The organism is Variovorax davisae (assembly GCF_030316845.1).
Lineage (GTDB): Bacteria > Pseudomonadota > Gammaproteobacteria > Burkholderiales > Burkholderiaceae_C > Variovorax > Variovorax davisae.
On sequence record NZ_JASZYS010000019.1, the window covers coordinates 1 to 55,207 of the forward strand.

52 protein-coding genes, 1 pseudogene and 1 riboswitch are annotated in these 55,207 nt (G+C 68.8%); of the genes and pseudogenes, 20 read left to right on the forward strand and 33 right to left on the reverse strand.

All coding sequences use genetic code 11. From position 1 onward, the window contains the following. Window positions 1–531: hypothetical protein (locus QTI33_RS30975; RefSeq protein ID WP_286510407.1), on the reverse strand; the 531-nt coding region annotated here is incomplete at its 3' end. Between the two features lie 164 nt (window positions 532–695). Between QTI33_RS30975 and QTI33_RS30980 the strand changes: the two genes are divergently transcribed. After that, window positions 696–2,081, forward strand: coding sequence for an aminopeptidase P N-terminal domain-containing protein (locus QTI33_RS30980; protein WP_286510408.1), 1,386 nt, complete (start codon window positions 696–698; stop codon window positions 2,079–2,081). A gap of 21 nt (window positions 2,082–2,102) precedes the next feature. On the opposite strand, the gene QTI33_RS30985 is transcribed toward QTI33_RS30980, so the two are convergent. The 5 genes from QTI33_RS30985 to QTI33_RS31005 are packed head-to-tail and all read right to left on the reverse strand — an operon-like array spanning window position 2,103 to window position 7,971. After that, complete coding sequence (locus QTI33_RS30985; protein WP_286510409.1) at window positions 2,103–3,674, reverse strand: FAD-dependent oxidoreductase; 1,572 nt, start codon at window positions 3,672–3,674, stop codon at window positions 2,103–2,105. Continuing rightward, a complete protein-coding gene (locus QTI33_RS30990) occupies window positions 3,671–5,203 on the reverse strand; it encodes a polyamine aminopropyltransferase (RefSeq protein WP_286510410.1) in 1,533 nt (510 codons plus the stop codon). Before QTI33_RS30990 ends, QTI33_RS30985 begins: the two co-directional genes overlap by 4 nt. Window positions 5,204–5,214: 11 nt before the next feature. Further along, the gene (locus QTI33_RS30995; RefSeq protein WP_286510411.1) at window positions 5,215–5,433 is read right to left on the reverse strand and encodes a DUF350 domain-containing protein; all 219 of its coding nucleotides are present in this window, start codon (window positions 5,431–5,433) and stop codon (window positions 5,215–5,217) included. A 22-nt stretch (window positions 5,434–5,455) separates the two neighbouring features. Next, window positions 5,456–6,937: a DUF4178 domain-containing protein gene (locus tag QTI33_RS31000; RefSeq protein WP_286510412.1), complete on the reverse strand. Its 1,482-nt coding sequence runs from the start codon at window positions 6,935–6,937 to the stop codon at window positions 5,456–5,458. After that, complete coding sequence (locus QTI33_RS31005; RefSeq protein ID WP_286510413.1) at window positions 6,934–7,971, reverse strand: SPFH domain-containing protein; 1,038 nt, start codon at window positions 7,969–7,971, stop codon at window positions 6,934–6,936. Before QTI33_RS31005 ends, QTI33_RS31000 begins: the two co-directional genes overlap by 4 nt. Before the next feature lie 403 nt (window positions 7,972–8,374). Here QTI33_RS31005 and QTI33_RS31010 point away from each other — a divergent pair, with 403 nt between their 5' ends. From QTI33_RS31010 to QTI33_RS31025, 4 genes are all read left to right on the forward strand, one after another. Next, window positions 8,375–10,714 (forward strand): NADP-dependent malic enzyme, encoded by a 2,340-nt coding sequence (locus tag QTI33_RS31010; protein ID WP_286510414.1) that lies wholly within the window; start codon window positions 8,375–8,377, stop codon window positions 10,712–10,714. Window positions 10,715–10,921: 207 nt separating this feature from the next. Continuing rightward, a complete protein-coding gene (locus QTI33_RS31015; RefSeq protein ID WP_286510415.1) occupies window positions 10,922–11,335 on the forward strand; it encodes a guanyl-specific ribonuclease in 414 nt (137 codons plus the stop codon). A gap of 44 nt (window positions 11,336–11,379) precedes the next feature. Further along, a complete protein-coding gene (locus QTI33_RS31020; RefSeq protein ID WP_286510532.1) occupies window positions 11,380–11,817 on the forward strand; it encodes a barstar family protein in 438 nt (145 codons plus the stop codon). Next, entirely contained in the window at window positions 11,796–12,020 is a 225-nt protein-coding gene (locus tag QTI33_RS31025) for a hypothetical protein (RefSeq protein WP_286510416.1), read from the forward strand. Before QTI33_RS31020 ends, QTI33_RS31025 begins: the two co-directional genes overlap by 22 nt. Before the next feature lie 43 nt (window positions 12,021–12,063). On the opposite strand, the gene rsmA is transcribed toward QTI33_RS31025, so the two are convergent. The 3 genes from rsmA to QTI33_RS31040 are packed head-to-tail and all read right to left on the reverse strand — an operon-like array spanning window position 12,064 to window position 16,650. After that, the gene (gene rsmA / locus QTI33_RS31030; protein ID WP_286510417.1) at window positions 12,064–12,828 is read right to left on the reverse strand and encodes a 16S rRNA (adenine(1518)-N(6)/adenine(1519)-N(6))-dimethyltransferase RsmA; all 765 of its coding nucleotides are present in this window, start codon (window positions 12,826–12,828) and stop codon (window positions 12,064–12,066) included. Between the two features lie 22 nt (window positions 12,829–12,850). Then, window positions 12,851–14,236, reverse strand: a complete 1,386-nt coding sequence (locus QTI33_RS31035) for a peptidylprolyl isomerase (RefSeq protein WP_286510418.1) — start codon at window positions 14,234–14,236, stop codon at window positions 12,851–12,853. 14 nt (window positions 14,237–14,250) lie between these two features. Next, window positions 14,251–16,650: an LPS-assembly protein LptD gene (locus tag QTI33_RS31040; protein ID WP_286510419.1), complete on the reverse strand. Its 2,400-nt coding sequence runs from the start codon at window positions 16,648–16,650 to the stop codon at window positions 14,251–14,253. A gap of 98 nt (window positions 16,651–16,748) precedes the next feature. Here QTI33_RS31040 and QTI33_RS31045 point away from each other — a divergent pair, with 98 nt between their 5' ends. The 5 genes and pseudogenes from QTI33_RS31045 (at window position 16,749) to QTI33_RS31065 (ending at window position 21,738) form a co-directional block, all read left to right on the forward strand. Next, the gene (locus tag QTI33_RS31045) at window positions 16,749–17,843 is read left to right on the forward strand and encodes an aminoglycoside phosphotransferase family protein (protein ID WP_286510420.1); all 1,095 of its coding nucleotides are present in this window, start codon (window positions 16,749–16,751) and stop codon (window positions 17,841–17,843) included. Further along, window positions 17,840–18,558 (forward strand): annotated as a pseudogene (locus QTI33_RS31050) (16S rRNA (uracil(1498)-N(3))-methyltransferase). Before QTI33_RS31045 ends, QTI33_RS31050 begins: the two are co-directional and overlap by 4 nt. Before the next feature lie 2 nt (window positions 18,559–18,560). Further along, a complete protein-coding gene (locus QTI33_RS31055; RefSeq protein ID WP_286510421.1) occupies window positions 18,561–19,931 on the forward strand; it encodes a M20/M25/M40 family metallo-hydrolase in 1,371 nt (456 codons plus the stop codon). 35 nt (window positions 19,932–19,966) lie between these two features. Further along, window positions 19,967–20,452 carry a YidB family protein gene (locus tag QTI33_RS31060; RefSeq protein ID WP_286510422.1) on the forward strand — a complete coding sequence of 162 codons (486 nt, stop codon included), beginning with the start codon at window positions 19,967–19,969 and terminating at the stop codon, window positions 20,450–20,452. 113 nt (window positions 20,453–20,565) lie between these two features. Continuing rightward, the gene (locus QTI33_RS31065; RefSeq protein WP_286510423.1) at window positions 20,566–21,738 is read left to right on the forward strand and encodes an MFS transporter; all 1,173 of its coding nucleotides are present in this window, start codon (window positions 20,566–20,568) and stop codon (window positions 21,736–21,738) included. On the opposite strand, the gene QTI33_RS31070 is transcribed toward QTI33_RS31065, so the two are convergent. Beyond that, window positions 21,735–22,562 carry an alpha/beta hydrolase gene (locus QTI33_RS31070; protein ID WP_286510424.1) on the reverse strand — a complete coding sequence of 276 codons (828 nt, stop codon included), beginning with the start codon at window positions 22,560–22,562 and terminating at the stop codon, window positions 21,735–21,737. The genes QTI33_RS31065 and QTI33_RS31070 overlap by 4 nt on opposite strands. Then, a complete protein-coding gene (locus QTI33_RS31075; RefSeq protein ID WP_286510425.1) occupies window positions 22,559–24,052 on the reverse strand; it encodes a M20 family metallopeptidase in 1,494 nt (497 codons plus the stop codon). Before QTI33_RS31075 ends, QTI33_RS31070 begins: the two co-directional genes overlap by 4 nt. Window positions 24,053–24,172: 120 nt before the next feature. Between QTI33_RS31075 and QTI33_RS31080 the strand changes: the two genes are divergently transcribed. After that, window positions 24,173–25,003 (forward strand): DUF72 domain-containing protein, encoded by an 831-nt coding sequence (locus tag QTI33_RS31080; protein WP_286510426.1) that lies wholly within the window; start codon window positions 24,173–24,175, stop codon window positions 25,001–25,003. A 19-nt stretch (window positions 25,004–25,022) separates the two neighbouring features. On the opposite strand, the gene QTI33_RS31085 is transcribed toward QTI33_RS31080, so the two are convergent. The 5 genes from QTI33_RS31085 to QTI33_RS31105 all read right to left on the reverse strand — a co-directional run bounded on the left by QTI33_RS31085 (window position 25,023) and on the right by QTI33_RS31105 (window position 28,749). Continuing rightward, window positions 25,023–25,562 (reverse strand): bactofilin family protein, encoded by a 540-nt coding sequence (locus QTI33_RS31085; protein WP_286510427.1) that lies wholly within the window; start codon window positions 25,560–25,562, stop codon window positions 25,023–25,025. Between the two features lie 160 nt (window positions 25,563–25,722). Continuing rightward, window positions 25,723–26,310 (reverse strand): IMPACT family protein, encoded by a 588-nt coding sequence (locus QTI33_RS31090; RefSeq protein WP_286510428.1) that lies wholly within the window; start codon window positions 26,308–26,310, stop codon window positions 25,723–25,725. A gap of 12 nt (window positions 26,311–26,322) precedes the next feature. After that, a complete protein-coding gene (metW, locus tag QTI33_RS31095) occupies window positions 26,323–26,907 on the reverse strand; it encodes a methionine biosynthesis protein MetW (RefSeq protein ID WP_286510429.1) in 585 nt (194 codons plus the stop codon). Then, window positions 26,904–28,064, reverse strand: coding sequence for a homoserine O-succinyltransferase MetX (gene metX, locus QTI33_RS31100; protein ID WP_286510430.1), 1,161 nt, complete (start codon window positions 28,062–28,064; stop codon window positions 26,904–26,906). The genes metW and metX overlap by 4 nt, the downstream gene beginning before the upstream one ends. 118 nt (window positions 28,065–28,182) lie before the next feature. Beyond that, window positions 28,183–28,749: a TMEM165/GDT1 family protein gene (locus tag QTI33_RS31105; RefSeq protein WP_286510431.1), complete on the reverse strand. Its 567-nt coding sequence runs from the start codon at window positions 28,747–28,749 to the stop codon at window positions 28,183–28,185. A 13-nt stretch (window positions 28,750–28,762) separates the two neighbouring features. Further along, a riboswitch (yybP-ykoY riboswitch) is annotated at window positions 28,763–28,939 on the reverse strand. Between the two features lie 243 nt (window positions 28,940–29,182). Between QTI33_RS31105 and rbp the strand changes: the two genes are divergently transcribed. Next, window positions 29,183–29,707 (forward strand): RNA-binding regulator, encoded by a 525-nt coding sequence (gene rbp, locus QTI33_RS31110; RefSeq protein WP_286510432.1) that lies wholly within the window; start codon window positions 29,183–29,185, stop codon window positions 29,705–29,707. A gap of 69 nt (window positions 29,708–29,776) precedes the next feature. Here rbp and QTI33_RS31115 read toward each other — a convergent pair whose 3' ends face one another. The 4 genes from QTI33_RS31115 to QTI33_RS31130 are packed head-to-tail and all read right to left on the reverse strand — an operon-like array spanning window position 29,777 to window position 32,760. Then, the gene (locus QTI33_RS31115) at window positions 29,777–30,562 is read right to left on the reverse strand and encodes an SDR family oxidoreductase (protein ID WP_286510433.1); all 786 of its coding nucleotides are present in this window, start codon (window positions 30,560–30,562) and stop codon (window positions 29,777–29,779) included. A 4-nt stretch (window positions 30,563–30,566) separates the two neighbouring features. Next, window positions 30,567–31,214: an LPS export ABC transporter periplasmic protein LptC gene (lptC, locus tag QTI33_RS31120; RefSeq protein ID WP_286510434.1), complete on the reverse strand. Its 648-nt coding sequence runs from the start codon at window positions 31,212–31,214 to the stop codon at window positions 30,567–30,569. Beyond that, window positions 31,211–31,759 (reverse strand): KdsC family phosphatase, encoded by a 549-nt coding sequence (locus QTI33_RS31125; protein WP_286510435.1) that lies wholly within the window; start codon window positions 31,757–31,759, stop codon window positions 31,211–31,213. Before QTI33_RS31125 ends, lptC begins: the two co-directional genes overlap by 4 nt. Then, window positions 31,759–32,760, reverse strand: a complete 1,002-nt coding sequence (locus QTI33_RS31130; protein ID WP_286510436.1) for a KpsF/GutQ family sugar-phosphate isomerase — start codon at window positions 32,758–32,760, stop codon at window positions 31,759–31,761. Before QTI33_RS31130 ends, QTI33_RS31125 begins: the two co-directional genes overlap by 1 nt. Before the next feature lie 88 nt (window positions 32,761–32,848). Here QTI33_RS31130 and QTI33_RS31135 point away from each other — a divergent pair, with 88 nt between their 5' ends. Then, window positions 32,849–34,834, forward strand: coding sequence for a cation:proton antiporter (locus QTI33_RS31135; RefSeq protein WP_286510437.1), 1,986 nt, complete (start codon window positions 32,849–32,851; stop codon window positions 34,832–34,834). 13 nt (window positions 34,835–34,847) lie between these two features. Here the strand turns inward: QTI33_RS31135 and QTI33_RS31140 are convergent, their stop codons facing one another. From QTI33_RS31140 to rpmH, 7 genes are all read right to left on the reverse strand, one after another. Next, window positions 34,848–35,726: a zinc ribbon domain-containing protein gene (locus tag QTI33_RS31140; RefSeq protein WP_286510438.1), complete on the reverse strand. Its 879-nt coding sequence runs from the start codon at window positions 35,724–35,726 to the stop codon at window positions 34,848–34,850. A gap of 7 nt (window positions 35,727–35,733) precedes the next feature. Then, window positions 35,734–36,201, reverse strand: a complete 468-nt coding sequence (locus tag QTI33_RS31145) for a Crp/Fnr family transcriptional regulator (RefSeq protein ID WP_286510439.1) — start codon at window positions 36,199–36,201, stop codon at window positions 35,734–35,736. Between the two features lie 85 nt (window positions 36,202–36,286). After that, a complete protein-coding gene (gene mnmE / locus QTI33_RS31150) occupies window positions 36,287–37,699 on the reverse strand; it encodes a tRNA uridine-5-carboxymethylaminomethyl(34) synthesis GTPase MnmE (protein WP_286510440.1) in 1,413 nt (470 codons plus the stop codon). A 69-nt stretch (window positions 37,700–37,768) separates the two neighbouring features. After that, the gene (yidC, locus tag QTI33_RS31155) at window positions 37,769–39,547 is read right to left on the reverse strand and encodes a membrane protein insertase YidC (protein WP_286510441.1); all 1,779 of its coding nucleotides are present in this window, start codon (window positions 39,545–39,547) and stop codon (window positions 37,769–37,771) included. Then, on the reverse strand, window positions 39,544–39,834 hold the full coding sequence (gene yidD / locus QTI33_RS31160) for a membrane protein insertion efficiency factor YidD (RefSeq protein WP_286510442.1): 291 nt from the start codon (window positions 39,832–39,834) through the stop codon (window positions 39,544–39,546). Before yidD ends, yidC begins: the two co-directional genes overlap by 4 nt. Beyond that, window positions 39,831–40,217: a ribonuclease P protein component gene (locus tag QTI33_RS31165; protein ID WP_286510533.1), complete on the reverse strand. Its 387-nt coding sequence runs from the start codon at window positions 40,215–40,217 to the stop codon at window positions 39,831–39,833. Before QTI33_RS31165 ends, yidD begins: the two co-directional genes overlap by 4 nt. 81 nt (window positions 40,218–40,298) lie before the next feature. Beyond that, window positions 40,299–40,433: a 50S ribosomal protein L34 gene (rpmH, locus tag QTI33_RS31170; protein ID WP_007834827.1), complete on the reverse strand. Its 135-nt coding sequence runs from the start codon at window positions 40,431–40,433 to the stop codon at window positions 40,299–40,301. Between the two features lie 326 nt (window positions 40,434–40,759). Here rpmH and dnaA point away from each other — a divergent pair, with 326 nt between their 5' ends. The 3 genes from dnaA (at window position 40,760) to gyrB (ending at window position 46,270) form a co-directional block, all read left to right on the forward strand. After that, on the forward strand, window positions 40,760–42,139 hold the full coding sequence (dnaA, locus tag QTI33_RS31175; protein ID WP_286510443.1) for a chromosomal replication initiator protein DnaA: 1,380 nt from the start codon (window positions 40,760–40,762) through the stop codon (window positions 42,137–42,139). A 267-nt stretch (window positions 42,140–42,406) separates the two neighbouring features. Beyond that, entirely contained in the window at window positions 42,407–43,513 is a 1,107-nt protein-coding gene (gene dnaN, locus QTI33_RS31180; protein WP_286372332.1) for a DNA polymerase III subunit beta, read from the forward strand. A 135-nt stretch (window positions 43,514–43,648) separates the two neighbouring features. After that, window positions 43,649–46,270: a DNA topoisomerase (ATP-hydrolyzing) subunit B gene (gene gyrB / locus QTI33_RS31185; RefSeq protein ID WP_286510444.1), complete on the forward strand. Its 2,622-nt coding sequence runs from the start codon at window positions 43,649–43,651 to the stop codon at window positions 46,268–46,270. Window positions 46,271–46,273: 3 nt separating this feature from the next. On the opposite strand, the gene QTI33_RS31190 is transcribed toward gyrB, so the two are convergent. Then, complete coding sequence (locus tag QTI33_RS31190; RefSeq protein ID WP_286510445.1) at window positions 46,274–47,509, reverse strand: MFS transporter; 1,236 nt, start codon at window positions 47,507–47,509, stop codon at window positions 46,274–46,276. Window positions 47,510–47,753: 244 nt separating this feature from the next. Here QTI33_RS31190 and QTI33_RS31195 point away from each other — a divergent pair, with 244 nt between their 5' ends. The 3 genes from QTI33_RS31195 (at window position 47,754) to QTI33_RS31205 (ending at window position 50,155) form a co-directional block, all read left to right on the forward strand. Then, a complete protein-coding gene (locus tag QTI33_RS31195; protein ID WP_286510446.1) occupies window positions 47,754–48,248 on the forward strand; it encodes a hypothetical protein in 495 nt (164 codons plus the stop codon). 105 nt (window positions 48,249–48,353) lie between these two features. Next, window positions 48,354–48,815 carry a hypothetical protein gene (locus tag QTI33_RS31200; RefSeq protein ID WP_286510447.1) on the forward strand — a complete coding sequence of 154 codons (462 nt, stop codon included), beginning with the start codon at window positions 48,354–48,356 and terminating at the stop codon, window positions 48,813–48,815. A 161-nt stretch (window positions 48,816–48,976) separates the two neighbouring features. Continuing rightward, the gene (locus QTI33_RS31205; RefSeq protein ID WP_286510448.1) at window positions 48,977–50,155 is read left to right on the forward strand and encodes a metallophosphoesterase; all 1,179 of its coding nucleotides are present in this window, start codon (window positions 48,977–48,979) and stop codon (window positions 50,153–50,155) included. 3 nt (window positions 50,156–50,158) lie between these two features. On the opposite strand, the gene QTI33_RS31210 is transcribed toward QTI33_RS31205, so the two are convergent. After that, window positions 50,159–50,656 carry a polyhydroxyalkanoate granule-associated phasin gene (locus QTI33_RS31210; RefSeq protein WP_286510449.1) on the reverse strand — a complete coding sequence of 166 codons (498 nt, stop codon included), beginning with the start codon at window positions 50,654–50,656 and terminating at the stop codon, window positions 50,159–50,161. A gap of 230 nt (window positions 50,657–50,886) precedes the next feature. On the opposite strand from QTI33_RS31210, the gene QTI33_RS31215 reads away from it, so the two are divergent. Continuing rightward, window positions 50,887–51,387 carry an acyloxyacyl hydrolase gene (locus QTI33_RS31215; protein WP_286510450.1) on the forward strand — a complete coding sequence of 167 codons (501 nt, stop codon included), beginning with the start codon at window positions 50,887–50,889 and terminating at the stop codon, window positions 51,385–51,387. Here the strand turns inward: QTI33_RS31215 and QTI33_RS31220 are convergent. The 4 genes from QTI33_RS31220 to QTI33_RS31235 form a co-directional block, all read right to left on the reverse strand. Next, window positions 51,329–52,063 (reverse strand): TIGR03915 family putative DNA repair protein, encoded by a 735-nt coding sequence (locus QTI33_RS31220; protein WP_286510451.1) that lies wholly within the window; start codon window positions 52,061–52,063, stop codon window positions 51,329–51,331. The two genes, QTI33_RS31215 and QTI33_RS31220, sit on opposite strands and share 59 nt — an antisense overlap. Window positions 52,064–52,158: 95 nt before the next feature. Beyond that, complete coding sequence (locus tag QTI33_RS31225) at window positions 52,159–53,127, reverse strand: lysylphosphatidylglycerol synthase domain-containing protein (protein WP_286510452.1); 969 nt, start codon at window positions 53,125–53,127, stop codon at window positions 52,159–52,161. After that, a complete protein-coding gene (clsB, locus tag QTI33_RS31230; protein ID WP_286510453.1) occupies window positions 53,127–54,386 on the reverse strand; it encodes a cardiolipin synthase ClsB in 1,260 nt (419 codons plus the stop codon). The genes QTI33_RS31225 and clsB overlap by 1 nt, the downstream gene beginning before the upstream one ends. Next, window positions 54,383–55,174 carry an endonuclease/exonuclease/phosphatase family protein gene (locus QTI33_RS31235; protein ID WP_444814916.1) on the reverse strand — a complete coding sequence of 264 codons (792 nt, stop codon included), beginning with the start codon at window positions 55,172–55,174 and terminating at the stop codon, window positions 54,383–54,385. The genes clsB and QTI33_RS31235 overlap by 4 nt, the downstream gene beginning before the upstream one ends. Window positions 55,175–55,207 lie beyond the last annotated feature (33 nt).

The window sequence follows — 55,207 nt, forward strand, 5'->3', positions numbered from 1 at the left end:
CTGGGCGAAGGTGTTGTACTGGTAGCCGGTCACCTGCAGGTCGGTGACGCCCATGCGCTGCGCCGGGTTGTCGGCCACATAGGTCAGGTTGGCCGAGCTGGTCGAATAGAGTCCGGCGTCGGCCGTCGGCTGGCCACCGACCTGCCATGTGCCGGCCAAGGTGCCGCGACCCGGGATGACGAGCGGATTGGCCGGATCGTTCTGATACAGCGTCGGAATGCCGCTGTTGCCGACCGCCGTTTCGCCGGCGGGGGGGCCGTAGCGGTAGGCGATGCCGGCGTCCTTGCTCAGCTTGGTCGCCATGTCACGATAGGCCGATGCGGAGATCGCCTGCGAGTTGTCGACAATGTCGTTCGTCAAGGCGGGACCGCTGGCGAGCTGGCTGCCGCTGCCGGTGGTGGTGGTGGCCGCCGACGCCGTCGCCGTCGCACCGGAGGTCCCGGCGCCCAGCGCGGCGATGCTGCCGCCGCCGCCACTGCCACCGCCGCCGCCTCCGCAGCCCACCAGCGCAGTTGCGGCTACTGCGAGCAAAATCGCGCTGTTGTGTAGAACTTTCAACAAAAACACCTCCAAAATATCAAGTTGGTGGTTTGTACGTGGGAGTGGTCCTACAGGGCAACCCTTCTTGCATTTCTTTTCTCGATGTTTATCAGCCTCTTCCTACAGCTGTTACATCGGTAGCGCATGGTGACCTTATGACCGCAAATTATCAAGTCCAGCGTCGATTACTACTTTCTTCTAATATAGGCAAGGACGGGATCGCCATCATCCCGACGGCGCCGGAGCGGCAGCGCAACCGGGACAGCGACTTCCTGTTCCGGCACGACAGCTACTTCTATTACCTGACGGGCTTTACCGAGCCCAATGCCTGGCTGGTGCTGGCCGGCGACGGGCGCTCGACGCTGTTCTGCGCCCCGAAGGACCTGGAGCGCGAAATCTGGGACGGCTACCGGCTCGGCCCGGAGGCGGCACCGGCGGCGCTCGGGGTGGACGAGGCCTATTCGATCGAGGAGCTCGATGCCCGGCTGCCGCGCCTGCTCGAGAACAAGAGCGTCGTCTGGTACCCGTTCGCGACCCACAAGGGACTCGAGACGCGGGTCGACGGCTGGCTGTCGTCGGTGCGCGCGCGGGTGCGCTACGGCGCGCTCTGCCCCGAAGAGCAGCGCGACCTCTGCGGCCCGCTGGACGAGATGCGGCTGGTCAAGGACGCGACCGAGCAGGACACCATGCGCCGCGCCGCCCAGATCAGCGCCCGGGCCCATGTCCGCGCCATGCAGCTGTCGGCGCGCATGCTGCGCGAAGGCCGGGAAGTGCGCGAGTACCACCTCGACGCCGAGCTGCTGCACGAGTTCCGCCTGGGCGGCTCGCAATACCCGGCCTACGGCTCGATCGTCGCCGCCGGCGCCAACGCCTGCGTGCTGCACTACCGCGCCGATGCGGCGCCGGTGCGCGACGGCGAACTGGTGCTGATCGACGCCGGCTGCGAACTGGACGGCTACGCCAGCGACATCACCCGCACCTTCCCGGCCAACGGCCGCTTCACCGGCCCGCAGCGCGCCCTGTACGACCTGGTGCTGGCCAGCCAGGATGCCGCCGTCGCGGCGACCCGGGCCGGCCAGCGCTTCACCGACCCGCACGAGGCCACCGTGCGAGTGCTGTCGCAGGGCATGCTGGACCTCGGGCTGCTCGACGCCGACAAGGTGGGCGGAGTCGACGACGTGATCGAGAAGCGGGCCTACTTCGCCTACTACATGCACCGCACCGGCCACTGGCTCGGCATGGACGTGCACGACTGCGGCAGCTACATCGAGCCGACCCAGGTCGGCGAAGTGAGCGAGCGGCGGGACCCGCTGTCCAACGAACTGATCCAGAACCGGCCCAGCCGCATCCTGCATCCGGGCATGGTGCTGACCATCGAGCCCGGCATCTACGTGCGGGCGGCCGAGGGCGTGCCGGAGCAGTTCCACAACATCGGCATCCGCATCGAGGACGACGCCATCGTCACCGAGACCGGCTGCGAGCTGATTTCGCGCGGCGTCCCGGTCAAGGCCGACGAGATCGAAGCGCTGATGCGCGGCTGATGCGCGGGACCGTGGCGGGCGTCAAGCCGCCGCGAGGTGTCCGCGGGTGAAAGCCTCCTCGAAGATCGAGTAGCCCGACCAGTCGGCGTGGGCGAAGGCCAGCCGGCCGGCCTGCACCCGCGCCGGTGCGCCCATCTGCGCCAGCCAGCCGGGCGCCGGGATCGCCATCGCATGGCCATGGCGCGTGATGTCGATCCGGCTCGCCAGTGCGGCGATGTCCGGGTGCGGCAGCGACAGCTCTCCCAGCAGCTCGTCGCGCCAGGCGCTCCAGGGCCGCGCCAGCAGCTGGCGCCGGGCGTCGGGCCCATCCCAGCGGCTCGGGCCGAGCGGCCGGTACCAGGTCAGCACGGTGGCCCGCGGCGTCGGGTCGAGCGCCTGGTGCCGGGCATCGACATAGCCCAGCCCTGCGCTGCCGTGGACCACGTTGTCCCAGGAGGGGGCGGCGCCCGGCCGGTCGGCGAGCGCCGCGCGCACATGCACGTTGGCCACCAGCCACGGCGCGTAGCGCAAGCGCGCCGCCGCCAGCCGCAGCGGCTCGGGCGCGGCTTCCACCACCCGGGCGGCGATGAACGCCGGCAGCGCCACGATGCAGCGCTCGGCCTGCCAGCGCACCCGCGACCCGCTGGCGACATCGACCGCATCGACCTCGACGCCATGGCGCGTCTCGGCAATGCGGGTCACGGCCTGGCCGGTCCGCAGCCGGTCGCCGAGCGGCTGCGCGAGCCGCCGGGCCAGCCAGGCATTGCCCTCGGGCCAGGTCAGCACCGCCTCGCGCTCGCCGTCATCCTCCCCGGGGGCGCGGAAGCCGTGGCGGCTGGCGAAGTAGTGGATGCCGGCCCAGGCCGACACGTGGGCCAGGCCGGCGCCATAGTCGTCGCGGCAGCAGTACTCGAGGTACCAGCGCAGGTGCGCATCGGCAAAACCCTCGCGCGCCAGCCAGCTCTCGAAGGACAGCGCGTCCAGCGCCAGCAGGGTGGGCGCGAGTTCGGCGCGCAGCGTCGGGATCGAGAACCGCGCCTCGCGCCGCAGCGCCTCCACCCGCGCCGAAAAGCGCCGATACGCGTCCAGCGTGCCGGCCGCCACGCCCTGCAGCGGCAGCAAGCCGTCCTGCCAGCTGCCCTGGAAGAACAGGCGCTCCTGCGGGCTGTGGCAGAGATACTGCTCGTCGTAGGTCCAGCGGCCGGCCACGCGCCGGCGCAGGCCGAGCTCCTCGAGCAGGTCCTGCACCTCGGAGGCCTGGTCGCCGGGCAGCGGCAGGTAGTGCGCACCGAGTGGGCAGGCGATGCCCTGCAGCTCGCCGGCGCGGCTGTTGCCGCCGGCCTGGTCCTCCAGTTCGAGCAGCACGAACTCCTCGATGCCCGCCAGCCGCAGGGCCCGCGCCGCCGCCAGTCCCGCCACGCCGCCGCCGGCGATCACGACACGGGTTCGCCGGGTGCCTTCGGGCGGCGACCCCGCACCCAGCGCACCGTCGCGCAGCGCATGGCCGCGCGCTGCATCGATGCCCGTGAAGCCGCCCTCGATGGCGGGCGCCGGCTCGCAGCCGGCCAGTGTGGCCGCCGCGGCCGCCGCGCCCAGGAACGCGCGCCGCCTCACCGCGTGCCCCACTCGTGCTCGTAGGTGGTCACGAGGATCTGGTTGGAGAGCCGGTTCACCTCGGTCGGGACCCGCGCCATGTCGCGCGGGAAGTCGAACAGCAAAGGCAGGGTCGCCACCGACAGGAAGCGCAGCCCCTCGGGCAAGGCGTCGGGCATCCGGAACGGCCGCCGGCTGGCGACGATGTAGCCCCATTCGCCGAAGCTCGGCACGTGCGCGTGGTACGGCGTCGCGGTCAGGCCGACCGACTCGATGGTGGTCGCCACGGTCCAGAAGCTCTTGCGCGCCACCAGTGGCGAGGTGGTCTGGACGACGGCATAGCCGCTGGCGGCCAGCCGCTGGTCGAGCAGCGCATAGAACGCGCTGGTGTAGAGCTTGCCGATCGCGAAGTTGGTCGGATCGGGAAAGTCGACCACGATCACGTCGAAGACCTCGCCCGGCTGCTGCAGCCACTGGAAGGCATCGGTGTTGACGATCTTCAGCTTCGGCGACGCCAGCGAATGGCCGTTGAGCGCCGCCAGCGTCTGGTGGGCGCGAAACAGCCGGGTCATGTTCGGGTCGAGCTCCACCAGCGTCACGCTCTCGACCGAGGGGTATTTGAGGATCTCGCGCACCGCCATGCCGTCGCCGCCGCCGAGCACCGCCACCTTGCGCGGCGCGCCGTGCGCCGCCATCACCGGATGCACCAGCGCCTCGTGATAGCGGTACTCGTCGCGCTCGGCGAACTGCAGGTTGCCGTTCAGGAACAGCCGATGGCCCGCGGCGCCGCGCGTGACCACGATGCGCTGGTAGGGCGAGCTCTCGCTGAAGACGATCCGGTCCTGGTAGAACCTGTCCTCGGCCAGCGTCGTGATGCGGTCGGCGAAGGCGAATGCCAGCGCCAGGGCGGCGAGTGCCAGCGCGCAGGCCAGCGCATGCGCGCCGGCCCGGCGCAGCTCGTGCCGGAACAGCCAAAGCGCCCAGACCGCCACCGCCGCATTCATGAAGCCGAACAGCAGCCCGGTGCGGATCATGCCCAGCTGCGGCACCAGCAGCAGCGGAAAGGCGATCGAGACCGCCAGCGCGCCCAGGTAGTCGAAGGTCAGGACCTGCGACACCAGGTCCTTCAGCGCCACGTTGCGCCGCAGGATCCGCATCACCAGCGGGATCTCCAGACCGACCAGCGTGCCGACCACCAGCACCAGGCCGTAGAGCAGCAGCCGGAAGGCACCCGGCACATAGGCATTGGCGATGAACAGCAGCGCCGGCAACGCACCGCCGACCAGCGCCACCATGAGCTCGATGCGCAGGAAATGGGCCGGCAACTGACGCTCGAAGTAGCGCGACAGCCAGGAGCCCACGCCCATCGCGAACAGGTAGGTGCCGATGATGGTGCTGAACTGGAGCACCGAGTCGCCGAGCAGGTACGAGCTCAATGCCGCGGCACTGAGCTCGTACACCAACCCGCAGGCCGCGACCACGAAGACGCTGGCGAGCAGCGCGATCTCGACCGGCCGCGGTCCTGCCCGTTCGACGGGCAGCGCCGACAAGGCCGCCTCCTTCAATGGATCGCCGCGGCGACGATGATGCAGATGCCCAGGCTCATCGCGGCCACCACCAGCCCGAGCGCCATGTTCTGCTTCTCGACGATCTCCTGCCACAGGTCATACGGCGTGAGCTTGTCGATGAGCCGGAAGGCCAGCCAGAAGACCGCCAAGCCGATCACCGCGTAGAGCAGCGATCCGAAGATCACGTCCGGCTTCAACCATTCAATTCCCATGATGAGAACCTCCAAAAAAATGTCACTTGTGGCCGCCGCCACTCGAATAGCCGCCATACGACCCGCCCGCGCTGCGCGAGCCGCCGGAGCCGCTGCCGCCGCTGCAGGTGCTCAGGATGATCAGCAGCACGATGATCACCACCACGATCAGCACGATGGTGCCGCAGCCCAGGCCGGACGCCGCGCTCACCGGCAGCACGTCGCTGCGCTTGAACATGTCCTTCTTGCGTTCGAGCTTGAACGCCGCCGCGACGGCCGCGCTGTCGATCCGGTTGCCGGACGACCAGGTCAGCTCGTTGGCCGAGCGCTCCATCGACAGCAGCGCGCCGCCGCTGGCGAAATCGCGGTTGAAGGTCTTCTGTCCACGCTCGACCTGCCAGTAGAACTCGCCCGCCACGTAGCCGGTCTCGGCGTTGTAGGCGTACTGCTGCAGGTAGACCTTGCCCAGGTAGGTCGCGCGGGCGCCGCTCTCGGCCATCGTCGGCGCGCCGGTGGTCGGCTTCACGAGGCTCCAGCCGTCTTCGGCATCGACCAGGAAGCTGAAGCCGCGCTTCTTGTTGTAGAGCAGGTACTCGCTCCAGCCGAAATGCTCGTCGTCGCCAGGCGCCACGCCCATCCGGTGCTGGAAGCCGACCACCTGCCAGTCGGCGCCCTGGAGCTGGCCGATGCTGCCGAGCGCGATCAGCGGCTGCACCGGTTCGTGCTGGGCCGCATGGCGCAGCTCGCCGCCGATGCCTTGCGTCAGGTCGATGATCTCGTTGCAAGACCGGCAGGTGATGCTCTTGCTGTCGGCCAGCTGGACCGTCACCGGCGAGCCGCAGTTCGGGCAGTTGAAGCTGCGGCCCTTTTCTTCCTTGGCCGATTCGTCGCGCAGGCCCGTGAGCTGCAGGTCTTCGAGCCGCACCGACCGGCCGAGGTAGGCGCCCGGGGGATCGGTGTCGTAGTCGAGGCTCAGCACCTGCCCCTGGTCGTTGCGAAGCTCCACCACCGCGAACCGACGGCCGAGTTCGGGCAATCGCGGCAGCTCGCCCTGGGCCGAGACCAGCGCCACCTGCTCGTTCGAGGCCACGGTGTAGTTCCGGCCGTTGAAGGCCGTCGTCGCAGCCACCCGCAGCTCGGCCGCCGGCGGCGCCGCACGCTGCAGTTCGATCGGCAGCGCGAACACGAAGGCGCCGTTGTCCTCGCTCAGCAGGCCTGTGCGCTCGCCGTCGAGTGCCGCGATCCACTCGGTCCAGCGGCCGCCGGCGTAGCTGTATTGGAGCCGGCCGACCAGCGTGAAGGGCTGGCCGTCGACGCGGCCGGCCGCAAACAGCTGCAGCGGGCTGAAGTCGTCGAACAGCTCGGCCATCTTGCCGGTGCGCGCCAGGGTTTCGCCCTGGCGCACCACGGTGCTCTGGCAATACGGGCAGACGGCGTGGGTCGACTGCGCCGATCGGAATTCGACCGGCGCGCCGCAACCGGGGCAGGGCGCGCGGTAGTAGCGCTGGCTGCCGCTCGCGCTCACACCAGCTTTTTCAGCAGCTCCGCCTTCTTGGCGTCGAATTCTTCCTGCGTGAGGATGCCCTTGGCCTTGAGCTCACCGAGCTTCTCGAGCGTGGTCATCACGTCGGCCGGATTCACCACGGCCACCGCCGGCTGCTGCTGGGCCGCGGCCGGCTGTGCCTGCAGCCCCTGCGACAAGTTCTGCGCCAGCACCTGGCCCAGCGCGACCCCCGCGCCGAGGCCCATCGCGTCGCCCGCGATGCCGCCACCGCCGCCCGCGCCCTCGGCGAATTTCGGGATCGCCTGCGCGGTCTGGTACTGCATGAACTTGCCCATGTCGTTGCCGACCATGCCCATGCCGATCTTCTGGTCGAGGATCTTCTGCAGTTCTTCGGGCAGCGAGACGTTCTGCACCGTGATCGTCTCGAGCTGGATCCCCAGCTTGGCGAACTCCGGCACCAGCTGCTTGGCCAGCGCCTCGGCGAACTGGACCTGGTTGGCCGCCAGGTCGAGGAACGGCACCCCGCTGCCGGCGATCGCGTTGCTGATGTTCTGCAGCAGCAGGCCGCGCAGCTGGCCGTCGATGTCGGCCACCGTGTAGAGCTCTCGCGTGCCCGAGATCTCGGTGTGGAACAGCTTGGCGTCGCCGATGCGGAAGCTGTAGTTGCCGAAGGCGCGCAGCCGCACGGCGCCGAAGTCCTTGTCGCGCACCGTGATCGGCTGCGGCGTGCCCCACTTCTGGTCGACCTGCTGGCGGGTGCTGAAGAAATAGACGTCGCTCTTGAAGGGCGACTCGAAGAGCTTGTCCCAGTTCTTGAGGTAGGTCAGGACCGGCAGCGTCTGCGTCGTCAGCTTGTAGAGGCCGGGGCCGAAGACGTCGGCCACCTGGCCCTCGTTGACGAACACCGCGACCTGCGACTCGCGCACGGTCAGCGACGCCCCGTTCTGGATCTCCATGTCGGCCATCGGGAAGCGCCAGGCCAGCGTGCCGTCGCCGGACTCCGTCCATTGAATGATGTCGATGAACTGCTTCTTGATGAAATCCATCAGCGCCATGCCGGCTCCTCGTCGAAGGGGTTTCTGTGGCGGGCATATTGCCACAGCGGCCGAAGGACAACCCTGGGGACAGTTCCGGCACAACCAGGCACTTGTCCACAGGCCGGCGGGCGTGGCCGAAGTTGTTCGCCTCGGCGCGACAGCAGAGAAGCGCGCCTGCGCACAGCCAGCGGGCTGCCGCAAGTCGTTGTCGGCAATGAAAAAAATGCGGCTGTCCACAACGCAGGCCCGCCCTTACTACTACTACTAATTTGAATAGGAAGAATAAGAAGAAAAGATAGCAACAGCCGTTTTCCGTCTTTGGCCGAGCCGGACGATTCACAGCCGTGCGCGCCGCAGGGCGTAGGGATCGAGGTCTACAATCGGCGCCCTTTACAAGAAGCGTCCTAGGAGGCACGGCCCAATGTCCGATTCGACTTCGCAGATCCCCACGCCCGAAGACAAGCGCGCCGAACTGCGCCGCGCCGCGCTCGAGTACCACGAGCATCCGGTCCCGGGCAAGATCTCGATCGCGGCCACCAAGCAGATGGTCAACCAGCGCGACCTGGCGCTGGCCTACTCGCCCGGCGTGGCAGCGCCCTGCGAGGAGATCGTCAAGGACCCGGTCAACGCCTTCAAGTACACGGCCCGCGGCAACCTGGTCGGCGTCATCACCAACGGCACCGCCGTGCTGGGACTCGGCGACATCGGGCCGCTGGCCTCCAAGCCGGTGATGGAAGGCAAGGGCGTGCTGTTCAAGAAGTTCGCCGGCGTCGACGTCTTCGACATCGAGATCGACGAAAAGGACCCGGCCAAGCTGGTCGAGGTGATCGCCGCGCTGGAACCGACCTTCGGCGCCATCAACCTCGAGGACATCAAGGCGCCGGACTGCTTCTACGTCGAGCGCGAGCTGCGCAAGCGCATGAAGATCCCGGTCTTCCACGACGACCAGCACGGCACCGCGATCACGGTGGCGGCCGCGATGCTCAACGGCCTGAAGGTGGTCGGCAAGGACATCGGCCAGGTCAAGCTCGTCACCTCGGGCGCGGGCGCCGCGGCGCTGGCCTGCCTGAACCTGCTGCTGAAGGTCGGGCTGAAGCGCGAGAACGTCTTCGTGACCGACCTCGCCGGCGTGGTCTACGAAGGCCGCACCGAGCTGATGGACGACGACAAGCGCCAGTACATGCAAAAGACCGACGCGCGCAGCCTGAACGACATCATCGAAGGCGCCGACGTGTTCCTCGGCCTGTCGGCCGGCGGCGTGCTGAAGCCCGCGATGGTCGCCAAGATGGCGGCCAAGCCGGTGATCTTCGCGCTGGCCAACCCGAGCCCCGAGATCGCGCCGGAAGACGCGCACGCGGTGCGCGACGACGTGGTGATGGCCACCGGACGCACCGACTACCCGAACCAGGTCAACAACGTCCTGTGCTTCCCCTACATCTTCCGCGGCGCGCTGGACTGCGGCGCCACCACCATCACCGACGAGATGGAAGTCGCGGCCGTGCATGCCATCGCCGAGCTGGCGCAGGCCGAGCAGAGCGAGCGCGTGGCCGCGGCGTATGCGGGCGAGAAGCTCAGCTTCGGGCCCGAGTACCTGATCCCGAAGCCCTTCGATCCGCGGCTGATGATGAAGATCGCGCCCGCGGTCGCCAAGGCCGCGGCCGACAGCGGCGTGGCGCTGCGCCCGATCACCGACCTGGACGCCTACCGCGACAAGTTGCAGACCTTCGTCTACACCTCCGGCAGCATGATGAAGCCGATCTTCGATGCCGCCAAGCGGGCGCCGAAGAAGCGCGTTGCCTTCAGCGAAGGCGAGGAAGAGCGCGTGCTGCGCGCGGCCCAGATCGTGGTCGACGAGGGCATCGCCCGGCCGACGCTGATCGGCCGGCCGGCGATCATCGCGCAGCGGATCGAGAAGTTCGGCCTCAGGCTCAAGGAAGAACTCGACTACGACGTCGTCAACGTCGAGCAGGACCATCGCTACCGCGACTTCTGGCAGACCTACCACCGGATGACCGAGCGCAAGGGCACGACGGTGCAGACCGCCAAGATCGAGATGCGCCGCCGCCTGACGCTGATCGGCTCGATGCTGCTGCACAAGGGCGAGGTCGACGGCCTCATCTGCGGCACCTGGGGCACGACGGCGATCCACCTGCACCACATCGACCAGGTGATCGGCAAGCGCCCGGGCGGCTGCGCCAGCACACCGCAGGACCTGCCGATCTACGCCTGCATGAACGGCCTGCTGCTGCCGGACCGCCAGGTGTTCCTGGTCGACACCCACGTCAACTACGACCCGACGCCCGAGGAACTGACCGAAATCACGACCATGGCGGCCGAGGAGATGATGCGCTTCGGCCTGAAACCGAAGGCGGCGCTGCTGTCGCATTCGAATTTCGGCACCAGCAACCAGCCCAGCGCGGTCAAGATGCGGCGCACGCTGGATCTGCTGCGGGTCCAGGCGCCCTGGCTGGAAGTCGACGGCGAAATGCACGGCGACGTGGCGCTCGACGGCAAGCAGCGCGACCAGGTCATGCCCCACAGCGCCCTGGCCGGCAACGCCAACCTGTTGGTGTTCCCTAACATCGACGCCGCCAACATCTCCTACAACCTGCTGAAGACGGCGGCTGGCGGCAACATCGCGATCGGCCCGGTCCTGCTGGGCGCGGCCAAACCCGTGCACATCCTGACGCCCAGCGCCACGGTGCGCCGGATCGTCAATATGACAGCTTTGACCGTGGCGGACGCCAACGCCGAACGATAAGCCACTTTTCGATAGCGATCGCTAACTTCAAAACGATCGCTTGCCCCTTTCGCCTGCTCAAAGATTGAGCAGGCGCTTGCTATTTGCGCGTCCCTGGTGCACACTTGCGGGCTTGAATTTGCGGGTTAACCCCAAGGCGACACTGCGGAGTGTGTGGCCGTCGGTCGACCCCCGGTTCGGTTCTCGCTCTTTTCCTTCTGGTGCTCCATGGCGGCTGACGCCCCGATCTCGTCCCCGGTTTCCAAGTTTGCGCTCACTGGCGTGTTGCTGGTAGCCCTGACGACGGGAGTCCAGGCTCGCGAATGGTTCGGCACCCGCGCCGGCACGCCGGCACAGGAATCGGTCGCGCTGGCCGAACTGCCGGTGCAAGGCCAGCGTACCTACGGGGCCATTTTGAACGGTGGTCCTTTCCGGCACGAGAAAGACGGCACGGTGTTCGGCAACCGCGAACGCCTGCTGCCGCAGGAACGGCGAGGCCACTACCGAGAATACACGGTCGATACGCCCGGTTCGCGTGATCGTGGCGCCAGGCGCATCGTCTGTGGAGGCGAGCGCACGACGCCATCGGCCTGCTGGTATACGGCAGACCACTACGCGAGCTTTCGGCGGATCGTGCCATGAGCGAGCAACTGAATTGGAGCGGCGCTGCAAGGCGTCCTGAAGAAATGACGACGACGACAACCACGGAAAGACCAGCGGAGATGACCTTATCCCTTCGTGCAGTGCGACCCAACATCGTGCAGTCGATTCGCGCCTTCCGCGTGAACGACCTGCAGGAAGCGGCGCATGCGGCCGGTCAGCATTTCCTGTATGCGAACCTGGGCAACGCCCAGAGCAAGCAGGACGTGCTTGACCTGATTGCCCAGCAATTCACCTTCCCGCAGCACTTCGGCAAGAACTTCGACGCGTTGTACGACTGCATGACGGATCCCTTGCACAAATCGGGCCCGCAACCGGGCTTCGTGATCGTGCTCGAGCAGATCCCGGCCAACGCCAAGTTCGACAAGGAAGCGCGCGAGCAGCTGCTGGACATCTTCCGTGACGCCTCCGACTACTGGGGAGACCGGAAGATACCGTTCAGGTGCTTCTATTCTTTTCTGTAGCCCGTTCTGCACACACCAGCCAAGCAGAACGGGCGAACGAGGCTTCGCAGGACAATGCGGTCGCTCCGGCGCCCGGCATCGACGTCCAGAACACCGACCCGGCCGCCGAAAAGATGCCGACCGACAAACTGGTCGACGTGTCGCCCCTGGCGCTGCGCATGAGCAGTCCCTTCAACGCGGGTTACTGGCTGGCAGCGGCCTGACCTCGCGCCCTGCGAACAAGAGCCCGTCACCGACGGGCTTTTTTCATGGTGTCGCCGCCTGCGCCAGCGCGACGTATTCGGCCACCGGCACCTCTTCCGCTCGGCGCTGGGTGTCGAAGCGGCCGGCGAAGCCGTGCTGGTCCAGCCATCGGCCCAGCGTGTGGCGCAGCAGCTTGCGGCGCTGGCTGAAGGCGACCTGGACGATTTCGCCGAGGCGGGCGGCATCGACCACCGGCGGCTCGGCCAGCGGCACCATGCGGACCACGGCGCTGTCGACGCGCGGCGGCGGGTCGAAGCTCTCGGGGGGCACGAACAGCACGTTGTCCATCGCGTAGCGCCACTGGAGCATGACGCTGAGCCGGCTGTAGTCCGACGTGGCCGGCCGCGCGACCATGCGGTCGATGACTTCCTTCTGCAGCATGAAGTGCTGGTCGGCGACCAGCTGCGCGAAGCCGAGCAGGTGGAACAGGATCGGCGTCGAGATGTTGTAGGGCAGGTTGCCCACGACGCGCAGGGGCGCCGGCGAGAACTTGGCAGCCAGGGCGGCGAAATCGACCTTCAGGACGTCGGACTCGACCACGTCGAGCTGACCGTGGCCGCGCAGCCGTTGGGCCAGGTCGCGGTCCAGTTCGATCACCGTCAGCCGGCCCAGCCGTTCGACCAGCGGCTGCGTCAGGGCCGCCAGGCCCGGCCCGATCTCGACCATCGCGTCGCCGGGCTTCGGCGCGATCTCGCGCACGATGGCGTCGATGATCCCGCCATCGGTCAGGAAGTGCTGGCCGAAGCGCTTGCGCGCGACGTGCTTCACGAGCCGGCGCCCTGGAACGGCTTCATGACTGCGGCGGCTCGCGGTATTCGACGTAGGCGCGGGCGCGCACTTCCTGGGCCCAGGTCTCGGTGGCTTGCTCGACTTTCTTCTCGCGCAGCACGGCGCGCACGGCCTCGCGCTGCTCGGCCTGGCTCAGCTTGGCTTCGCGCCGGCCCTGGACCTGGATCAGGTGGACGCCGAATCGCGTGACGACCGGATCGCTGATCTCGCCCGGTGCCAGCCGATTCACGACTTCCTCGAACTCGGGCACGAACATGCCGGGCCGAGACCAGCCCAGGTCGCCGCCTTGCTTGGCGCTGCCGTCCTGCGAGTTGTCGCGCGCCAGGCCGGCGAAATCGGCCGTACCGGCCTGGATCCGGCGCTTGAACTCGGCCAGCTGGGCCACCGCTTCGGGGGTGCTGCGCTTCGGGTCGTTGCGCAGCAGGATGTGCCGCACTTCGGTCTGCGTGACGACGGCGTCGCTCGCGCCCGGCTGCGACTTGGCCATCAGCTTGAGCACGTGGAAGCCGACGCTGGAGCGGACCGGGCCTGCGATGCCGCCGATCGGCGTCGACTGCGTGGCCTCGACGAAGAGGCCCGGATAGCGGTCGGCGCTGCGCGTGCCCATGAGGCCGCCGCCGGAGCGGTCCGGCGCGTCGGAGTTCTCGCGCACCAGCGTCGGGAAGTCCTCGCCGGCGCGGGCGCGCTGGGCCAGGGCCTGGGCCCGCTGCTGCGCCTTGGCGACTTCGTCGTCGCTGGCGCTTTCGGGGACCAGCACGACCAGCTGGGCGATGTTGATGTTGGCGGCGATGGCCGCGTTGGCGCCGGCACGCTGTTCCTTGATGAACTGGTCGACGTCGGCATCGGTGATCTTGACCTTGGCCTCGATCTCGCGGTCGCGCAGGCGGGTGAGGGTCAGCTGGTCGCGCAGGTCGCGGCGGAACTGCTCTTGCGACATGCCCTCCGCCGCCACCCGGCGGCGCAGCTCGGTGACGCTGATCTGGTTTTGCCGGGCCACGGTCTGCTCGGCCTGGTCGACCGCCAGGTCGTCGACCTTGACGCCGTTTTCCTTGCCGAGCTGCAATTGGGCCCGTTCGTTGATGATCCGCTCGAGCACCAGCCGGGCCAGTTCGGGGCGGGGCATGCGCTGGGCTTCGGGGCTTTCCCGCAGCAGGCGCTGCATGCGGGACTGCACTTCGGTGTTGGTCACCGGCTCGGAATTGACCAGGGCGACGATGTACTCGGCCGATCGCCGGGTCGGCACGGCGGCCGGTCGCGGCTCGGACGGCAACGGGGCCGGCCCCAGCCGCTGGTTGCCGCGCATGATGTCGGTGATGCCCTGGGCGCCGACCGTGGCGGTCAGGGTCGCCAGGCAGGCCAGGGTGATGAGGGATCGGATGGGTGTCATGGCGAAGCTCGATCTCAGTCGTAATTGGTGAAGCGGCTCGGGCCGATGCTCGGGGTTCGCAACGGGGTGTAGCGCTGGATGTTCTGTGTCAAGGTGCGTCTCGGGCTCGAGCCGATGGCCGCGAATCCGACCAGCTCGAGCTGGAACATGATTCGCGTGCTGGCCGTGACTTGTCCGGTGGAGACGCGTTCCAGCACCACGCGGCCGATCCAGCAGCAGCCGTCGTATTCGAAGCCGAGCACGCCATCGGTCAATTTGCTGGATTCCAGACTGTAGTTCAAACGGCCTACCGCGTACCAGCGCCCCCCGCCTTGACCCCTGCCGGGGCCCAGGTCCTGTCCCTTGTCGCCCCAGAGGTCGTTCAACGGCCACTGCCAGCTGACGTCGACCGACCGGTTGCCGTCGTTGGACGTGGGCGTGGTGTCGGCCTGGTAGCGGTAGGCGGCGCTGACGGTCCGGTAGGGACCGGGGTTGTAGCGGGCGCTGAGCGCGGTGCGCGCCGAGGTCTGGGTGTCGGGGTTGTACTGCACCGTGCCGTCCACGCTCCACTTCGGCGTCCAGTTGATCTGGGCGCCGAGCAGAAGGTCGCTGAAGCGGTCGATGACCGGCACGCCGCCGGGCATGGTGACCAGCTGGTCGGCGAAGCGCAGCCGCTGGGCGATGCCGAAGCGGGCGGCTTCGGCGCCGGTGTCGGAATCGATCAGCCGGGTGGTCACGCCCAGGGTCAGCAGGTTGCTGTCGGAGATGCGGTCGTTGCCCGAGAACGCGTTCTCGGTGTAGACGGTGGCGAAGTTGAAGTCGTTCTGCGCCGTGTCGTAGACCGGCAGGTAGTTCTGGTTGCGGTACGGCGTGTAAACGTAGAAGGCCCGCGGCTCGAGCGTCTGGCGGAAGGCGCGGCCGAAGTAGTTGGCATCGCGCTCGAAGATCAGGCCGCTGTCCAGGCTGAAGGTCGGCACCACGCGGTCGGCATGGGTCGCCCCGTTGGTCAGGAGCGGGCCGTCGAACTGGTAGGCGGTCGCGTTCAGCATCACCTTCGGGATCACGAAGGTGCCCGGCGTCAGGAAGGGCCGGCTCAGGGAGGCCACCGAGAACACGCGCTCGCCATTGGGCTGGCCGCCCTGCTCGAGCGGGTTGGCCTCGAAGCGGGTGTAGTCGTTGTTGAGCGAGAAGTCGAAGCCGTTCCAGTCGAACTTGTTGTAGTTCGCCGTGATCTGCGGCATCCGGTCGTAGGGCGGCACGATCGGGGCCGGTGCGTACTGCAGGGTCTGGTAGCTCAGCACCCGGGCGACGCCGCTCCAGTCGCCCTTGCTCCAGTTGACCGAGCCGTCGTTGGCCAGCAGGCGCTGGGTCAGCGACGGCGTGCGGGTGAAGTCGCGCCAGTAGTCGTCGTCGCTCACGCGGTTGATGGCGAGCGAGCCGACCAGCGAATCGAGGCCGAAGTACTGGGCATCGAAGGTCTGCGAATGGTGCGTCCAGACGCCCCAGCGGTCGCGGCCGTCGCGCAGCCGGTCGTCCGGCATGTAGTCGGCCCGGATCTCGCCGCTGTACTTCTCTTCCAGGTAGCGGAATTCGGTGCCGAGGTTGATGCCGCGCTTGCTCATCACCGTCGGGTACAGCGTGGCGTCGCGGTTGGGCGCGATGTTCCAGTAGTACGGCGTCGTGATGTCGATGCCGTTGACGCTGTCGATGCCGATGACCGGCGGCAGCATGCCGGACTTGCGGTCGTTGCTGAGTGGAAAGCTCAACGACGGGAACGGCGGCGTGGTGACGCCCATGAAGGTCAGCCGCGCGTTGGTGGCGACGCCGACGTTGTCCTCGGTGTCGGTGGTGAGGGTGGCGGCGCTCAGCAGCCAGGCCGGCATCCAGCCCGGATAGTCCTCCGGCCGGCAGGTGGTGTAGGTGGCCCGGCGAGCGACCGAGACGTTGCTGTCGACGAAGTCGATGCGCTCGGCGTCGCCGTGGCCGCCGGTCGCCAGGAAGCGGTAGCGGGCCTTGTTGAAGAAGCCCTCGAAGGTCTCGATCTTGAGCTCGACCTCGGGGCCTTCGTACTCGTTGCCGGCCTGGTTGATGCGCACGTTGCCGGTGGCGCGGGCGCGGTCGTCGGGCTGGTAGTACTCGAGCCGGTCGGCGCGCAGCGACAGATCGCCGCGGCGCAGGGTTGCGTTCCCCTCGACCACGGTCTCGAGGTCGGGCCGGCCGGAGATCTTGTCGCCGTCGACGAAGGTCGGCAGCTGGCTGCGCAGGAGGGGCGGGATGGTCTCCGCGAGCTGCGGCGTGCGCTTGAGGACGAGCGGCCGGTCGAGGTCTGCATCCTGTGCCGATGCGCCCTGCGCATGCAGCAGCGCCAGCGACAGCAGCGCCAGGGGCAAGGGCGGGCGGCACCGGCGCCGGGCGGCTCGGTTCAGGTCAGGCATCGGTACGGGACAAATTTCGTCTGGGAGGGGGAAGGCGGCGACTCGGGCCGACGGGTTGCGGAGCTCCGCGCCAGGCGGATTTGTAGAATCGATTATCCATGACAGCCCCCCTGCCACCGTCCGCCGCCGCCGCCCCCCGTCCCGAAGCACCGGCCTGGGGCGACACGGCCCGCGCCAGCGCCTTCCAGCAATGGATGGCGCGCATTTCCGATCGCCACCATCTGCTGCCCGCGAGCGTGCGCCTGGCCTCGGCCGACGCCAGCTTCCGGCGCTATTTCCGCGTCGATGCGAGCGCCGGCGCGCCGACCCGGATCGTGATGGACGCGCCGCCCGCGCAGGAGAACAGCGCGCCTTTCGTGCAGGTCGCCCAGCTGATGGCCGAGGCCGGCGTGCGCGCGCCGCAGGTGCTCGAATGGGATCCGGCCGACGGCTTCCTGCTGCTCGACGACCTCGGCCGGCAGACGATGCTGGATGTCATCGATCCGGCCGACCCCGCGGCGGCACGGCCGCTCTACGACCAGGCCATCGATGCCCTGATCCGCTGGCAACTGGCGTCCAGGCCCGGCGTGCTGCCGCCCTACGACCGGGCGCTGCTGGAACGCGAACTGGCGCTGTTCCCCGACTGGTACATCGCGCGCCATCGCGGCGTCGCGGTCGAAGGCAAGCTGAAGGAGCGCCTGGAGCGCAGCTTCAAGGCCATCGTCGAGAACAACCTCGCGGCCGCGCCGGTCTACGTCCACCGCGACTTCATGCCGCGCAACCTGATGGTCGGCGACGACGATGCGCTCGGCGTGCTGGACTTCCAGGATGCGGTGTACGGGCCGGTCACCTACGACATCGCGAGCCTGCTGCGCGATGCCTTCCTGAGCTGGGACGAGGAGTTCGTGCTCGACGTCACGGTGCGCTACTGGGAGCGGGCCCGCAAGGCCGGCCTGCCGGTCGATGCGGACTTCGGCGCCTTCTACCGGGCGGTCGAATGGATGGGCCTGCAGCGCCACCTGAAGGTGGCGGGCATCTTCGCCCGGTTGACCCTGCGCGACGGCAAGCCGAAGTACCTGGCCGACACACCGCGTTTCATCGCCTACATCCGGGCCACCGCCGGGCGCTACCGCGAGCTGACGCCGCTGCTGCGCGTGATCGACGAGATCGAAGGCACGCAGGCCCTGAGCGGCTTTGCCTACGGACGCATGTGACGGCGCGTTTCCACTGCGAGTCGGCGCTGGCCGCCGACAGCGCGCTGGTGCTGCCGGCGGGCGCCGCGCGTCACGTGCAGGTGCTGCGGATGCAGCCGGGCGATGCGCTCACGCTGTTCGACGGCCTCGGCGGCGAATACGCCGCGACCGTCGAGCGCATGGGCCGCAGCGAGGTCTCGGTGCAGGTCGGCGCGCACGCGGCTGTCGAGCGTGAGGCGCCGCATGCCATTCAACTGGCGGTCGGCATGCCGGCCAACGAACGCATGGACTGGCTGGTCGAGAAGGCCACCGAACTCGGCGTGGCCGGCATCCAGCCCCTGATGACCGCGCACGGCGTGCTGCGGCTCAACAGCGAGCGCGCCGACAAGAAGCGGACCCACTGGGAAGCGATCGCGATCGCGGCCTGCGAGCAGTGCGGGCGCAACCGCGTGCCGGTGATCCATCCGGTGCGGACTTTCGGCGCCTGGCTGGACGCACCGCTGGGCGACGCCACGCGCTTCATCCTGAGCCTGGCAGCCGGCACCCGCGGCGTCGCCGGGGCCGCACAGGATCTGCAGCGCGGCGCCTGGGTGCTGAGCGGCCCGAGGGCGGCCTGAGCGCGGCCGAGGAACAAGCCGCGCTCGCGCAGGGCTTTGCACCGCTGACGCTCGGCCCGCGCGTGCTGCGCGCCGAAACCGCGGCGCTGGCCGCGCTGGTCGGGCTGGCCGGGGGCTGACGATGGCACCACGCTCGACAGGGCCGAACCGGCGGTCCGCCACCGCCCTCGTGGTCCTGGCCGTGGCCGCCCTGGCCTTCGGTGGCGCCCGGGCCCAGAACGCCGCGGTGGCGCCGACGCCGACCTACGTCCGCCCGGTGGTCGACCAGGTCTATGCGCAACTGCTGGCCGCGCCCGCGGTGCGCAAGCTGCTCGATGCCGTGAAGGCCGACCACGAGCGTTCGATCGAAGACCTGCGGATGCTCACCGAGATCGAGGCGCCGCCCTTCAAGGAACAGCGGCGCGCGGAGGCGTTCCTGGCCCGCATGAAGGCGCTGGGCCTCGCCGACGCCCGGATCGACGCCGAAGGCAACGTGATCGGCGTGCGCAAGGGCAGCGGCAACGGCCCGCGGCTGCTGGTCTCGGCCCATCTTGACACCGTCTTTCCGGCCGGCACCGACGTGCGCGTGAAAGAGCGCGACGGGCGGCTCCACGCGCCCGGCATTTCGGACGACACGCGCGCCCTGTCGGTGCTGCTGTCCTGGCTCAAGGTGCTCAACGACCAGCAGGTGCGCACCGTCGGCGACCTGATCTTCGTGGGCAACGTGGGCGAGGAGGAACTGGGCAACCTGCGCGGCATGAAGGCCATCTTTCGCGACCACCTCGACATCGACGGCATGGTCGGGCTGGAGCCGGCGGCCGACGGCACGGTGCTGGTGCTCGGCACCGCCAGCCACCGCTACGAAGTGACATTCAAGGGCCCCGGCGGCCACAGCTACGGCGCCTTCGGCCAGGTGCCGAGCGCGGTCCATGGCATGGGGCGCGCGATCGCCCGGATCGCCGACATCGAAACCCCGGCCTCGCCGCGGACCACCTTCACGGTCGGCACCGTCGCCGGCGGCACTTCCGTCAACACCATCGCGCCCGACGCGCGCATGACGGTCGACATCCGCTCCGACGAAATGGGTCCGCTGCTGGACACCGAGAAGAAGGTGCTGGCGGCCATCGACGAGGCGGTGGCGGCGGAGAACAAGCGCTGGAACGTGAGCACGCTGAGCGCGTCGACCCGGCTGATCGGCGACCGGCCCGGCGGGCGCACCCCGGCCGATTCGGTGATCGTCGAGGCGGTCGTGCGCTCGAACGCCGCCTTCGGCCACCGCACGCTGCTGGTGGGCGCCAGCACCGACGCCAACGTGCCGATGTCGCTCGGCATCCCGGCGATCACGATCGGCACCGGCGGCAAGACCGGGGGCTTTCACGCGTTGTCCGAATGGATCGACGTGACAGACGCCTGGCAGGGCGCGCAGAATGCCCTGGTGACCGTGCTCGGGCTGGTCGGCGTGCAGGGCGTGAGCGAACCCCTGCTGGCCCGGCGCCCGCCGCGAACCCGGTAGCCCTCGTTCCACCCTTCCACATTCAGGAGCCCATCATGGGATTGCTCGATTCGGTACTCGGTCAGGTGCTCGGCGGCGCGCAGCAGCAGCCTCAGGGCGGCGGCGGGCTCGGTGATCTCGGCGCGCTGCTCGGCGGCGCGGGCGGCTCGGCGGGCAACCTCGGCGGCCTGGCCGGCGCGCTCGGCGGCCTGCTCGCCAACAACGGCGAGCATGGCGGCCTGGGCGGGCTGGTCTCCAAGTTCGAACAGGCCGGCATGGGGGACGTCATCGGCTCCTGGGTCGGCAAGGGCGAGAACGCGCCGATCTCGGGCGGGCAGCTGCAGGACGTGCTGGGCAGCGATGCGATCTCCGGCATCGCCCAGAAGCTCGGCATCAACAGCGCGACCTTGCTGCCCCTGCTGGCCACCCTGCTGCCGACGCTGATCGACCATCTCACGCCCAAGGGCCAGGTGCCGGCCGAAGGGCTGGGCACGAACGACGACCTGCTGTCGTCGTTGAGCGGACTGCTCCAGAAAAGCTAGCGAAAGATCCGCCTCGACTTCGAGATCGAACGGCGCCGCAAGGCGCCTTTTCTTTGGCGCGATGCGGCGGTAGGCCGTGATAGAACGGACCTCCTCCTTCACCCCCCAGGCCCATGAACCGCAATCTCTGGCTGCTCGCCATCTGCCAAGGCCTGTTCCTCACGAACAACGTCACCTTCATCGCCATCAACGGCCTGGTCGGGCTCGCGCTGGCGCCGCGCGGCTGGATGGCGACCTTGCCGGTGATGGGCTACGTTGTGGGCGGCGCGCTGGCCACGGGGCTGGTGGCACGCACCCAGCAGCGCTGGGGGCGGCGGCGCTCGTTCCAGATCGGGATCGCGGTGGCCTTCGGGTCGGCGCTGCTGTGCGCCCAGGCCGCGGTCTGGCAAGAGTTCTGGCTGCTGTGCGCGGCCACCGTGGTGGCGGGCTACTACAACGCCAACGCCAGCCTCTACCGATTCGCCGCGGCCGAGCTCGCGCGGCCCGAATGGCGCGAAAAGGCGGTCTCGCTCGTGATGGCGGGCGGCCTGCTCGGCGCGGTGGCGGGCCCGAACCTGGCCGCCGTCACGCGCCACTGGTTCGCGGTGCCCTTCGCCGGCGCCTACCTGGCCCTGGCGGGGGTAGCGCTGCTGTCGCTGGTGCTGATGCAGTTCATCGAATTCCCGCTGTTGGCGGCCCGTTCCGCGGCGCAGGGCGGGCGTCCGCTGGCCGTGCTGGCACGCCAGCCGGTGTTCATCGTGGCCGCCGTGGCGGGCGCGCTCGGCTTCGGCGTCATGAACCTGCTGATGGCCGCGACCCCGATCGCCATGCAGGTCTGCAGCCTGCCCTTCGAGGACGTCGCCCTGGTGCTCGAGTGGCACGTGATCGGCATGTTCGCGCCGGGCTTCTTCACCGGCCACCTGATCCGCAGGCTCGGCGTGCTGCCGGTCATGGGCGTGGGGCTGGCGCTCAACCTGGGCTGCATCGCGGTGGCGCTGTCGGGCGTGGACCTGCACCAGTTCCTGATCGCGCTGTTCCTGCTCGGCGTCGGCTGGAACTTCCTTTTCACGGGCAGCACCACGCTCTCGCTCACGGCCTACACCCCCGAGGAGCGCGACCGCGCGCAGGGTGCGCTCAACTTCTGCATCTTCGCGACACTGGCGCTGAGTTCGTTCGCGTCGGGCGTGCTGGTCACGACCCAGGGCTGGCGGCTGCTCAACCTGGGATCGCTGCTGCCGGTGCTGCTGACCGGCGCCGCTCTGCTGTGGCTGGCGCGATACCGCCGCCGCGCCGCCGCCGCGGCCTAGCCGATCGGGAAGCGGGCATCGAGCCAGGCCCGCAGGGCGTCGAACACCGGTTCGGCATCGCGCTCGTTGAAGATCTCGTGGTAGAGCGCCGGGAAGCAGTGGCTGCGGACGATCGGCGGCGGCGCCGCATCGGCGAAGGCCCGGCTGCCAGCCGGGTTCACCAGCCGATCGTCGCCGGCATAGAGCAGCAAGGTGGGCACCTGCCAGCCAGGCGCCGCCGCCAGCACGGCAGTGCCCTCGTCGGCCAGGAAGCGTGCCAGCCGGGCGCCGATGCGGTCGTGGCACAGCGGATCGGCCCGGTAGGCCTCGGCCACCGGGCGCGCGTGCGAGAGGAAGTCGAGTTCGAGCCCGTTGCCCACGCGCAGGCCGGGTGCCACGCGCGACAAGGTGGCGACCAGCAGCTTCTGGAAGGCGCTGAGTCCGGCGTCGAGCGCCGGTGAGGACAGCACCAGCGCGTCGATCTTTCGCAGCCCGCGCGCCACGGCGCTGGCCGCCACCAGGCCGCCCAGGCTGTGGCCGAGCAGCACCAGCGGCAATCCGGGGAAGGCATTGCGGGTGTCGTCGATCACCAGCGCCAGGTCGTCGAGCAGCCGGGCCGGGGTCGGCAGGCCGCCGCGGGCGCCGCTCGATCCGCCATGCCCGTGGTGGTCGGCGGCGCGCGCCGCGAAGCCCCAGGCGTTGAGCCGCTCGGCGAGCGGGCCATAGCGCCCCGCGTGCTCGCCCAGGCCGTGCACCAACAGGACGACAGCCCGGGCCGCACCGGCCGCCAGCGGCCAGTCGTGCAGCGCGAGCGTCTCGCCGTCGGGCGTGCGCAGGGTCGTCAAGCGGCGGCGCTGCGGGCGACCGGCAGCGCGGCGATCACCTCGGCCACCGCGGCCGTCAGCTTCTTCGCATAGGGCACGTGCAGGAATTCGTTCGGGCCGTGGGCGTTGCTCTTCGGGCCCAGCACGCCGCACACCATCATCTGCGCCTTCGGGAAGCCCTGGCTCAGCATGTTCATGAGCGGGATCGTCCCGCCCTGGCCGATGTAGCCGCAGTCGGCGCCGAAATGGGCTTGCGAAGCGGCGTTCAGCGCGCGTTCGAACCAGGAGGTGGTCTCGGGCGCGTTCCAGCCGGTGGCGCCGCCGCCGCTGTCGAACGTGACCTTGGCCTGGTACGGCGCGTTGTCCTCGAGCAGCTGCTTGAGCTGCTGCACCGCCTGGTCGGCATCGACCAGCGGCGGCAGGCGCAGCGAGAGCTTGAAGGCGGTGTAGGGGCGCAGCACGTTGCCGGCGTCCTTCAGCGCCGGGAAGCCCTCGGCGCCGGTGACCGACAAGGTCGGCTTCCAGGTGCGGTTGAGCAGGGCTTCCAGCGGGTCGGTGGTGGTCGGCAGGGCGAAGGTGGTCGAACCGCCGCAGTCGTAGTGCGCCCACGGAAAGCGCTTGTAGACCTCCTCGCCGAGGATCGCGGCGGTGGCGCGCGCCTGGGCGAGGCGTTCGGCGGGCACTTCGCAGTGGAAGCTCTCGGGCAGCAGCCGGCCGGTCTTGCTGTCCTCGAGGCGGTCGAGCACCTGCCGCATGATGCGGAAGCTCGACGGCACCAGGCCCGAGGCATCGCCGGAATGGATGCCTTCGGTCAGGATCTCGACCTTGAGCGTGCCGCTGGCCATGCCGCGCAGGGAGGTCGTGAGCCAGAGCTGGTCGTAGTTGCCGGCGCCCGAATCGAGGCAGATGACGAGCGACACCTCGCCCAGGCGCGGGCGCAGCGCGTCGACATACGGCAGCAGGTCGTAGGAGCCGGATTCCTCGCAGGTCTCGATCAGGCCGACGATCCGCGGATGGGCCGCGCCCTGGGCCTTGAGCGCCTGCAGCGCCGCCACGCTGGCATAGACCGCGTAGCCGTCGTCGGCGCCGCCGCGGCCATAGAGCAGGCCGTTCTCGTACTTGGGCGTCCACGGGCCCCGGTCGTTGCGCCAGCCGGTGAACTCGGGCTGCTTGTCGAGGTGGCCGTACATCAGCACGGTCTCCTTCATGTCGGTGCCGCTGGCGGGCACTTCGAAGAACAGCACCGGCGTGCGGCCTTCGAGGCGCACGATCTCGAGCCGGAGGCCTTCGACCTTCTGGGCTTCGACCCAGGCGGCCGCGTTGCGCAGCACGGTTTCGAGGTGGCCGTTGCGCGACCAGTCCTGGTCGAAGCCCGGCGACTTGGCGGGGATGGCGATGTAGTCGCTGAGCTGCTTGACGATGTCGCGGTCCCATTGGGACGAGACATCGGCCAGTGCGCGGCCGGCGTCGAGCAGTCCGGCCGGGATTTCACGGTGGAGGGGGGCGTTCATGGAGTTCTCCGCGGGATCGGGACGACGATGTTAGTGCGTCTTGCCGCCTCGTGCCCGGATGGCGCCGCCGCGCCGGTTGCGATCAAAATGCGGGCTTCGCCACAGCGACCGAGGCCAGCCATGAGCGCGCGCACCGACAAGGACTCTCCATCGACCCCGCCGCGCATCCGGGTCGGCATCGGCGGCTGGACCTACGAGCCCTGGCGCGACAACTTCTACCCGGCCAAGCTGCCTCACGCCCAGGAGCTGAGCTACGCCAGCCGGCAGCTCACGGCGATCGAGGTCAACGGCACCTACTACAGCACCATGAAGCCGGCCAGCTTCAAGAAATGGCACGACGAGACGCCGGAGGGCTTCATGTTCTCGCTCAAGGCCTCGCGCTTCGCGACCAACCGCAAGCTGCTCGCGACCGCCGGCGAGTCGATCGCGCGCTTCATCGACAGCGGCATCGAGGAGCTCGGCGACAAGCTCGGGCCGATCGTCTGGCAGTTCATGCCGACCAAGGCCTTCGACGCCGAAGACTTCGCGGGCTTCCTGGCGCTGCTGCCGAAGAAGGCGGGCAGCCGCGCGCTGCGCCACGTGATGGACGTCCGGCACGAGAGCTTCAAGGCGCCCGAGTACCTCGCGCTCGCGCGCAAGCACAAGGTGGCGACCGTGTTCACCGACTCGGACAAGTTTCCGTCGTTCGCCGACCTGACGGGCGACTTCGCCTACGCGCGGCTCATGAACAGCGACGCGGCCCAGAAGACCGGCTACGCGCCGAAGGCGCTCGATGCCTGGGCCAAGCGTGCGCGCACCTGGGCCGCAGGCCAGACGCCGGCGGCGCTGCCGCATGTCGAGGACGGCGCGCCGAAGGCCGGCAAGGCCCGCGACGTGTTCGTCTTCTTCATCAACGGCGCAAAAGAAAAGGCACCCGCGGCTGCGAGTGCCTTGATCGAACGGTTGGGCTGAGGCCCCGCGGGGCCGGCGCTCAGGCCGCGGCTTGCAGGGTCGCGGCGGGCTTGGCAGCGCTGCCCGACGCGGCCGAGGTGCCGAAGCTGATCTCGCCCGACAGCTGGCCGCCTTCTTCGACGACGATCTTGCCGTAGCGGATCTTGCCGGTGACCTTGCCGGTCGAGTGGATCACGAGCTTTTCGCGCACCGTCAGGTTGCCGTCGAACAGGCCGCGGATCTCGGCGATGTCGATTTCGGCCGAGCCCTTGAAGGCACCTTGTTCGGCGATCTGCATGACGCGCGAATCCATGGTGGCTTCGACCAGGCCTTCGACCACCAGCGTGTCGCAATCCGTGATCTCGACGCCCTTGAGCTTGATGTTGGGGCCGACGGTGAGCTTGCTGCCGCCTTCCTTGGCGACGCTGGCGGCGGCGTTGGCGGCCTGGGTCGTGAGCGTCGACGGATTGACCGGCGTGCCCGAGAGATTGGTGTTCGAACCCATCAGCGGCGCGGGACGGGAAGTAAGACTTTCGGCTTCGCGATCGCGTTTACCGAAGAAGGGGGACTGTGTGGCCAATGGGTAGCTCCTCAAAACGTCTATCGTAAGAACGACATTTCGCCTCACCGCACTTCATTGCGCAAGAGGCGTAACTGAATAAATCGGGCTCGGCGGTGAATCGCGAACTTTCGCCTTCTGTTTGCGGCCACGCCCGGTGAAAGATCGGCAACTTGCCCGCTCAAGGCTGCAGCCACGCGGCGCGTCCCTGCGTGGCATCGTCGAGCCGGGCGATGAAGGCCGCCGCGTTCGGCTCGGGCAAGCGGAAGTCGGCGTGCACGAGGCCTTCATGGCGCACCTGGTCCAGCGTCGCATCGGCGGCCGCGAGTTCGCGCCGCAGCAGGCCTTCGAGTGCATAGGGCACCGCGCAGTGCAGCGTGCGCTGGCGAACGCGCGGCACCAGCGGGGCATCGATCAGCGTCTGCGCGATGCTGTCGGTGTAGGCCCGCACGAGTCCGCCGGCACCGAGCTTGACGCCACCGAAGTAGCGCACCACCGTGGCGAGCACGCCGTCGAGATCGTGGTGCCGCAGCACTTCGAGCATCGGCCGCCCCGCGGTGCCGCCGGGCTCGCCGTCGTCATTGGCCGCGGACTGCCCGCCCGCCATCAAGGCCCAGCAGACATGGGCCGCCGCCGGGTGTTCGACGCGCAGCGCCTGGACTACCGCCTGCGCCCCGGCCCGGTCGGCCGCCGGCTGCACGCAGCCGATGAAACGGCTCTTCTTGACGATCAGCTCGCTGTGGCGCGCAGCGGCGAGAGTGAACGGCATGGCCTCGCCCGCCTATTCCCGCTCGAACTTGAAGACCGCGGTGCTGGCACGCGCATTGGGCAGCCAGCGCACCTCGTGGCCTTCCTGCAGGCCGAAGGCATCGAGCACGTGCAGCCGGTTCTTGCGCGCCAGCACCTCGAAGTCCTTGAAGGTGCCGACCCGGATGTTGGGCGTGTCGTACCACTGATAGGGCAGCCTGCGCGTCACCGGCATGCGGCCGCGCGCGATGCTGACCCGGTTCGGCCAGTGGGCGAAGTTGGGAAAGGCGACGATGCCGATGCGGCCCACGCGCGCGGTCTCGCGCAGCATCACCTCGGCATTGCGCAGGTGCTGCAGGGTGTCGATCTGCAGCACGACGTCGAAGGAGGCGTCGTCGAACATCGCGAGGCCCTCGTCGAGGTTGAGCTGGATCACGTCGACGCCGCGGCGCACGCATTGCAGCACGTTGCCGTCGGCGATCTCGACGCCGTAGCCGGTGCAGCCGCGTTCGCGCTGCAGCAGGTCGAGCAGGGCGCCGTCGCCGCAGCCGAGGTCGAGCACGCGCGCGCCTTCGGGCACCAGGCGGGCGATCAGGTTCTGGGTCGGGCTGTCGCTCACGAGGCCGCTCCTTCGAAGGTGCCGGCGATGCGCTCGAAGTACGAGCGCACCACGCTCATGTAGCGCGCGTCGTCGAGCAGGAAGGCGTCGTGGCCATGGGGCGCATCGATCTCGGCATAGCTCACGTGGCGGCGGTTGTCGAGCAGCGCCTTCACGATCTCGCGGCTGCGTGCCGGCGAAAAGCGCCAGTCGGTGCTGAAGCTCACCAGCAGGAACTTGGCGCTCGCCTGCGCCAGTGCGGCGCGCAGGTCGCCGCCGAAGTCGCGCGCCGGGTCGAAGTAGTCGAGCGCGCGCGTGATCAGCAGGTAGGTGTTGGCGTCGAAGTACTCGCTGAACTTGTCGCCGTTGTAGCGCAGGTAGCTCTCGATCTGGAACTCGACCTCCTGCGTCGAATAGAGGAACTCGGTATTCGCGGCGCTGCCCTCGACCGCACTGCGCAGCGCGCGGCCGAACTTCTCGTTCATGACGTCGTCGCTCTGGTAGGTGATGTGGCCGATCATGCGGGCGATGCGCAGGCCGCGCCGCGGGATCACGCCCTGCTCGTAGAAGTGGCCGCCGTTGAAGTCGGGGTCGGTGACGATCGCGCGGCGCGCCACTTCGTTGAAGGCGATGTTCTGTGCCGTGAGGCTCGGCGCGCTCGCGACCACCACCGCATGCTGCACGCGGTGCGGGTACTGCAGCGTCCACGACAGCGCCTGCATGCCGCCCAGGCTGCCGCCCATCACGGCCGCCAGGCGTTCGATGCCGAGCGCATCTAGCAGCGCGGCCTGCGCCGCGACCCAGTCCTCGACCGTGACCACCGGGAAGTCGGCGCCGTAGGCGCGGCCGGTGGCGGGGTTGTCGTGCATCGGCCCGGTGGAGCCGAAGCAGGAGCCCAGGTTGTTGATGCCGACGACGAAGAAGCGGTCGGTGTCGACCGGCTTGCCCGGACCGATCATGTTGTCCCACCAGCCTTCGGACTTCGGCTGGTCGGCATAGACGCCGGCGACGTGGTGGGAGGCGTTGAGCGCGTGGCACACCAGCACCACGTTGCTGCGGTCGGCGTTGAGCCGGCCGTAGGTTTCGTAGGCCAGCGTGTAGTGGCTGATCGATGCGCCGCTGCGAAGTGCCAGCGGGCCCTCGAACTGCATCGATTGCGGAGTGACGACGAAGGACATGAATGAAAAAGACCCGGCCTCGCCAAAAACGAGCCGGGTCACGGCATCCGTCTTTAGCTGCATTTGTAGAGCGCCCGCAAGCTGGAGCAAATCGGCGCGTGGCGGAAGTATATGCCGCTCAACCCCAGCCGATCAACGCGGCCACGCCCAGCACCAGGAAGATGGCGGCGGAGATGCCATGCACGAGCTGGATCGGCACCCGCTTCACGATCCGGTCGCCGAGCCAGACCACCGGCGCGTTCGCCAGCATCATGCCGAGCGTGGTGCCCATCACGACCCAGACATAGGCGTCGACGTAGCGCGCCGCGAGCATCACGGTGGCGATCTGCGTCTTGTCGCCCATCTCGGCCAGGAAGAAGGCGAGCAGCGTGGTGCCGAAGACGCCGAACCTGGATGACTTGGGCACGTCGCCTTCGTCGATCTTGTCGGGGATCAGCATCCAGAGCGCCATCGCGATGAAGGAGCCGCCGAGGATCCACCGAAGCAGGTCGGCGCCGAGGAAATGCGTGACCCAGTTGCCGACCGCGCCGGCCAGCGCGTGGTTCAGGATGGTGGCGGCGAAGATGCCCGCCACGATCGGCCAGGGCTTGCGGAACCGGGCCGCGAGGATCAAGGCGAGGAGTTGGGTCTTGTCACCCATCTCGGCGAGCGCGACCACGCCGGTGGCGACGAAAAATGCTTCCATGAAAAAGGGATTCCTACGGCCGAAGGACGCAATTGACCGCGCAACACCTTCGGCCGAATCCCGAAGTTGCGCGGTCAAAGGTCTCGCCAGGCTGGCTGCTGCTTGCGCCATGTGCTGCCGCAGGCAGTACAAGTCTGTTGACGCAAACCCTTCTCACGATGGAAGGCGGCTACTCCCCAATGACTCGTCGATCATAGCCTGTCCGGCAGCAACGATGTATGCGAACACTGACTTCAAATTTATTCGTCGGCCGATGGAGTGCGTGCAAATTCCTACTTGCATTTGACGCATTTCACCCATAATGCACGAGCCTTCCTTCAAAATTCGAGGGCGAATCGGTGATCGGTCAGTTTCGCGCAACTCGGCGGATTCCGTCGGATTGCTGCTCTCGGGACTCCATCGCTTTTCTTGATGTGTTTATAGGAGTCCCTTGATGGGCAACAAACTGTACGTCGGTAACCTGCCTTACTCGGTGCGCGACGGTGATCTCGAGCAGGCCTTCGGCCAATTCGGCGCGGTGACGAGCGCCAAGGTCATGATGGAACGTGACACCGGTCGCTCCAAGGGTTTCGGCTTCGTCGAGATGGGCAGTGATGCGGAAGCTCAAGCAGCCATCAACGGCATGAACGGCCAGCCGCTCGGCGGCCGCAGCGTGGTCGTCAACGAAGCACGTCCGATGGAAGCACGTCCCCCGCGCAGCGGCGGTGGCGGCTACGGCGGTGGTGGCGGTGGCTACGGCGGCGGTGGCGGTGGCGGCTACGGTGGTGGCGGCGGCGGCGGTTATGGCGGCGGTGGCGGTGGTCGCAGCGGCGGTGGCGGCGGCTATGGCGGTGGTGGCCGCAGCGGTGGCGGCGGCGGCGACGGCGGCTTCCGCAGCCCGTACGGCGCGGGTCCCCGTGGCGGCGGCGGTGGTCGCGGCGGCTACGGCGGCGGCAATGGCGGCAATAGCGGCTACTGAACGCGCCCCGAACGCGAAACCCCATCAAGAAGGCTCCTGCGGGAGCCTTTTTTCATGGCCGCGCCAGCCTCACTCGCCCTGGCGGCGCTTGCGGCCACGGCCCTTGAACAGCCGGTCGAACAGCGGATTCGGCAGCAGCCGCATCGCCTTGGCGACCACCCCCATCTGCCACGGGATCACGCGGTAGCTGGTGCCGGCCTGGATGGCGCGGAACGCGCGCTCGGCGAATTCGGCCGGCTGCAGCAGGAAGGGCATGGCGTAGCGGTTGCCCTGCGTCAGCGGCGTGTCGACATAGCCGGGCAACAGCGTGACGACCTTGACCCCGCTGGCGTTCATTTCGCCGCGCAGGCTCTCGCAGTAGGCCACCACCCCGGCCTTGCTCGCGCAGTAGGCGCCGTGGCCCGGCAGGCCGCGGATCGCGGCGACGCTGCCGATGCCGACCAGCCGGCCGCTGCCGCGGGCCGCCATGGCGGCCACGAAGGGATGGAAGGTCGCCGCCAGGCCGAGGTTGTTGATGGCGAAGGTGCGCGCCATGACGTCGAGGTCGCTGCGTTCGGCGCTGTCCATGCCGATGCTGACGCCGGCGTTGGCGATCACCACGTCCGGCAGGCCTTGCTGTTCGATGCAGGCGGCGCCGGCCGCGACGATGCTGTCGCACTCGGCCACGTCGGCGCCGTAGACCCGCCAGCGGCGCGGGTCCAGCCGGCGCGCCGCCGCCCAGGCCTCGATGTCGGCCGTTCGCCGCGCCACCAGGGCGAGGTCGTGGCCGGCCTCGTAGAAGCGCATGGCCAGCGCCTGCCCGATGCCGCTCGAGGCGCCGGTGACGAACAGCAGGGGGTTCGCGGCGGCGGCCATGGACTCAGCGCTTCGGTGCCGGCGCCGCGGCCGAAGGCGGCGGCATGATCAGGCCGTGCACCCGGCCCTGGAGATTGGCGATGCCGGTCAGGCTGTCGTAGTCCATGGCGTCGGAGGTGAACTTGTCGGCGCCGCGGATCAGCGTGACCGGCTTGTTGGATTTCACGCGCTCGGTGTCGATGAAGGCATGCAGGAACTCGCCGCGGAACTCGAGGCGCGGCAGCATCGTGCCGTCGGCCGACTTGGCGGCGTCGCGGATCACGATCGCATTGCCGAACAGCTGGATCTCGGTGCCGTCTCCGTTGGAGACGCCGCGGTCGGCCGAGCCGTGCGTGACCAGCCCCACCGGAGAGATCGAGCGCCAGCGCACCTGGTCGACCTCGAGCGTGTCGGTGTCCGGGTAGTGCCGGCCCTCCTTGCCGAAGACTTCGGTGCGCAGGTCGCCGTTGGGCTGGAAGTTCTTCACCGAGAAGCCGCGCATGAAGTAGTCGGGCTCGTGGGTCGGTGCTTCCGGCGGCTGCGGCGCGAGCATCTCGGGCGCGTTGCGCACCAGCCAGTAGGTGCCCAGCGCGAGCACCGCCGTCAGGATGATCGGCAGGTAGATCGTCAGCCGGTCGAAGGCATCGCGCAGCACGCGCCACGCGGACTTCATTCGGCCCGGCCTCGCGCGCGGTCCAGCAGGCGGCGGTAGTGGCCGCCGGCCGTCAGCAGCAGGTCGCAGAATTCGCGTGCCGCACCCTCGCCGCCGCGCGCGGCGGTGACGTGGCGGGCGATGGCGCGCACCTCGGCATGGGCATTGGCCGGCGCGGCGGCGAAGGCGACGCGCGACAGCACCGGCAGGTCGGGCCAGTCGTCGCCGATCGCGGCGGCTTGCGACCAGTCGAAGCCCAGCTCGGCCAGCATCGCCTCGGCGGCCGGCAGCTTGTCTTCGGTGCCGTAGCGCACGTGCGCGATGCCGAGCGCCTCGAGCCGCACGCGCAGCGGCTTGGAGTCGCGGCCGGTGATGACGGCGGGGGTGATGCCGGCGCTGCGCAGCAGCTTGAGGCCGTAGCCGTCGAGGATGCTGAAGCGCTTGAGGGTTTCGCCGTGCTCGGTGAAGTAGACCCCGCCATCGGTCAGCACGCCGTCGATGTCGAAGAAGGCGATCCGGATGTCCTGGGCGGCGAGCAGGGTCTCGGGGCTGAATTCGACGCCCATCAGATGACCTTCGCGCGCATCAGGTCGTTGATGCTGAGCGCGCCGATCAGCAGGCCGGCGGCGTCGACCACCAGCACGCTGGTGATGCGATGCTGCTCCATGAGGTCGGCCGCCTCGGCGGCCAGCGCATCGGCGCGCAAGGTGCGCGGCCCGGCATGCATGACGTCGGCGGCCGTGAGGGCGCGCAGGTCGGCGCCGGTCTCGACCTGGCGCCGCAGGTCGCCGTCGGTGAAGATGCCGATCGCGCGGCCGTCGGGGCCGACCACCGCGGTGGCGCCGAGCCCCTTGGAACTCATTTCGCGCATGATCTCGCTCAGGCTCGCCCCGGGGGCCACGCGCGGCACCTCGTCGCCCGAGCGCATCACGTCGCTGACGTGGGTCAGCAGCTTGCGGCCCAGCGCGCCGCCCGGATGGGAGCGGGCGAAGTCCTCGGTGCCGAAGCCGCGGGCGTCGAGCAGCGCCACGGCGAGCGCGTCGCCCATCGCCATCTGGGCGGTGGTGCTGGCGGTTGGCGCGAGGTTCAGCGGGCAGGCTTCCTTCTCGACGCCGCCGTCGAGCACGATGTCGGCATGGCGCGCCAGCGTCGAGTCGCTGCGGCCGGTGATCGCGATCAGCGGCACGCCCTGGCGCTTGACCACCGGCAGGATGGTGGTGAGCTCCTCGACCTCGCCGCTGTTCGAGATCGCCAGCACCAGGTCGACCGCCTTGATCATGCCGAGGTCACCATGGCTGGCTTCGGCCGGATGCACGAACATCGCCGGCGTGCCGGTCGAGGCCAGGGTGGCGGCGATCTTGCGGCCGACGTGGCCGCTCTTGCCCATGCCCATCACGACCACCCGGCCGCGCACGTCGAGGATCTTTTGCACCGCAGCAGGAAAACTCGGGCCCAGCCGCTCCTTGAGGCCGAGCACCGCCGCCGCCTCGATGTCGAAAGTGACGCGGGCGCGCGCCAGCAGGGCGTCGGGATCGACGGAGGGGGACGCAGGGGGGCGGGAGCTCATCGGCGGATTTTATCGGCCGGCCGTGCCGAGTCCCCAATGGGGATGAAATGGCGCCGGAAGCGGGCAGGCGTGTTGCTAGCATGCGGGCATGTCCTCGCTCGATCTGACGCTGATGTATTTGCTCGCTGCGGTGATCGGCGTGGTCGTCTGCCGCCTGCTGCGGCTGCCGCCGATGCTCGGCTACCTGTCGGCCGGGGTGCTGATCGGGCCCCACGCGCTGGCCTTGGCGCAGAACTCCGAGGGCATCCGCCACCTGGGCGAATTCGGCGTCGTCTTCCTGATGTTCGTCATCGGGCTCGAGTTCAGCCTGCCCAAGCTGCGGGCGATGCGCCGCCATGTGTTCGGCCTCGGCCTGCTGCAGGTGATGCTGACCATCTCGGTGGCCACCGTGGGTGCGCTGCTGCTGTCGCACTGGCTGCCGCCGGCCTGGCGGCTGAACTGGCAGGCCGCGCTGGTCTTCGCGGGCGCACTCACGATGAGCAGCACGGCGATCGTCGTCAAGCTGATGGCGGAACGGCTGGAGATCGACAGCGAGCACGGCAAGCGGGTGATGGGCGTGCTGCTGTTCCAGGATCTGGCAGTGGTGCCGCTGCTGGTGCTGGTCCCGGCGCTCGGCGCCCCGCCCGAGACGCTGCTGAAGGCGCTCAGCTTCGCGCTGCTGAAGGCCGGCTTCCTGATCGGCGTGTTGTTGTACGGCGGCCCGCGCGTGATGCGCTGGTGGCTCACGCTGGTCGCACGCCGGCGCAGCGAGGAGCTGTTCATGCTCAACCTGCTGCTGGTCACGCTCGGCCTGGCCTGGCTGACCGAGCTCGCCGGCCTGAGCCTGGCGCTGGGTGCCTTCGTCGCCGGCATGCTGGTGTCGGAGACCGAGTTCAAGCACCAGGTCGAAACCGACATCCGGCCGTTCCACGACGTGCTGCTCGGGCTTTTCTTCATCACCATCGGCATGTCGCTCGACTGGCACGTGGTGGTCGAGCGCTGGGCGCTGGTGGCGATGCTGCTGCTGCTGCCGCTGGCCTTCAAGCTGGTGCTGGTGACGGCGCTGGCGCGGGTCCTGGGCGCCACCGCCGGCGTCTCGCTGCGCACCGGCCTCTACCTGGCGCAGGCCGGCGAGTTCGGCTTCGTGCTGCTGGCGCTGGCCCAGGGCCAGGACCTGCTGCCAGCCTGGCTGGCCAATCCGGTGCTGGCCTCGATGGTGTTGTCGATGCTGTCGACGCCCTTCATCATCATGTACAGCAACCGGATCGTGCGCAAGCTGGTGGCCAGCGACTGGCTGCAGCAGTCGCTGCAGATGACCACCATCGCCCGCAAGACGATCAACACGGCGCGCCACGTGATCATCTGCGGCTACGGGCGCTGCGGCCAGAACCTGGCGCGGATGCTGGAGCGCGAGGGCATCCCCTACCTGGCGCTGGACCTCGATCCGGACCGGGTGCGGCAGGCCGCCGCCGCCGGCGATTCGGTGGTGTTCGGCGATGCCTCCCGGCTGCAGGCGCTGATGGCGGCCGGCCTCGCGCGCGCCAGCGCCCTGGTCGTGACCTACCAAGACGTGCCGGGTGCGCTCAAGGTGCTGGCCAACGCGCGCGCCCATGCGCCGCAGGTGCCGGTGATCGTGCGGACCCAGGACGACCGCGATCTCGAGAAGCTGCAGGCGGCCGGCGCGACCGAGGTGGTGCCGGAGGCGATCGAGGGCTCGCTGATGCTGGCCAGCCATGCGCTGGCGCTGGTGGGGGTGCCGATGCGGCGCGTGATCCGCGTCGTGCAGGACCAGCGCGACGCCCGCTACAACCTGCTGCGCGGCTATTTCCACGGTGCCGACGACGACAACGCCGACGAGATCGACCATGAGCGCCTCAACACCTTCACGCTGACGGCCGGGGCGCGCGCCATCGGCCAGCCGCTGGCCAGGCTGGCACTGGCGGGGCTGAACGTGCGGGTGGCGAGCCTGCGCCGCCGCGACGGCAAGGCCGCCGATGCCGACGACGACACGGTGCTCGCCGATGGCGACACACTGGTGCTGTCGGGCAAGCCCGGCGCGCTCGCCGTCGCGATCGACAAGCTGCAGAAGGGCTGAGCGCGGGGGCGGCTCAGTTCAGCAGCGTCGGGTTGCGCTTTTCTTCCTCGATCTGCTGCTGGCGGCGGACCGCCTCGCACGGGGCGGCCGCCTTGAATTCCGGCCTGGCGCACTGCGTGGCCATGCACTGGGCGCGGGCGATGAAGTTCAGGCCGGCGCACTGCGCCTGCGGGTTCGCCGGCGGGGGCGGTGGGGCCGGCGCGGGCTCCGGCTGAGGCGCCGGCGCCACGGCGACGGGCGCCGGTGCCGTCGGCGGCGCGGCCGGCTTGCGGGTTTTGAGCGGGCTGGGCCTGGCGGCGGCGGCCGGCGGCGCGACCGGCTGTGCCGCCGGCACCGGCGGCGGCTCGACCACAGGCGCACTGGCGACGGGCTCGGGCGCCGGGGGCTCGACCTGGGGCGGGGGCTCGGCCGGCGGCGCGGGCGCGACGGGCACCGCCGCCTCGACCGGGGCGGGCGCCGGAGGCGCCGCCGTGGCCATCGGCGAGGCCGGCCCGGAAACCGCCACCGGCGGCGGCGAACCGGTGGAGAACAACCAGGCGGCCAGCGCCGCCGCCAGGCCGACGGCGGCCAGGCCGATCACGGCCATGCGCAACGGGTTCGAGGGCGGCGGTGCGGCGGTTCGTGGCGGATGCTTCCTAGGCGCGGGCGGCGTCTCGAGGCCGGGCGCCGTCCCGTTCGAGCGGACGGCCGGTCGACGCGGACGGCGGGCCGGCGGCGGCGGCGGAAGGTCCACGTCCCTGGTCATGCGCTGGGTGGCGGCCCATTCCGCTTCGGCGCCGGGGGCGGCCGTCGACGGTGCTGCGGTCAGCGCGACCAGCCGCCGCCCGCAGCCCTTGCAGAACTTGGCGCCGTCACGGTTGTCCGTGCGGCAGTCCGCGCACACCTGGGTCATCGTACGCTCAGGTCACCGCCACCCGCTTCTGCTTGTTCACCAGACGCTTGGCAATCACGGCGCCGAGTCCCATCGTGAGCTCCAGGGCCAGGTTGGGCTGCCGGTTCGACAGTTCGGCGAAGCGGATTCCGGTCAGTCGCCAGACCCGGGCCGCCCCGGTGGCGACCACGTTGGCCGAACGCGGCGCGCGCGAGAAGAAGGAGCCTTCGCCGACCACCGAGCCCGGGTTGAGGATCGCCAGCTGCATCTGGCCCTTGTCGCCGATCAGGTGCACGCTGAGTGCGCCGCTCTCGATGAAGAAGACCGTGCGGTCCTGGGCCCCCTGGTCGATCAGCACCTGGCCCGCAGCCAGGTCGAAGGGCTGCAGATAGGCGGCCACCGTCTCCCATTGCAGCGGATTGAGCGCCGGCGCAAAGGCGTCGTAGCTGGTGTTCTGGGCGATCGCGCGGCAAAGATCCTGAATGCTGGATGACATCGTTCGTTTGTCCTGCTGTGCGTCATGAGTATCTGCGAAACGTCAAATTCGCGGTGACAGATGTCACAGAAAGACACACTAACAGTTACTTGCCGATGCAAAAACGGGAAAAGATCACGCCCAGCAGGTCGTCGGCGCCGAACTCGCCGGTGATTTCGTTCAGCGCGTTCTGGGCCAGCCGCAGCTCTTCGGCCAGCAGGTCGAGCAATTGGGCATGGGCCGCCAGGTGGGCGGTCGCCAGGGCGATGTGTTCCTCGACCCGCGACAGCGCCTGCACATGGCGCGCCCGCGCCAGGTAGACGCCTTCCGGAACCGCCTGCCAGCCGGCGACTTCCAGCAGCCGGCGGCGCAGGGTTTCGATGCCGGCGCCAGTGCGGGCCGACAGGCTGACGCCGCTGTCGGGCGGCGGCTGCGTTGCGGGCTGCGCGTCGAGCTTGCTCCAGACGTCGATCACCGGCACGCTGGCGGGCAGCCGGGTGGCCAGCAGCCCGGCGATGTCGGCATCGGCCCGTGCATAGGCAGGGCCCGCACTGCGGGTCAGGTCGTGCAGGAACAGCACCGCGTCGGCCCCCTCGATCTGGCGCCAGGCGCGGGCGATGCCGATCTGCTCGACCTCGTCGACGCTGTCGCGCAGGCCCGCGGTGTCGACGACATGCAACGGAACGCCCTGGATCTGGATGGTCTGCGAGACCACGTCCCGGGTGGTGCCCGCGACCGCGCTGACGATCGCCAGTTCGGCACCGGCCAGCGCATTGAGCAGCGAGCTCTTGCCGGCATTCGGCTGGCCGGCGATCACGACCTTGATGCCCTCGCGCAGCAGGGCGCCCTGGCGGGCCCGCTGCTGCACGGCCGCCAGCTGGGATTGCAGCGCCGCCAGCTGGCCGGCAGCGTCGGCCTCCTGCAGGAAGTCGATCTCCTCGTCGGGAAAGTCGAGCGTCGCCTCGACCAGCATGCGCAGGCGAACCAGGGCCTCGAGCAAGGTGTGGATTTCGTCGGAGAAGGCGCCCGACAGCGACCGGCTGGCGCTGCGCGCCGCGGCTTCGGTGCTGGCGTCGATCAGGTCGGCGATCGCCTCGGCCTGGGCCAGGTCGATCTTGCCGTTGAGGAAGGCGCGCTGGCTGAATTCGCCGGGCTCGGCCACCCGCAGGCCCGCCAGCCGCGGCCGGCCGGTCGCCGGGTCGGACTCGGCCGCCGCCGCCAGGCAGCGCGCCAGCAGCAGTTGCAGCACCACCGTGCCGCCGTGGGCCTGGAGTTCGAACACGTCCTCGCCGGTGAAGGAGTGCGGCGCCGGGAAGTGCAGCGCCAGGCCGCGGTCGATCGGCGAGCCGTCGGCGTCGCGGAAGGGAAGGTAGCTGGCCTCCCGCGGCTTCAGCGCACGGCCGCAGAGCGCGTCGATCAGCGGCGCCAGTTCGCGCCCGGAGACGCGCACGATCCCGACCGACCCGCGGCCGGAGGCGGTGGCGATGGCAACGATCGGGTCGGCGGTGCGGGCGAGCATGGGAAACGATTCTTCCAGCAAAAAGGAAAAGGGCCGCTTTCGCGGCCCTTCGGGTCGGTGGCCGAAGCCTTACTTGCCCGGCTTCGCCAGGACCGGCGTCTTCGGCTTCTTGGGCGGATTGCCCAGCACGCCCAGGCGCTTGTTGATGAACCACTGCTGCGCGATCGACAGCACGTTGTTGGTGATCCAGTAGAGCACCAGGCCGGCCGGGAAGAAGATGAACATCACGCTGAAGGCCAGCGGCATGATCCACATCAGCTTGGCCTGCATCGGGTCCGGCGGGGTCGGGTTGAGCCAGGTCTGGAACAGCGAGGTGGCGGTCATCACCACCGGCAGGATGAACCAGGGGTCCGGCGCCGAAAGGTCATGGATCCACAGGATCCACGGGGCGTGGCGCATCTCGACCGACGACAGCAGCACCCAGTAGAGCGCGATGAACACCGGGATCTGGATCACGATCGGGAAGCAGCCACCCATCGGGTTGACCTTCTCCTCGCGGTAGATGCGCATCATCTCCTGCTGCATCTCCTGCGGCTTGTCCTTGAGCCGCTCGCGCATCTCCATGATCTTCGGATTGATGGCCTTCATCTTGGCCATGCTGGCGTAGGCCTTGGCGTTGAGCCAGTAGAAGGCCGCCTTCAGCAGCACCACCAGCGCGACGATCGACCAGCCCCAGTTGCCGAGGATGCCGTGCAGCTTGTTGAGCAGCCAGTAGAGCGGCTTGGAGATGATCGCGAAGATGCCGTAGTCCTTGACCAGGTCGAGGCCGGTGGCGATCGCCTCGAGCTTCTTCTCTTCCTCGGGGCCGGCGAACAGGTTGCTGTCGATCGCCTGCGAGGCGCCCGGTGCGAGTTCGGGCAGCTTCAGCACCATCGCGACCGAGAACAGGTTGTTGCCGAGGTCGGCAACCCGGAACTCGCGCTTGATGGTGTCGCTGCCCGGCACGTTGAGCAGCCAGGCCGAGACGAAGTAGTGCTGGACCATCGCCACCCAGCCGTTGTCGGCCGGCGCGGGCAGCTCGACCTTGCCCTTCGTGATGGCGCTGAAGTCGATCTTCTGGAACTTCTTCTGCTCGGTGTAGATGGCCGGGCCGGTGAAGGTGTTGGTGCCGAACATGGTGCCGGCGGCGACCGTGCCGTGGCGCGTGAACTGCAGGTAGAGCTGGGCGTCGCGCGGCTTGTCGCTGACGTTGACCACCTGGTGATTGACGCGGATCGTGTAGTCGCCGCGCTGGAACACGTAGGTCTTGACGTACTTGATGCCGCCCACGGGCTGCGACTCGAACACCACCTCGAGCTTGTTCTGGCCTTCGGCCAGTTCGCGCGGGCCGGGGCGCGCCGTCATCAGGCTCAGGTGGTTAGGGAAGCGGTCGCCCGTGTCCACGGTGTTCAGCAGGCCGGTCTGCGCCACGTAGCGGGTGGCGGGCGAACCGTTCTCCATCAGCAGCACCGGATGGACCTCGTTCTGCGGCACCGGCAGGCCGACCAGGCGGCGGGCCCATTCGACCAGGCCGCCGTGGTTGGTCTGGTCGAGGAACTGGAGCAGCTGCAATTCGGACAGCGTGCCGCCTTCACCGTCGATGGTCGCCTTGAAGACATCGGTGGACACCGTGACCTTCTCGCCGATGGCGGGCGTCGAGCCCTGCACCGGGACCGCACCGGCCGCCGGCGCGGCAGCCGCCGGAACGCCACTGGCGGAGGGCGGCGCCGACGCATCGGCGGGCGCGGCGGTCTTGGCCGAGGGCAGGAAGGTCGGCTTGTGGCCGTTGTAGACCTGCCATTGGTCCCACAGCAACACCAGCGAGAAACCAAAAATCACCCACAAGATGGTGCGGCGGATATCGTTCATGAAGAAGACTTCTTGTCGTCGGGAGAGAGAAAGGCGAACAGCGACCCGCGCCTGGGCGCCGGTCGCTGTGTCTTCGGGGGCACCGGATCGTGGCCGCCCTGGCACCAGGGCTGGCAGCGCGCGATGCGGTGCAGTGTCAGGTAGCTGCCCTTGGCGGCGCCGTGCTGCTCGAGGGCGCCGATCGCGTAGACGGAGCAGGTCGGCTCGAAGCGGCAGGACTGGCCGAGCCAGGGGCTCAGCAGCAGCCGGTAGCCCTTGACCAGGCCGATCAGCAGGCGCCGCATCATGCGCGCGCCGCCCCGGCCCGCGCCAGCAGCTGCTGGAGTTCGGTGCGCACGGCGGCCTTGAGCGCGTCGGACGACGCGCTGACGAATTGCTTGCGATCGAAGGCCGCACGCAGGCGCACCACGTGCGCCGCGCGCGGCAGCGACTCGGCGACGGCAGCGCTCACGGTGTAGATCTGGCGTTTGATCGCGTTGCGGGTGACCGCGCGACGGGCCCATCGCTTGGGCACCATGGCGCCCAGCCAGGCTTCGTCGGAGGCGAACAGCGGCGCAGCCCCGCCCGGCGCGTCGAGCGCGCAGCGGTGCAGTGCGAAGTGGGCTGTGCGCGCCACGGTGGCACCAGCGAGAACGGCCTGGAACTGCGCGCGGGTCTTGAGCCGCTGCATGGAAGCCAACCGCGGGACGCCGTCGAACGGTGAGGGCGGCAGCGGGTCGACTGGCAACGGCGCCGGCGAAAGTGTCGAGCCTTAGACGGCCAGGCGCTTGCGGCCCTTGGCGCGGCGTGCGTTGATCACGGCGCGGCCGCCGCGGGTCTTCATGCGGACCAGGAAGCCGTGGGTACGGGCGCGGCGGACTTTCGATGCTTGATACGTGCGTTTCATGATGATTTTCCTGATTCACCGGCAGGGCCGGCGTTTTGAGCCTCCGGGCCTCGAGGGGCCGGGGACTGTGCTTACCGCGTCACCGGATGGGCCCGGTCATGCAGATACCCCGAAACACACAAAGAAGGTTTTCAGGGAAACCCGCGATTATCGCAAAGATTCGGTTGCGCCACAATGGCTGGTTGATTCGCAGGTGTTTCCGCGACCGTGGAAACCATGTGGATAAGGTTTTGACAAGTTAGAATCCAGGGCGCATCGCGGGTGCGACTATCCACAATACCAAGACGAGAGAATGGCTGAGGGACATACCACTTTTCAGAGCGCCCATGCCGGGTGAAGGCATCGGTGACAGCCTCTGGCAGGCCTGTGTCGACCAGCTCGCACAGGAACTGTCCGAACAGCAGTTCAACACCTGGATCAAGCCCCTGACCGCGAAGGTCACGGACGATCTGTCGCGGGTCACGGTGTTCGTGGCCAACCGCTTCAAACTCGACTGGATCCGGGCCCAGTACGCCGGCAAGATCGCCTCGATGGCCGAGAAGCTCTATGGCCAGCCGGTCATCATTGAGTTAGCGCTTGCTCCTCGTGAAATCGCCAGCCGGCCTGCGTCGATGACCATTGTGTCCGAAACCGACGTGCCGCGCGAAATGGTGCCTTCGGGCGAGGACCTGGCCGCCGCGGCGTTCAAGAACCGGCTCAACTCGGGCCTCACTTTCGACACCCTGGTCGAAGGCACGGCGAACCGCATGGCGCGTGCCGCGGCGATGCACGTGGCCGGCATGCCGGGCCACCTCTACAACCCGCTTTTCATCTACGGCGGTGTCGGCCTCGGCAAGACCCACCTGATGCACGCGGTGGGCAACCGGCTGCTGGCCGACCGCCCCGAATCCAAAGTTCTCTACATCCACGCCGAGCAGTTCGTCTCGGATGTGGTCAAAGCGTATCAGCGCAAGACCTTCGACGAGTTCAAGGAGCGCTACCACTCGCTCGACCTGCTGCTGATCGACGACGTCCAGTTCTTCGCCAACAAGGACCGCACGCAGGAAGAGTTCTTCAATGCCTTCGAGGCGCTGCTGGCCAAGAAGTCGCACATCGTGATGACCAGCGACACCTATCCCAAGGGCCTGGCGGACATCCACGAGCGGCTGGTTTCGCGCTTCGACTCGGGGCTGACGGTGGCGATCGAGCCGCCCGAGCTCGAGATGCGGGTGGCGATCCTGATCAACAAGGCGCGCGCCGAGAGCGCCGAGATGCCCGAGGAGGTCGCCTTCTTCGTCGCCAAGAACGTGCGCTCCAACGTGCGCGAACTCGAAGGCGCGCTGCGCAAGATCCTCGCCTACTCGCGCTTCAACCAGAAGGAGATCTCGATCGCCCTGGCGCGCGAGGCGCTGCGCGACCTGCTGTCGATCCAGAACCGGCAGATCTCGGTCGAGAACATCCAGAAGACGGTGGCCGACTACTACAAGATCAAGGTCGCCGACATGTACTCGAAGAAGCGGCCGGCCTCGATCGCCCGGCCGCGCCAGATCGCGATGTACCTGGCCAAGGAGCTGACCCAGAAGAGCCTGCCCGAGATCGGCGAGCTGTTCGGTGGCCGCGACCACACGACGGTGCTGCATGCGGTGCGCAAGATTTCGGGCGAGCGGCAGCAGCTCACCGAGCTCAACCAGCAGTTGCACGTGCTGGAGCAGACCCTGAAGGGCTGAGCGATGCGCGCATACGGCCACCATCGCCTCCTGTCAAAGGACAACTCTGGGGACAGTTCCGGCACAAGAAAGGGCTTGTCCACAGGCCAGCGCTGCGCGCCGAAGTTGTGCGCCCGGGCGCGACAGCCCGGAAGCAGGGCTGCGCACAGCCGGCCGGCAGCGCCAAGTGCTTGTCAAGAAAGCGGAAAACGACGCTGTCCACAGGACGGTGCGTCCCTTATCTACTACTACTAATTTGAATTAAAGAAATAAGGAAGAGGTAAGACAATGATCGTTTTGAAGGCTACCCAGGACAAAGTCCTCGCCGCCCTGCAGTCGGTGGCGGGCATCGTCGAGCGCCGCCACACGCTGCCGATCCTGGCCAACGTGCTGATCCGCAAGACCGGCGGACAGTTGCAGCTCACCACCAGCGACCTCGAGATCCAGATCCGCACCCATGCCGAGCTCGGCGGCGACGAGGGCAACTTCACGACCACCATCGGCGCGCGCAAGCTGATCGACATCCTGCGCACCATGCCGGCCGACCAGACCGTGAGCCTCGAGTCGAGCGCCAGCAAGCTGGTGCTCAAGGGCGGCAAGAGCCGCTTCACCTTGCAGTCGCTGCCGGCCGAGGACTTCCCGCTGGTGCAGGAGTCGGCCAATTTCGGTCCGGTGTTCAGCGTGCCGCAGAAGACGCTCAAGGACCTGCTCGGCCAGGTGTCGTTCGCGATGGCGGTGCACGACATCCGCTACTACCTCAACGGCATCCTGTTCGTCGCCGAAGGCAAGCAGCTGAGCCTGGTCGCGACCGACGGCCACCGGCTGGCCTTCGCTTCGGCCACGCTCGACGTCGAGGTGCCGCGCCAGGAAGTGATCCTGCCGCGCAAGACCGTGCTCGAGATGCAGCGCCTCTTGTCCGACGCCGAAGGCGCGATCGAGATGCAGTTCGCCAACAACCAGGCCAAGTTCAGCTTCGGCGGCATGGAGTTCGTCACCAAGCTGGTCGAGGGCAAGTTCCCCGACTACAACCGCGTGATCCCCAAGACCCACAAGAACACGGTCACGCTGGGCCGCGCGCCGCTCTTGGCCAGCTTGCAGCGCACCGCGATCCTGACCAGCGAGAAGTTCAAGGGCGTGCGGCTCAACATCGAGCCCGGCACCCTGCGCATCGCCTCCAACAACGCCGAGCAGGAAGAGGCGCAGGACGAGCTCGACATCGACTACGGCGGCGACGCGATCGAGATCGGCTTCAACGTGACCTACCTGATCGATGCCCTGGCCAACATGAGCCAGGACATGGTGAAGCTGGACCTGGCGGACTCCAACAGCTCGGTGCTGATGACGATTCCCGAGAACGTGTCGTTCAAGTACGTCGTCATGCCAATGCGCATTTAGCACACCCCCAGGTTGGCTCACTGCGTGTAGCCGCCCACCCCCTTGCAGGGGGCGATACCAGCGGCCCGGCGGAGCCGGTTCCGCGGTATCTCCCGAAAATTTCGGGACTCTCGAGTCCCGACGAGAAAGAGTCAGATGAGCGAAGAAAACAAGCCGGAAGTGCCGCACACCGAGCCGGTCTACACCCCTGAAATCGACAGCGCGATTCCGATCGAGGTGACACCGGCCGGCGACACCTCCTACGGCGAAGGCTCCATCACGATCCTCGAAGGGCTGGAGGCGGTGCGCAAGCGCCCGGGCATGTACATCGGCGACACCTCGGACGGCACCGGCCTGCACCACCTGGTGTTCGAGGTGGTCGACAACTCGATCGACGAGGCGCTGGCGGGCTATTGCGACGACATCGTGGTCACGATCCACACCGACAACTCGGTGTCCGTGACCGACAACGGCCGGGGCATCCCGACCGGCGTCAAGATGGACGACAAGCACGAGCCGAAGCGCTCGGCGGCCGAGATCGCGCTGACCGAACTGCACGCCGGCGGCAAGTTCAACCAGAACAGCTACAAGGTGTCGGGCGGCCTGCACGGCGTCGGCGTGAGCTGCGTCAACGCGCTCAGCAAGATGCTGCGCCTGACGGTGCGGCGCGAGGGCAAGGTCCACACGCTCGAGTTCAGCAAGGGCTTCGTGCAGAACCGCATCGTCGAGACTGTGAGCGGCGTCGAGGTGTCGCCGATGAAGGTCACCGGCGAGACCGAGAAGCGCGGCACCGAGGTGCACTTCCTGCCCGACACCGAGATCTTCAAGGAAAACGCCGACTTCCACTACGAGATCCTCAGCAAGCGGCTGCGCGAACTGAGCTTCCTGAACAACGGCGTGCGGATCCGGCTGATCGACGAGCGCACCGGCAAGGAAGACGACTTCTCGGGCGCCGGCGGCGTCAAGGGCTTCGTCGAGTTCATCAACAAGGGCAAGACCGTCCTGCACCCGAACGTGTTCTACGCGATGGGCGAGAAGCCGGCCGACACCTACGGCGGCATTCCGGGCACGCACATCGGCGTCGAGGTCGCGATGCAGTGGAACAGCGGCTACAACGAGCAGGTGCTGTGCTTCACCAACAACATCCCTCAGCGTGATGGCGGCACCCACCTGACCGGCCTGCGCGCCGCGATGACCCGGGTCATCAACAAGTACATCGAAGAGAACGAGTTCGCCAAGAAGGCCAAGGTCGAGGTCACCGGCGACGACATGCGCGAAGGCCTGTGTTGCGTGCTGAGCGTGAAGGTGCCCGAGCCCAAGTTCTCGAGCCAGACCAAGGACAAGCTGGTGTCGAGCGAAGTGCGTGCGCCGGTGGAAGACATCGTCGGCCGCCTGCTGACCGACTACCTGCAGGAGCGCCCGAACGACGCCAAGATCATCTGCGGCAAGATCGTCGAGGCGGCCCGTGCGCGCGAAGCCGCCCGCAAGGCGCGCGAGATGACGCGCCGCAAGGGCGTGCTCGACGGCATGGGCCTGCCGGGCAAGCTGGCCGACTGCCAGGAGAAGGACCCGGCGCTGTGCGAGGTCTACCTGGTGGAGGGCGACTCCGCCGGCGGCTCGGCCAAGCAGGGCCGCGACCGGAAGTTCCAGGCCATCCTGCCGCTGCGCGGCAAGATCCTGAACGTCGAGAAGGCGCGCTACGAGAAGCTGCTGACCAGCAACGAAATCCTGACCATGATCACCGCCCTGGGCACCGGCATCGGCCGGGCCGGCGCGACGACCGCGGGCGGCGGCGCCGACGACTTCAACGTCGCCAAGCTGCGCTACCACCGGATCATCATCATGACCGACGCCGACGTCGACGGCGCCCACATCCGCACCCTGCTGCTGACCTTCTTCTACCGGCAGATGCCCGAACTGGTCGAGCGCGGCCACATCTACATCGCGCAGCCGCCGCTCTACAAGGTGAAGGTCGGCAAGGAAGAGCAGTACCTCAAGGACGGCCCGGCGCTCGACGCCTTCCTGCTGAAGGTGGCGCTGAAGGATGCGAGCGTGTCCACCGGCGGCGCGAGCCCGACCGTGCTCGGCGGCGACACCCTGGCCGAACTGGCGCGCAAGCACCAGCTGGCCGAGGCGGTGATCGCGCGGCTCGGCGTGTTCCTCGATGCGGCGGCGCTGCGCGCGATCGCCGATGGCGTGTCGCTCGACCTCGACACGACGGCCGCCGCCGAGGCCTCGGCCGTGGCCCTGCAGAACAAGCTGCGCGAACTCAACACCACCGGTGCGCCGGCGGACGTGTCGAGCGAGTTCGACACCCGCACCGACAAGCCGCTGCTGCGCATCAGCCGCCGCCATCACGGCAACATCAAGAGCAGCGTGCTGACGCAGGACTTCGTCCACGGCGCCGACTACGCGGCCTTGTCCGAGGCGGCCAAGACCTTCCGCGACCTGCTGGGCGAAGGCGCGGTGGTCAAGCGCGGCGAAGGCGAGCGCGCGAAGGAAGAAAAGGTCAACGACTTCCGCGAGGCGATGCGCTGGCTGATCGGACAGGCCGAGAACGCGACGGCGCGCCAGCGCTACAAGGGCCTGGGCGAGATGAACCCGGAACAGCTGTGGGAAACCACGATGGACCCGGCGGTGCGCCGCCTGCTGCGGGTGCAGATCGACGACGCGATCGAGGCCGACCGCGTGTTCACGATGTTGATGGGCGACGAGGTCGAGCCGCGGCGCGAGTTCATCGAGCAGAACGCGCTGCGGGCGGCGAACATCGACGTCTGAGCGTCAGCTGCGCTCGGCCGAGGCGGACAACGCCAACCGCCCGGGCGCCCGCCCCAGTCCGCCCACCACGACCGCGGCCACCAGCACCAGTCCGCCGCTCAGCAGCATCGCGCTCGAGATGCCCCAGCCGTCGACCACCAGGCCGCCGAGCAGGGCGCCCGAGGCGATCGCGACCTGGAAGCCGCTCACCAGCAAGGCCTGGCCGGCTTCGGGCGCATCCGGAACGGCCTCCATCATCCAGCCGGTCAGCGCGACCGGGATCATGCCGAAGGCGATGCCCCAGGTGACCACCACCGCGGCGCCGGCCAGGAAGCCGCTGCCCACCACCGTCGACAGCAGCAGCGCGGCCGCCAGCAGCACGGCCGCCAGCAGCGCCGCCGCGCGCACGCTGCGCGCGACCAGGCTGCCGCCGACGAAGGTGCCGAAGAAGCCGACCGCGCCGTAGGCCAGCAGCAGCGTCGTGACGCCGTTGGCGTCGAGCCCGAAGACCTGCTGCAGCAGCGGCTTGAGGTAGGTGTAGGCGGCGAAATGGCCGGCCACCAGGAACAGCACCGCCAGCAGCCCGACCTGCGCCATGCGCCGCGTCAGCGGCGTCAGCAGGTCGCGCGGTCGGATGGCGCGCGCCGGCGGCATCGCGGGCAGCAGCCAGACCTGGATCGCCAGCACGACCGCGGCCAGCGCGCCCGTGAGCCCGAAGGCGGCGCGCCAGCCGGCCAACGTGCCGACCAGCGCACCGGCGGGCACGCCGAGCACGGTGGCCGCAGAGACGCCCGCCAGCACCAGCGACATGGCGCGCGCCTGCGAGCCGGAGGCGACCAGCTGCGTGGCGGCGCTGGGCGCGAAGGTCCAGAAGCCGCCGATGCACAGGCCCAGCAGCAGCCGGGCCACCAGCATCGTCCCGAAATTGGGGGCGAAGGCCGCCAGCAGGTTCGACGCCACCAGCATGGCGGTCAGCGTCACCATGACGGTGCGGCGGTCCAGGCGGCCGGAGGCGACGATCAGCGCCGGCCCGGCAAAGGCCGCCAGCACGCCCGGCATGGTGACCATCAGGCCGGCGGTGCCGTCGCTGACCTGAAGGCCGGCTCCGATGTCGGTCAGCAGGCCGATCGGCAGGAATTCGGTCGTGACCATCGCGAAGGTGCCGACGGCGATCGAGCCGACGGCCAGCCAGGCGGCGCGGGAGGTGTCCGGTGCGGTACCGGAAAGGGCATCGGTGCAGGAGGTGCAGGGAGCATTCATGGGGGGCAATCCACCGTTTGTTGTGGGCTGTCGAGTCTGGCGGCGTCGGGGCGGCCCCGGCCGCGCCTGGCGGAACATCTCTATTTCCGTGCGGCCAACAATGAAAACCGTCGGACCTCATGCGTTTTTCCGGCTTGCCGCGTGGCGCTGGCGCGACTGCGTGTAAACGCTATTCCTAGCCCGACTCTTGCTAAGGAAAATTGCCGGCGACCCGCCGCCATTTCTCAGCAAGGAAATCACAGCAATGAACCCGACCCGCTTCTGGCACTCCGCCGCGGTCCTGGCGATCTTCGGCATGTTCACATCGGCGCAGGCGCTGACCAATCCGCCGATTCGCATGGCCCAGGGCATCGAGTACATGTGCGGCGGCAAGAGCAGCGCCGAAGCGGCCTTCATGGAGACGGTGGCGCCCCGCTGGGCCGCGACCTTCGAATTCGCGGTCAGCCGGGGCAAGCCGGGCCAGTTCCCGAGCGACGTCAAGGTGGTGGTGCGCGACCGCTATTCGGGCCGGCTGGTGATGGAGACCGCCACCGGCTCGCCGTTCATGCTGGCCCGGCTCGACCCCGGCGCCTACGAGGTCGAGGCCACGCTGGCCGGGATCACGCTGCAGCAGCCCCTGACCGTGTTCAACGGCCTGAGCGCTAAGGCGCAGTTCGTCTGGCCGTCGAACGTCGATTTCGCCGCCGCGATGGGGTTGCCGCGGGCCGAGCAGCAGGCCTCTGTGCACACTGGCAACTGAGCGTCGGCGCCCGCCCCGGCGCGGAAATCAGGTTCGCTTAAGGCGCCTTGCCGACAGTGGCGGCGTGAAACTCCCTTCACGCCAACCCGAGCAAAGGATTCCGCGATGAACACAGGTCGATCCTGGCGGCCGCTGGCTGCCCTCGCATTGGGCGCTGCGGCGCTTTCCGGTGCGCTGGCGGCGCATGCGGTCTACAACCCGCCGATCCGCATGGCCAACGGCATCGAGTACATGGGCGGCGGCGCCAGCAGCGAGGAGGCGGCGCTCATGCAGAGTGTCGAGCCCCGCTGGCCGGCCAGCTTCGAGTTCGCGGTCAAGGAAGGCACGCGGCAGGTCTCGGCCGCCGACGTCGTCGTGACGGTGCGCGATGCGTCGGGCCGCGAGCTGCTGAGCCAGGTCGAGGCGGGTGGCCCGTTCCTGGTGGCGCGGCTGGAGCCGGGCCGCTACCAGGTCGAGGCCACGAGGGGAGGCCAGACCCTCAAGCAGGAGATCGAGCTGCTGCCCTGGCAGCCGAAGCGCACCGTGTTCGTCTGGCCGGCCGGCGCGCCAGACCGTCCGCGGTCCTGAAGTCCGGGAGCGCTCCGGCGCTCTTTCAGAAGATGCTCAAGGCGGCGCGCCGCCGGCCATGGGAAAATTCGAGGCTGCCCGCGCATGGCACGCACCTTGAATGTGGCTGTGTTGCTCGCACATGGTGTGTCCGGGCGCAGTCCCGTCTTTCCTAGGCCCCGATGCCGCTTCGTCCCCTCGTTCTCCTCACCACGCTGCTGCACGCCTATATCGGGTTGCGGCTGCTGCCCGCGCTGGCGGGCCTGCCCCTGGCGTGGCCGCTGCTGGGCCTGGCACTGCTCGTGTCGGCGGTCACCATGCCGCTGCCTTTCGTCGGCATGCGGTCGCGGCGGCGCCAGTTGGCGGACGTCTGGAAGTGGATCGGGCTCATCAGCATGGGCTGGTTCTCGTCGATGCTGGTGCTCACCGTGGTGCGCGATGCCGGCCTGCTGCTCGGCTGGCTCGGTGCGTCCGTGTCCGGGGTGGCGCTCGACGGCGCGCGCTGGCGGCTGTGGAGCGCGGCCGCCGTGCCGCTGATGGCCAGCGCGACCTCGCTGGTCGGCCTGCTGAACGCGCGCCGGACGGCGGGCGTGGTGCGCATCGACGTGCCGATCCGCGACCTGCCTTCGGCCCTGAGCGGCTTCACGATCGCCCAGCTCAGCGACATCCATGTCGGGCCGACCATCAAGCGCGGCTACATCCAGCGCATCGTCAATGCGGTCAACGGGCTCGGCGCCGACATGATCGCCATCACCGGCGACCTGGTCGATGGCACCGTGGCCGAGTTGCGCGACCACATCGCGCCGCTGCAGCAGCTCAAGGCGCGCCACGGCACCTTCGTGGTGACCGGCAACCACGAGTACTACGCCGGCGCGCATGCCTGGATCGACGAACTCCGCCGCCTCGGCCTGCGCGTGCTGCTCAATGAGCACGTGGTGCTCCAGACCCGCAACGTGAAGGGCGCGCAGACCGACGAGGAAGTGCTCGAAAGCGCGCTGCTGGTGGCCGGCGTGACCGACTACACCGCCGGCCATTTCGATGCCGCCCATGCCAGCGATCCGCACCGCGCGCTGGCCGATGCGCCCCCGCTGGTCCACACCCGGGTGCTGCTGGCGCACCAGCCGCGCAGCGCGCCCGAGGCCGCCGAAGCGGGCTACCACCTGCAGCTGTCGGGCCACACGCACGGCGGCCAGTTCTTCCCTTGGAACCTGTTCGTGCCGCTGCAGCAGCCGTTCACGGCCGGGCTGCACAAGCTGCACGAGATGTGGGTCTACACCAGCCGCGGCACCGGCTACTGGGGCCCGCCGAAGCGTTTCGGCGCGCCCTCCGAAATCACCTTGCTGCGCCTGCTGAGGGCCTGAGCCTCATGCCAGCCCGATCGACAGCCGGCGGGCGTTCGAGGTGGTCTTGGCGTGGATCGGCTTGAGGCCGCGCTGGACGATGCGCGCACTCGCGCTCGACAGGTGATTCACGGCTTCGGCCGAGCGGGTGGCCGCGTTGCCGAAGGCTTCGGCGTGGCTGACGGCCTGTGCCGGGGTGGTGCTGGTGGCCAGGGAGAACAGCGCCAGGCCGCTGCCCAGCCAATGCTTGACGGCGCGGTTCACCAGCGCGAACTGGGTGGTGTGGAGCTGGTTGGCCATCGCGGCGCCGGATTCGCTGGCGGCCGCCAGTTTTTCGTGGCCCATGAGCTGGAACTCGGCGAGGTCGACCTCGCTGGGGGACAGGCCGGCCTTGGCCATGCGCTCGGTGCGCATCTGGATCACAGAGCCGGCCGACAGCAGCATCTCGTTGGTCGTCAAGGCCACGTCGACCCACAACATGAGCGGGTTGAAGAAACGCGGTGAGGAGAAGCTGGGGTTCATGGGCCCACTATAGACCCACCGGTGCATTTTTGCTGCACCGCAGCATCGATTGGGGACGGCCTCCTACTCTTCATCACAGGGGCAGGGAGGAATGCCACTTGTGGGCGAGCACGGGTCTTGCGTTGCTTGTTACATTCCCATTGCAACTCATAATCATACGAATGACTCATTCATCGCGCTGCGTCAGGGCCCTGCTGTGCGCTGCCAGCCTGGCCTTTCCCCTGGCCTCCATGGCCGCTCCCGCAGACAGCACGCCCGGCATCTACATCGATCTCGGGCGCGGCGACACGGACACCGATTCGCTGACGCTCGGCTACGCCATGCCGTGGTCATGGCGCGGGTCGCCGGCGCCGGGCGGTCCGCTGTCGTTCTATTGGGATTTCTTTCTCAGCCAGTGGCGCGCGCCGCTGCCCCCCAATGGCGCGGACAAGCGCAGCTACACGCAACTCGGGGCGATCGCCAACTGGCGCTGGCGCTTCAGCCAGGGCGAGTCGCCATGGTTCGTCGAGGCCGGCATCGGCGCCACCGTCATGGACCGCCTCTACCGCACGCCGGGCCGGGAGTTCAGCACCACCTTCCAGTTCACCGAGCAGCTCGGCGTGGGCGTGAACCTCGGCGCGCAAGGCGCGCACGAGTTGTCGCTGCGCGTCCAGCACTTCTCGAACGCAAGCATCAAGGAGCCGAACCCGGGCGAGAACTTCGTGCGGGTGCGCTACCTCTACCGTTATTGATGGCGGGCTGCAGACGCGCTGCGAGGTCGCCGAAGACGTCGCGGTAGCGGCCCAGGCCCTCGGCCGCCGCCATCGGTGGCGCACCGGGCCCGAACTCGAGCATCTGCCCTTGCCAGCGGACGCTGCGTTCGGGCGTCAGGATGGCCCAGCGAAGCTGCGCGAAGCGGCGCGCGAAAAAGGGCGCCACCGCTTCGACCACGTGATGGTCGGGATCGAACCAGGCCAGGTAGAGCGCTTCGGCGTCGGGCTTGTCGTCGACGACGCTGAAGTGGATCAGGGTCTTCATCTTGCGCATGTCGCGCCGCACGGCCTGGGCCATGTGCAGCGCCTGGACCCGGTCGCGGTCGCGCGGGTCGTGCTGCAGGCCGGGCTCATGCACCAGTCGCCACAGCAGCCGGTAGAGCAGGCCGAAGCGCAGCGGCGCGTTGTGCAGGATGACGGTCTCGCACATCGACATGAAGGAGCGTGGAACCAGCGGATGGGTGATGCCGGCGCTCGCCGCAGCGCGCGGCCCCGCGGGGCCGGCCGGCCTCGAGAAGCGCTGTGTCGCGGCCCCGGCATCGATGACCCAATCGACCTCGTCGGGCGCGACCAGCGCTGCCAGCAGCGCGCGCGCCTCGCGCCGGAAGCCGTCGGAATCGGTGTTGCCGGCGAGGGTGATGGTGTGCGGGGCCATGGCATCAACTTAGGGCCGCCCCGCGGCCCCACCTGTAGGCGCTCAGGCGTAAAGCGCTAAGGCCTGCGCTGGCGCAGCCGTGGTGCGGCGGGCGTTCAGGACGAGGCGCTCGGCACCCGGCGCCGCAGCTTGCGGGCCCGCAGTTCGGTGGCCACGTAGGTCAGGGCGGCAAGGATCAGGGGCAGCAGGTAGTAGATCGCCCGGTAGGCCAGCAGGGCGCCGAGCAGCGTTCCCTGCGGCGCCCGGTGGCCGAGCAGCGCCAGGAACACCGCCTCCAGCACACCGAGGCCGCCGGGCACGTGGGTGATGACGCCGGCGACCGCCGCGACCAGCGCCACGGCCAGCACCTCGTGGTAGGGCAGTTGGCGCTGCAGCAGCAGCCAGATCATCCCGCCGATCAGCGACCAGTTGAGCATCGACAGCGTGAGCTGGAGCAGCGCCATGCGCAGCGACGGCGTGTCCAGCTCATGGCCGCGCAGCCGCCAGGTGTGCTGCCGCGCGATGGCGCAGAGGCCGAGGTAGCCCGCGCCTGCGGCCAGCAGCAGTGCGCCGAGCACCCGCAGCCCTTCGCCGTCCATCTTCCACTCGGGCGGCAGCACCATCGGAAAAAAGCAGAACACCGCGCCGGCCAGCACCAGGTAGCCCAGCCAGTTGGTCAGCATGCTGAAACCGAGCACGCGCGTGATCGTCAGGTTGTCCAGGCCCAGTCGCGAGTAGAGCCGGTACCTGAAGGCGACGCCGCCGACCAGGGCGCCGAGGTTCAGGTTGAAGGCATAGCTGATGAAGGTCACGCGCATCACGATGCGGGTGCCGAGCCGGTGGCCGGTCATGCGGCGGCCCAGCAGGTCGAAGGTGCTGTAGAGCAGGTGGCTGCAGGCGGCGAGCGCAGCGGCCGCCAGCAGCGCGGGCCGCGGGATCGCGCGCAGCGCGTCGAGTACTTCGCTCCAGTCGATCGTGCGGGCCTGCCGCACGATCAGCGCCAGCACCGCGGCGAAGAAGAGCCAGGCCGCCACGCGCTTCACCAGCGGCCAGCCGCCGGCGGCCGGTGCCTGGGCCTGGGCCATCACGCCGCGTCCGTTCGCGTGGCGCCCCCGCCCTGGTGCAGGGGCGTGTCGAGCGGCTCGAGCTTGGGCGCGTGGCGCGGCAGCCAGCCGACCCACGAGGGGTACCAGCGCAGCAGATGGAAGATGAAGAAGCTGCGCACCAGGCGCCAGCCGCTCCACTCGCCGAGGTCCGAGGCCTCGATGCGCTTGCAGCTGTGCTGCATCAGTGCGTCGAGCCGCTCCCACAGCGTCTGGTTGAAGGCCCGGTCACGCACGATCACGTTGGCTTCGAGGTTGAGCGACAGGCTCAGCGGGTCGAGGTTGCTCGAACCGACGGTGCTCCAGCGCTCGTCCACCAGCGCCACCTTGCCGTGCAGGGGGCGCTCGCAGTATTCGTAGATTCGCACGCCGGCATGCAGCAGGTGGTGATAGAGCATGCTGGCGGCCACCTTGACGATCGGCATGTCCGGTTCGCCCTGCAGGATCAGCCGCACGTCGACGCCGCGCCGGGCGGCACGGCGCAGTTCCTTGATGAGCCGGTAGCCGGGAAAGAAATAGGCGTTGGCGATCACGATGCGTTGCCGGGCGCTGCGGATGGCCGCGAGGTAGTGGCGCTCGATGTCGTTGGTGTGGCGCCGATTGTCACGGGTGATGAATTGCGCCGCGGCCTCGCCCGCGGGCGCGTTGTCGTCCTGCGCCGCGGCCCGGATGCGGCGCCGGAACCAGCCTGCGCCCTTGCCGCCGACCGCGATCGCATGCAGCACGAAGCGGTGGATCTCGGAGACGATCGGGCCGGCCAGCTCGACCGCGTAGTCCTGCTTCGCCTTGGGGCCGAAGTCGAGCAGGTGGTCGTCCGCGTAGTTGATGCCGCCGACGAAGGCCAGCGTGCCGTCGACCACCACGATCTTGCGGTGCATGCGCCGGAAGATGTTGAGCCGCTGGCCGAAGATGCGCTTGCCGGGATCGAACACCCGCACCTTGACGCCCGCCGCGATCAGCCCCGCGATGAAGCCCGGCGACAGCGAGGGCGAGCCGAAGCCGTCGATCATCAGGTCGACCTTGACGCCGCGGCGGGCCGCTGCGCTCAGCGCCGCGTGGAGCTGCTCGCCGACCTTGTCCTCGAACAGGATGAAGGTCTCGACGATCACCTCGCGCCTGGCTTCGCCGATGGCCTCGAACACGCGCGGAAAGAACTCCTCGCCGTTTTCCAGCAACGTGACATGGTTGCCTTCGATCCAGCGCCGGCCGGCGGCCGCCGTGTCAGGGGTTTCGTTGCTCACAGCGCGATCTCCGCCACCAGCGGGGCGTGGTCAGACAGGTGCGACCAGGGCCGGCGCGGCAGCACCACCGGCGAATGGACACGGGCGTTGCGCACGTAGATGCGGTCCAGCGACAGCAGCGGGAAGCGGGCGGGAAAGGTGCGCGCCGCGCTGCCATGGGCCTGCACGAAGACTTCGCTCAGCGACGCCCCCTGGGCGAGGATCTGGTGCGCGCGGCCGCGCCAGTCGTTGAAGTCGCCGGCGACGACCAGGGGGGCATCGGCCGGCACCTCGTCGCGCACGATGTGGCACAGCAGCTCGAGCTGTTGCAGCCGGTGGGCCTCGGCCAGCCCCAGGTGGGCGCAGATCACGTGGACGTCGGTCGGCCGCGCCGGCAGCCGCAGCACGCAATGCAGAAGGCCCCGCTTCTCGGGCCCGAGGATCGAGACATCGTGGTTGCGGTAATGGACAATCGGGAACTTGGACAGCACCGCGTTGCCGTGATGTCCCTTGGGATACACCGCGTTGCGGCCATAGGCGAACTGCGGCCACATGCTGTCGGCCAGGAATTCGTAATGCGGCGCCTCGGGCCAGTTGTCGACCTTGCGCGAATGGCGCGAGTGGGTGCCCAGCACCTCCTGCAGGAACACCACGTCGGCGCCCACCGTGCGCACGGCATCGCGCAGCTCGGGCAGGATGAACTTGCGGTTGAGCGCCGTGAAGCCCTTGTGGGTGTTCACGGTCATGACCTTGAGCGAGGTCACCGGTGCGGTGGCGGCGCCCGAATGCAGAGGAGGCTTCACAAGCATGGTTGTAAGCCGGCCCGCGCGCGGCGGCTGTAG

Excerpts from the sequence above, each read along its gene's own strand:
- QTI33_RS30980 (WP_286510408.1), top strand. The coding sequence starts at position 696 with ATGACCGCAAATTATCAAGTCCAGCGTCGATTACTACTTTCTTCTAAT.
- QTI33_RS30995 (WP_286510411.1), bottom strand. The coding sequence starts at position 5,433 with ATGGGAATTGAATGGTTGAAGCCGGACGTGATCTTCGGATCGCTGCTC.
- QTI33_RS31005 (WP_286510413.1), bottom strand. The coding sequence starts at position 7,971 with ATGGCGCTGATGGATTTCATCAAGAAGCAGTTCATCGACATCATTCAA.
- QTI33_RS31010 (WP_286510414.1), top strand. The coding sequence starts at position 8,375 with ATGTCCGATTCGACTTCGCAGATCCCCACGCCCGAAGACAAGCGCGCC.
- QTI33_RS31015 (WP_286510415.1), top strand. The coding sequence starts at position 10,922 with ATGGCGGCTGACGCCCCGATCTCGTCCCCGGTTTCCAAGTTTGCGCTC.
- QTI33_RS31020 (WP_286510532.1), top strand. The coding sequence starts at position 11,380 with ATGACGACGACGACAACCACGGAAAGACCAGCGGAGATGACCTTATCC.
- QTI33_RS31035 (WP_286510418.1), bottom strand. The coding sequence starts at position 14,236 with ATGACACCCATCCGATCCCTCATCACCCTGGCCTGCCTGGCGACCCTG.
- QTI33_RS31040 (WP_286510419.1), bottom strand. The coding sequence starts at position 16,650 with ATGCCTGACCTGAACCGAGCCGCCCGGCGCCGGTGCCGCCCGCCCTTG.
- QTI33_RS31045 (WP_286510420.1), top strand. The coding sequence starts at position 16,749 with ATGACAGCCCCCCTGCCACCGTCCGCCGCCGCCGCCCCCCGTCCCGAA.
- QTI33_RS31055 (WP_286510421.1), top strand. The coding sequence starts at position 18,561 with ATGGCACCACGCTCGACAGGGCCGAACCGGCGGTCCGCCACCGCCCTC.
- QTI33_RS31060 (WP_286510422.1), top strand. The coding sequence starts at position 19,967 with ATGGGATTGCTCGATTCGGTACTCGGTCAGGTGCTCGGCGGCGCGCAG.
- QTI33_RS31065 (WP_286510423.1), top strand. The coding sequence starts at position 20,566 with ATGAACCGCAATCTCTGGCTGCTCGCCATCTGCCAAGGCCTGTTCCTC.
- QTI33_RS31075 (WP_286510425.1), bottom strand. The coding sequence starts at position 24,052 with ATGAACGCCCCCCTCCACCGTGAAATCCCGGCCGGACTGCTCGACGCC.
- QTI33_RS31080 (WP_286510426.1), top strand. The coding sequence starts at position 24,173 with ATGAGCGCGCGCACCGACAAGGACTCTCCATCGACCCCGCCGCGCATC.
- QTI33_RS31090 (WP_286510428.1), bottom strand. The coding sequence starts at position 26,310 with ATGCCGTTCACTCTCGCCGCTGCGCGCCACAGCGAGCTGATCGTCAAG.
- metX (WP_286510430.1), bottom strand. The coding sequence starts at position 28,064 with ATGTCCTTCGTCGTCACTCCGCAATCGATGCAGTTCGAGGGCCCGCTG.
- QTI33_RS31105 (WP_286510431.1), bottom strand. The coding sequence starts at position 28,749 with ATGGAAGCATTTTTCGTCGCCACCGGCGTGGTCGCGCTCGCCGAGATG.
- rbp (WP_286510432.1), top strand. The coding sequence starts at position 29,183 with ATGGGCAACAAACTGTACGTCGGTAACCTGCCTTACTCGGTGCGCGAC.
- QTI33_RS31115 (WP_286510433.1), bottom strand. The coding sequence starts at position 30,562 with ATGGCCGCCGCCGCGAACCCCCTGCTGTTCGTCACCGGCGCCTCGAGC.
- lptC (WP_286510434.1), bottom strand. The coding sequence starts at position 31,214 with ATGAAGTCCGCGTGGCGCGTGCTGCGCGATGCCTTCGACCGGCTGACG.
- QTI33_RS31125 (WP_286510435.1), bottom strand. The coding sequence starts at position 31,759 with ATGGGCGTCGAATTCAGCCCCGAGACCCTGCTCGCCGCCCAGGACATC.
- QTI33_RS31130 (WP_286510436.1), bottom strand. The coding sequence starts at position 32,760 with ATGAGCTCCCGCCCCCCTGCGTCCCCCTCCGTCGATCCCGACGCCCTG.
- QTI33_RS31135 (WP_286510437.1), top strand. The coding sequence starts at position 32,849 with ATGTCCTCGCTCGATCTGACGCTGATGTATTTGCTCGCTGCGGTGATC.
- QTI33_RS31140 (WP_286510438.1), bottom strand. The coding sequence starts at position 35,726 with ATGACCCAGGTGTGCGCGGACTGCCGCACGGACAACCGTGACGGCGCC.
- QTI33_RS31145 (WP_286510439.1), bottom strand. The coding sequence starts at position 36,201 with ATGTCATCCAGCATTCAGGATCTTTGCCGCGCGATCGCCCAGAACACC.
- mnmE (WP_286510440.1), bottom strand. The coding sequence starts at position 37,699 with ATGCTCGCCCGCACCGCCGACCCGATCGTTGCCATCGCCACCGCCTCC.
- yidC (WP_286510441.1), bottom strand. The coding sequence starts at position 39,547 with ATGAACGATATCCGCCGCACCATCTTGTGGGTGATTTTTGGTTTCTCG.
- yidD (WP_286510442.1), bottom strand. The coding sequence starts at position 39,834 with ATGATGCGGCGCCTGCTGATCGGCCTGGTCAAGGGCTACCGGCTGCTG.
- QTI33_RS31165 (WP_286510533.1), bottom strand. The coding sequence starts at position 40,217 with ATGCAGCGGCTCAAGACCCGCGCGCAGTTCCAGGCCGTTCTCGCTGGT.
- rpmH (WP_007834827.1), bottom strand. The coding sequence starts at position 40,433 with ATGAAACGCACGTATCAAGCATCGAAAGTCCGCCGCGCCCGTACCCAC.
- dnaA (WP_286510443.1), top strand. The coding sequence starts at position 40,760 with ATGCCGGGTGAAGGCATCGGTGACAGCCTCTGGCAGGCCTGTGTCGAC.
- dnaN (WP_286372332.1), top strand. The coding sequence starts at position 42,407 with ATGATCGTTTTGAAGGCTACCCAGGACAAAGTCCTCGCCGCCCTGCAG.
- gyrB (WP_286510444.1), top strand. The coding sequence starts at position 43,649 with ATGAGCGAAGAAAACAAGCCGGAAGTGCCGCACACCGAGCCGGTCTAC.
- QTI33_RS31190 (WP_286510445.1), bottom strand. The coding sequence starts at position 47,509 with ATGAATGCTCCCTGCACCTCCTGCACCGATGCCCTTTCCGGTACCGCA.
- QTI33_RS31195 (WP_286510446.1), top strand. The coding sequence starts at position 47,754 with ATGAACCCGACCCGCTTCTGGCACTCCGCCGCGGTCCTGGCGATCTTC.
- QTI33_RS31200 (WP_286510447.1), top strand. The coding sequence starts at position 48,354 with ATGAACACAGGTCGATCCTGGCGGCCGCTGGCTGCCCTCGCATTGGGC.
- QTI33_RS31205 (WP_286510448.1), top strand. The coding sequence starts at position 48,977 with ATGCCGCTTCGTCCCCTCGTTCTCCTCACCACGCTGCTGCACGCCTAT.
- QTI33_RS31210 (WP_286510449.1), bottom strand. The coding sequence starts at position 50,656 with ATGAACCCCAGCTTCTCCTCACCGCGTTTCTTCAACCCGCTCATGTTG.
- QTI33_RS31215 (WP_286510450.1), top strand. The coding sequence starts at position 50,887 with ATGGCCGCTCCCGCAGACAGCACGCCCGGCATCTACATCGATCTCGGG.
- QTI33_RS31220 (WP_286510451.1), bottom strand. The coding sequence starts at position 52,063 with ATGGCCCCGCACACCATCACCCTCGCCGGCAACACCGATTCCGACGGC.
- QTI33_RS31225 (WP_286510452.1), bottom strand. The coding sequence starts at position 53,127 with ATGGCCCAGGCCCAGGCACCGGCCGCCGGCGGCTGGCCGCTGGTGAAG.
- QTI33_RS31235 (WP_444814916.1), bottom strand. The coding sequence starts at position 55,174 with ATGCTTGTGAAGCCTCCTCTGCATTCGGGCGCCGCCACCGCACCGGTG.